Raw genomic sequence first — 54,714 nt, forward strand, 5'->3', positions numbered from 1 at the left:
GACCGGGACCCCGGCCTCGCGCAGCTGGCGGCGCAGCCCGGCGACCTGGCCCGTGGAGCGCACGACGACGACCATCTGCGACCACGGCGTGCCGTGGTGCAGGTGCTCCTCGCGCAGCCGCCGGGCGGTGCGGGCGAGCGCCTCGGGCACGCCGGGACCGAGGGCCTCGGCGAGGGCGGGCAGCACCTGGTGGCGGACGGCGGAGCGGCGCAGCGGGCCGCCGTCCGCGCGGCGCCACGGACCGTCGGGCGCGTTCGTCGGGTCCTCGGCCCAGCGCAGCCCGAGGGCCGTGCACACGGCCTCGGTGTCGCGGCGCCGCAGCCCAAGGAGGGGGCGGCGCCACAGCCCGGCGGCGGGCGCCATCCCGGCCAGGGAGCGCCCCCCGGAGCCACGGCCCAGGCCGAGGAGGACCGTCTCGGCCTGGTCGTCCAGGGTGTGGCCGAGCAGGACGGCGGCCGCCCCGGTCTCCGTCGCGGCCTCCTCGAGGGCGGTGTAGCGGGCCGTGCGGGCGGCGGCCTCCGGGCCACCGGACCCGCCGACGTCGACGCCGCGCACCTGGGCCGGGTCCAGCCCGAGCTCCCGGCACGCGGCCGCGGCTTCGCGGGCCACGCCGTCGCTGCCGGCGCGCAGCCGGTGGTCGACGACGACCGCCCCGGCCCGCAGCCCCGCCCGCGGGGCGACGAAGGCGGTCGCCGCGGCCAGGGCGAGGGAGTCGGCACCGCCCGAGCAGGCGACGAGCACGAGGGAGCCCGCGGGCAGGTCCGCGAGCGCCGCCCGGACGGCGGTGCGGGCGGCGGCCACCGCCGGGGCGGGACCGGCCACGGCTCAGCCGTGGACCCGGCGCACCCAGGCGGTCGGGTCGGCGATCTCGGCGGGGGTCGGCAGGTTCTCCGCGGCGGCCCACACGGCGTTGAGACCGTTGTGGCCCACCCGGTGCACGACCCCGCGGACGAAGTCGGCGCCGTTGCGGTACTGGGCGATCTTCGCGTCCATCCCCATGAGCCGGCGCGTGATGACGTCCAGGGTCCCGGTGCCCTCGCGGCGGCGGTCGAACTGGGTGCGGATGCGGGCCACGGAGGGCAGCACGCGGGGCCCGACGGCGTCCATGACGACGTCGGCGTGCCCCTCGAGCAGCGACATGACGGCGACGACCTCCGCGAGACGCTCGCGCTCCTCCTCGGTGAGCACGGCGTCGACGAGCGGTCCGGCGAGGGCCTGCGCCGTCGGCGTCTCCCCGCGCGGCGTGGTGACGGCCTCGACGACGGCGCGCACGGTCCGTGCCAGGCGCTGGCCGCCGCCCTCGGGGGAGGCGATGGAGGAGACGGTCGCGGTCATCCGCTCGGCGAGGTGGCCGGCGAGCCAGGGCGCGGCAGAGAACTGGACTGCGTGGGTCTGCTCGTGGAGGCAGACCCAGCGGCGGAAGTCGAGGGCGTCGAGGTCGAGCTCGCGCTCGACGTGGAGGATGTTCGGCGCGACGAGGAGGAGGTAGCCCGGCTCCCCGCGGCCGTCGGCGCTGGTGAAGGGGTCGAACTGGCCGAGCACCTTCGTCGACAGGTAGGAGAGCATGACGCCGAGCTCCTCACCGCCGAGCCGGGCGGCGCCGGGCAGCGTGGTGGGCGGGAGCAGGTCGCCCACGAGGTGGCGGAACATCCCGATGTTCGCCTCCGCCCAGCGCGCGCGGTCCACGACGTACACGGGGCGGCGCGCGGCCTGCGCGGCCGCGTCCTCCAGGCCGGTGATGTCGGCGACGTGGCCCGGCGCCTCCCTCGCGGAGGTGTGGAGCACGGTGACGAGGCCGCGGGCCTCGGCGCGCCCGGCGCGGGGCCCGGGGCGGGACAGCACGGCGGCACGGTGGCGGGCCGCCCGCCAGTCGATGGGAGAGCTCATGCGGTCACGCTATCCCGCGCGCCCCGCCCCGGCGCAGCACGCCCGGCCGCTCCGGGCTAGCCGCACTCGCACGTGGTGACCTCGGCGGCCCACTCGTCGACGGCGGCGCGGGCCGGGCCGACCCCGCCGAGCTCGAGCTCGTCGGCGACGACGGCGAAGACGAGCAGCCGGCCGTCGACGTCCTGGACGAGACCGGTGAGGCTGACGGCCGTGGTGAGCGTGCCCGTCTTGGCGCGCAGCACACCGGCGGCCGGGCCCATCGGCCGTGAGCTCAGCGTGCCCTCGAGGCCGGCGGCGGGCAGACCGGTGACCGCGCCGTGGAGCTCCGGGCGCTCCATCGCGGTGGTGACGACGTCCGCGAGCACCTTCGCCGGGACCTGGTTCTCCACGAGGAGGCCGGAGGTGTCGGCGAGGGTGACGCCGTCGGTGTCGATCCCGAGCCCGGCGAGCCGGGCGAGGACGGCACTCGTGGCCCCGGCGAAGGTGGCCTCCTCGCCGTCGGCGACGGCGACGAGCCGGGAGAGCACCTCGGCGACGGAGTTCTCCGACACCGCCAGGGTGTGGGCGACGACGTCGCGCAGCGGCGCCGACTCGACGGCGCCCAGCTCCTGCCCGCCGGCGGGGGCGACGGCGCGGCTGACCTCCCCGCGGACCTCGACCCCCTCGGCGCGCAGCGCGTCCGCGAAGGCGGCGCCCGCCGCGAGCGCCGGGTCCTCCTGGTAGCCGCCGTCCGGCGCGACGCCCGCGCGCACGGCGAGCGGCTGGATGGGCATGACGAAGTCGAGGTCGATGCCGCCCCACCCCGGCGCGTAGAGGGGACCGGTGAACAGCGAGTCGTCCACGGCCACGCGGACCTCCTCCCCGCGAGCGTCCCGGCCACCTGGGCGGCGAGGTCGCGCAGCGAGGCACGGCCCACGACGTCACGGGGTTCGCCTCGCCGTCGGTGAGCAGGACGTCCCCGCCCCCGACGAGCACGACCTGCCCGCCCTCCCCGGCCACCGCCGTCGTGCGCAGGACGTGGCCGGGCCCGAGCGCGTCGAGGGCCGCGACGGCGCCGAGGAGCTTGAGGGAGGAGGCGGGAGTACGCGGCCGGGCACCGCCGACGTCGACGAGCACCTCCCCCGTCAGCGCGTCCTCGACGACGACGCCGACGTCCCCGCCCGTGCGCTCGTCCGCGGCGAGCGCCTCGCTGAGCGCGGTGAGCCGCTGTGCGGAGGGCACCGGCGCGTCCGGGTCGAGGGCCGTGAGGAGCGGCTCGGCCTGCTCGGCGCCGGGCTCCGGGAACGGTGCGGGGTCCGGAACCGGGGGCTGCGTGGTGAGGACCCCGGGGACGAGGTCGGCGGCGTCGGCGGCGCCGTAGCCGCCCGCAAGGAGGAGGAGCAGGGCGGTGACGGTGGCCGTCACCCGCCGCTTGCTGCTCGACGCCACGCCGGCTGCCACCCTTCCTGCGCCACGTCGTGGCCGCGATCTGCGAACTGTAGGTCAGACTAGTGCCCGGTAACGACATGAGCGCACCCCCGGCTCCCGCACCCCAGCGAGGCACCGGCGCCCAGGAGAAGAGGTCAGGCAGTGGAGTTCGACGTCACGATCGAGATCCCCAAGGGGAACCGCAACAAGTACGAGGTGGATCACGAGACCGGACGGATCCGCCTGGACCGGATGCTCTTCACCTCCACCCGCTACCCCGACGACTACGGCTTCATCGAGATGACCCTCGGCGAGGACGGCGACCCGCTCGACGCGCTCGTCCTCCTCGAGGAGCCCACCTTCCCCGGCTGCCTCATCCGCTGCCGCGCGCTGGGAATGTTCCGCATGCGCGACGAGGCCGGCGGCGACGACAAGGTGCTGTGCGTGCCCACCGGTGACCAGCGCGCGTCGTGGCGCACGGACATCGAGGACGTCAGCGAGTTCCACCGCCTGGAGATCCAGCACTTCTTCGAGGTCTACAAGGACCTCGAGCCCGGCAAGTCCGTCGAGGGCGCGCACTGGGTGGGCCGGGAGGAGGCGGAGGAGGAGATCCGCCGCTCCTTCCAGCGCGCCAAGGACGCCGGCTACTACGAGCACGCCGACCCGCACGGGCCGGGTCAGGCCGAGTAGCTCAGACCCGCCCGCCGTAGGGCAGGACGTTGGGCCAGTACATCGGGACGAGCTCGACGGTCTTGCCCGGCGACGGCGCGTGCAGGCGCATCCCACCACCGGCGTAGATCGCCACGTGGTAGATCCCAGAGGCCGCGCCGTTGTTCGAGTAGAAGATGAGGTCGCCGGCCTGGAGCTGGTCGACCGGCACGCGCGTGGTGGCGGCGTACTGCGCCTTCGTCGTGCGCGGCAGCGAGATCCCGGCGCGGGCGAAGGCCGTCTGGGTGAGGCCCGAGCAGTCGTAGCCGTTGGGTCCGGCCGCGCCCCACACGTAGGGCTTGCCCAGCTGCGTGCGGGCCCAGTCCAGCGCGGCCCGCGCACCGCTCGACGACGACGGCGGCGGCTGGGGTGCCGGCTCCGGCTCGGTTCCGGCTTGGCCGGCGCGGGGTGGTCGGCTGCGGGCGGGGCGCGTGGGCTCGGGCGCGGGCCGCGTGGCTCGGGCCGGGACGGCTCGGGGCCGGTCGCGCGGGCTCGGGCGCCGGGCGCGACGGCTCGCCGTCGGGCCGTGACGGTGCGGGGGCCGGCTGGGCCGGGGCCGTGGGCCGGTCGTTGGCGCGGGAGGCGGCCTCCTGCTCGCGGGCGGCCTCGAGGGCCGCGGCGCGGGCCACCTCGGCCTCGCGGCGGCGGCGCTCCTCGTCCTGGGCGTCCTGACGCTCACGCTCGAGCTCAGCCGTCGTGCCCCGCTGCGAGGCGAGCTGGGCGATGAGCCCCTCGCGGCGGTCGGCGGACAGCGCGAGCTGGGTCTCTGCCCCGCTCGCGGCGTCGCGGGCCTCCTCGGCGGCGGCGGCGAGCGCCGTCGTCGCGTCCTCCTGTGCCGCGGCGGCCTCGTCGGCCCGGCGCTGGAAGGTGGCGGCCACGAGCTCGGTCGCCTCGAAGCGCTGGAGCGCCTCGTCGGCTCGGGTGCCCATGCGCTCGGTGGTGGTCGCGCGCTGCATGGCGTTCTCGAAGCTGTCGGCCGACAGGAGCGGCTCGATGGGCCCGAGGGCGCCGGGGCCGGAGCGGTACGCGGACATCGCGATGCGGCCGATCTCGGCGCGCTGCTCCTCGACCTCGGCCTGCGCGGTCGCGGCGGCCTCGCGGGCCTCGTCGGCGCGGGCGGTGGCCTCGTCCAGGGCCTCCTGGGCGCCGAGGTACTCCTCGTTGGCCTGCTGGGCGCGGACGGTCGCGTCCTCGAGCCGGGTGGCGAGGCTGGCGAGCTCGACCTCGAGGTCGGCGATGCTCGAGGCGGTGCGCCCCTCCGCCTCACGGGCGGCGGCGATCTCCTCCTCGCTCGGCGGTTCGGCCGTGGCCGAGCTGACGAGCATGCCGCTGGTGAGGGCGAGCACGGCGACGGACACCGCTGCCTGCCGCCGACGGTCGAACCAGCCCACAGTGCCTCCTCTGCCGCCCGCTGGGCGGCCCTCACTCAGCGCCGGGACGGCGCCGACGAACACGCTAGCGCCTGGAACCCCATAAGGGAACACCAGTCACAACAGTCCCACGAGTCACACCCCTGTCATTCCGCCCCTAGGTCCCCCTCGCCGAGCGCTGACTTGTTACTCGCCCCTCACGCCCCCTCTCGTCGAGCGCTGACTTGTTACTGGCGCGCGCTCCGCCGCCCCCACCCTCGCGAGCGCTGAGTTGTTACTGCACGCGCTCCGCCGCCGCCCTCTCTGCCCCTCCGCCCGCGGCGACAGATCGTTCTTCACCCCGTAACAACTCAGCGCTCAGCGTGGGTGGGGGCCGGGGCGGGGACCGGAGGGACCGGGCGCGCGGCGTCCAGGGGTGTCCACGTCGTGGACAGCCTGGCTGTGGCGGGTCCGCTGCGCGAGACGCCCCTTCTCAGCCGCTCGCTGCGTTCCTAGGCTCCCGAACATGAGCCGACGAATGTGCACGTGACGCTGCGCACCGTTGCCATGCCCGCCGACCTCGGCGCCAGGCCCCCGTGCGCCACCGCCCCCTCCGCGGGAACGGCGTGACGGCAGGGAGCCGGCTCGCCCCCGCTCCCCACACCCTGGAGAACTGACATGACCGAGTCCACCTGGTCCTTCGAGACCAAGCAGATCCACGCGGGCCAGCAGGCCGACCCCGCCACCGGCGCGCGCGCCCTGCCCATCTACCAGACGACCTCCTTCGTCTTCGACAGCGCCGAGCAGGCCGCCAACCGCTTCGCGCTCGCCGAGCTCGGGCCGATCTACACGCGCATCACCAACCCGACGCAGGAGGCGGTGGAGAACCGCATCAACGCGCTCGAGGGCGGCGTGGGAGCGCTGCTCGTCGCCTCCGGCCAGGCCGCGGAGACCTTCGCGATCCTCAACATCGCCGAGGCCGGTGACCACGTCGTCGCCAGCCCCAGCCTCTACGGCGGCACCTACAACCTCCTGCGCCACACGCTGCCCAAGTACGGGATCACGACGACGTTCGTCACCGACCCCGACGACCCCCAGGCGTGGCGCGACGCCGTGCAGCCCAACACCAAGCTCTTCTTCGCCGAGACGATCCCCAACCCCAAGCAGGACGTCCTCGACATCGAGACGGTCGCCGGGATCGCCCACGAGAACGGCGTCCCGCTCGTCGTCGACAACACCGTCGCCACCCCCTACCTCATCCGCCCGCTCGAGCACGGCGCGGACGTCGTCGTCCACTCGGCCACGAAGTACCTCGGCGGCCACGGCAACTCCATCGCCGGCGCGATCGTCGACGGCGGCCGCTTCGACTGGTCCGCGGACCCCCAGAAGTTCCCCGGCTTCAACACCCCCGACCCGAGCTACAACGGCCTCGTCTTCAAGGACCTCGGCGCCCCCGCCTTCATCCTCAAGGCGCGGGTCCAGCTGCTGCGCGACATCGGCGCCGCCGTCTCGCCCTTCAACGCCTTCCTCATCGCCCAGGGCATCGAGACGCTGTCGCTGCGCATGGAGCGCCACGTCGCCAACGCCCAGCGCGTCGCCGAGTTCCTCGAGCAGGAGGACCAGGTGACGAAGGTCGGCTACGCGGGCCTGCCCTCCTCCCCCTGGTACGAGCGCGCCCGCCACTACGCCCCCAAGGGCGCCGGCGCCGTCATCACCTTCGAGCTGGCCGGCGGCTACGAGGCGGGCATCGCCTTCGTCGACGCCCTCGAGCTGCACTCCAACGTCGCCAACATCGGTGACGTCCGCTCCCTCGTCATCCACCCGGCGTCCACCACCCACTCCCAGCTGGACGAGGCGGCCCTCACCGCCGCCGGCGTGAGCCCGGGCCTCGTGCGCCTCGCCGTCGGGCTCGAGCACATCGACGACATCCTCGCCGACCTGCAGACCGGGCTGCGCGCCGCCGCCGCGGTCTCCCAGGCAACCGCGGCGGTCGGGGGCGAGTAGGACCGTGTCCTCCGAGGAGCGCCGCCCGCACGCGGTGAGTGGTCAGGCCGCCGCTCACCGCGGGCGGGCGCGCCTCGACCCCGAGGCGGTCCCGGCCACCGGGGCCTGGCGCCCCGAGCACGGCGCCGGGCAGCGGCGCTTCGCCGACATCGGCGCCCTGCACCTCGAGGCGGGCGGCCGCCTCCCCGCGGTGACGCTGGCCTACGAGACGTGGGGCGAGCTCAACGCGGCCGGCGACAACGCCGTGCTCATCTGCCACGCGCTGACCGGGGACGCGCACGTCACCGGTCCGGCAGGTCCCGGCCACCCCAGCCCCGGCTGGTGGTCGGCGGTCGTGGGACCGGGGTTGGCGATCGACACCGACCGCTGGTTCGTCGTCGCCGTCAACGTCCTGGGCGGCTGCCAGGGCTCCACCGGGCCGTCCTCCCCCGCGCCGGACGGCAGCCCGTGGGGCAGCCGCTTCCCCAGCGTCACCGTCCGCGACCAGGTGGCCGCGGAGATCGAGCTGAGCGACCGCCTCGGCATCGGGCAGTGGGCCCACGTCGTCGGCGCCTCCATGGGCGGTCACCGGGTGCTCGAGTGGGCGATCACCGCCCCCTCCCGGGTCCGTTCGGCCGCCGTCATCGCCTCCGGCGCGCAGACGACGGCGGACCAGATCGCGTGGGCGCACGCCCAGATCGCCGCCATCGAGCTGGACGCGAACTTCCGCGGCGGCGACTACTACGACGCCCCGCCCGGGCACGGCCCGCACGCCGGTCTCGCGCTGGCCCGCCGCATCGCCCACACGACCTACCGCAGCGCCGAGGAGCTCGAGGCCCGCTTCGGGCGCCTGCCCCAGCACGCGGAGGAGCCGCTGCTCGGGGGCCGCTTCGCCGTGCAGTCCTACCTCGACCACCACGGGACGAAGCTCGCCCAGCGCTTCGACGCCAACAGCTACCTCGCCCTCACCCGCTCGATGGTCACCCACGACGTCGGCCGCGACCGCGGCGGGGTCGCGGCGGCACTGGCCGAGGTGACGGCGGACGTGCTCGTCATCGCCGTTGAGTCCGACCGCCTGTTCCTCCCGCACGAGTCCGAGCGGATCGCCGCCGGCGTACCCGGCTCCGGGCCGGTCCGCTACCTGCGCTCCCCCTACGGGCACGACGGCTTCCTCATCGAGCACGACCAGGTCACCCGGCACCTCGGCGGCTTCCTCAAGCAGGTCGCCCGCTCCTGACGCGTGCACACGGCGCCCGTCCGGGCGACCATGGGCGGGTGCCGAGCATCCCCTTCCTGCGTCCGACCCCCGACGTCGAGGACGCCCCCGCGGAGGAGGGCGTCTACGACCCCGACGCCGCGCTCGCCGACCTGCCCGTCGCGCCGGTCGGCATCTGGGGCCCCGACGTCCTCGGTGACGGCTTCACTGCCCGCACCGTGGAGCTGCTGCCCGACGAGGACGGCCCCGTGGTCGCCACCGTCGTGCGCTACCGGCCCGAGGACGACCCGGAGGGGCCGCCACCCACCCCGCCGCGCTTCGTCATGCTCCACCTGCACGGGTGGAACGACTACTTCCACCAGCGCGAGCTCGCCCGCCGGTGCGCCGCCGACGGCGCCGCCTTCTACGCCCTCGACCTGCGCCGGTACGGGCGCAGCCTGCGCCCCGGCCAGCTGCGCGGCTACGTCCAGTCGCTGTCGACCTACGACGAGGAGATCCACGCGGCGCGTGACCTCATCCGTGCCGACCACCCCGAGCTGGGTGACGTCGTCCTCATGGGCCACTCGACCGGCGGCCTCACCGCCGCGCTGTGGGCCCACCGCCACCCCGGCGCGCTGCGCGCGCTCGTCCTCAACGCCCCGTGGCTGGAGCTCCAGGGCTCGTGGATCCTGCGCACGCTCGGCCAGCCCGTCATCGAGACCCTCGCCCGCTACCAGCCCACGGCCGCCCTCCCCCTCAAGGACCTCGGCTTCTACAGCCGCGTCCTCGCCGGGCGCGCGGGGGACGCGCAGGGTGACGACACCCTGCCCGAGCTGCGCCCCGAGGAGCTCACCGACCCGGCCCATACCGGCTGGCCGATCGAGCCGGCCTGGCGCACGAGTCCCAGCGCCCCGATCCGCCCCGGCTGGCTGGCCGCCGTCCTCGCCGGCCACTCCCAGGTGGCCGCGGGCCTCGACATCAACTGCCCGGTCCTCGTGCTCGTCTCGGACAAGTCGCTCTTCGGGCCGAGGTGGACCGAGCAGATGCGCGCGGCGGACACGGTCATCGACGCCGAGCTCACCGCCCGCCGCTCTCTCGCCCTGGGACCGCTCGTCACGGTCGCGCGGGTCCGCGACGCCGTCCACGACGTCCTGCTCTCCCCCGCGGCCGTCCGCGAGGGGGCCTACCGGGAGCTCACTCGCTGGCTGCGCGCCTACGCCGCCGCCTGAGACCGGGCTCCGCCGCCCGGCGGCGCTCGCGCTCGCGGACGGCGTGCAGCTCCTCGCGCGCCTCGTGCAGGCTCGGGCCCTCCGCACCGAAGCGCCACACCTCCCAGGCCTCGGCGGCGACCGGCTCGCCGACGACGGCGGAGGCCGCGGCCTCGGGCGCCGCGAAGGAGCGGCCCGCGACGACGATCCACCCGTCGGGCCGGAGCGTCGCCTCGCCGCGGTGGCCGTTGCGGGCCCACACCAGGGCGGCGGGCTCCCCGAGCATCGCCCCGATGCCGAGGAGGTCCTCGTCCGGTGTGGCCGGCTCGTGGCCGTCGGGCGCGGGCTGCGGTGCCGCGTGCGCCGGTGCTGCGTCGTCGGCTCTCGCGGGTGCCGCGTCCCGGGGTGCCGCGTGAGCGGCAGGCGCGTCCGCGAACGGCGCCTCCTCGGACGCCGCGGCGGCACGCCGCCTGCGGGCGCGCCGCCCGACGGCGGGTGCCGGCTCGGGCTCCGTCTCCTCGGCGGCGGGCGGTCCGGGCAGCGCCGGGGACGCGGCCTCGAGGGCGGCGACCGTGCGGCCGGGCAGCAACCAGGGCAGCGGGGCGACGGGGACGCTCACCTCGGTGACGTCGAGGAAGAGCCGCCCGCTGGACATCTGCCGGACGGCGAGCTCGTGGACGACGACCCCGGCGCCGGCGAGCGCGTCGAGGGCCCGCCGGGCGTCGTCGTCGATCTGCGCGGCGACGACGTGCACCCGGGCCGTGACGACCGTCCCGACCGGCTGCGACTCACGGAAGGCGTTCCAGTCCCGGCGGTAGGCCCCGACCCCGGAGGGGTAGCTGCGCGCGACGTCGATCCAGCCGCGCTCCGCCGAGTGCCCGGCCCGTCCGAGGGCGGCGACGAGGGCGTGGGCGTCGAGCCGCTCGAGCACCTCGACGCTGACGACGTGGCCGGCGGGGTCCATCGCGGTGAGGCGCGGGGCGCCGTCGTCGTCCCGCCAGGTGACGGGGAAGACGGGCAGCCGGAGCATCTCCAGCACCTGCGCCCGGACGGCGTCGAGCACGGCAGGCTCGACGGGGTCGGTGACGGCGTGGCCGATCTGTGCCGGGATCAGCTGGCCGGCCTCGAACTCGAACAGCGGCATACTCGACCTGAACTCTCGCACCGTGGGGACCGGTGTCATCTTCTCATGCCACCCCCGCCTCCCGAGGGGCCGCAGGCCCCGCCGAAAGTACGGTTCTCAGCGCCTCTCCCCGGCGAGGAGCTGGGCGAGGTGGATGCCCTGGCGGCCGGCGAGCTGGGCCGCCTGGGTCCGGCAGGAGTAGCCGTCGGCGAGGTAGACCGACTCGGCGCCGGCCTCCCGCAACGCGGGCAGCAGGGCGTTCTCGGCGACCTGGACCGAGACGTCGTAGTGGCCCTTCTCCATGCCGAAGTTCCCGGCGAGCCCGCAGCAGCCGGCGAGCCGGGTGACCTGGGCACCGGCCTTGGCGAGGATCGCGGCGTCGGCCTCCCAGCCCATGACGGAGTGGTGGTGGCAGTGCGGCTGGGCGACGACCTCGAGGCCCTCGAGGGACGGCGGCTGCCAGTCCTCGCCCGGACCGAGCGGCGCCGGGGCGGTGAGGAGCTCGGCCAGGGTGTGGGTGCCCTCGGCGATCATCCGCGCGCGGGGGTCCTCCGGGAAGAGGTCGAGGAGGTCGTCACGGAGCACACCGGTGCAGGACGGCTCCACGCCCACGATCGGCACGCCGTTCGCGGCGAAGGGCGCGAGCACCGACATCGTGTGCTCGAGCTGACGGCGGGCACCGTCGAGCTGGCCGGTGGAGATCCAGGTGAGCCCGCAGCAGGCCTGCTCGTCGGGCACGACGACCTCGTACCCGGCGTCGCGCAGCACCCGGACCATCGCCCGGGCCCCGGCGCCGTCGAGCGTCTCGGAGAAGGAGTCCGCCCACAGCAGCACCCGCCGCGAGCCGCCCGTCTCCGCCGCAGGGGCGGCGGGGGTGACGTCGGCGGCGGGGTTCGTCCGGGCCCACCGCGAGAAGCGCTCCGTCGCGAAGGTGACCATCTCGCGCCGCGGGTCCATGCCGCCCGCCCGCATGACGAGCTTCGCCACGGGCCGCACGCCGAGGACGGCGTTGACGAGCCGCGCGACGGCGGGCACCTTGGTGACGAGGCCGGCCCACCGCGGCAGCCAGCCGAGGGCGTAGTGGTTGACCGGCCGCAGGCGGCGCCGGTAGCTGCGGTGGAGCACCTCGGACTTGTAGCGAGCCATGTCGACGCCGGCGGGGCAGTCGCTCGAGCAGGCCTTGCAGGACAGGCACAGGTCGAGGGACTCGTGGAGGGCGGGGCTGCGGACGTCGGCCACGAGGGTGCCGTTGGCCAGCTCCTGGAGCATGCGGGCCCGGCCCCGGGTGACGTCCTTCTCCTCCTTCGTCGCGCGGAAGGACGGGCACATGAAGCCGCCGGACGCGGAGGTGTCCGCGCGGCACTTGCCCACGCCGGTGCAGCGGTGGGCGGCGCGGGTCAGGTCCCCGCCGTCCTCGTGGAAGGTGAAGCCGCCGGCCACGGGCAGCAGCGGCCGGGCGTGCGGGCGGCGCAGGTCCGCGTCGAGCGGGCGGGGGCGCACGAGCACGCCGGGGTTGAGCTGCTCGGCGGGGTCGAAGAGCGTCTTGACCTGCCCGAAGAGGTCGATCGTCCCGGGGCTGTACATGAGCGGCAGGAGCTCGCTGCGGGCGCGCCCGTCCCCGTGCTCGCCGGACAGCGAGCCGCCGTAGGAGGTGACGAGCTCGGCGGAGGCGACGAGGAAGTCGCGGGACGGCTTGATGCCCTCGGGTGTCTCGAGCGGGAGGTCGATGCGCACGTGCATGCAGCCGTCACCGAAGTGGCCGTAGAGCAGGCCGTCGACGCCGTGGTCGGCCATGAGCGCCTCGAAGTCGCGCAGGTAGGCGCCGAGCTTCTCCGGCGGGACGGCGGCGTCCTCCCAGCCGGGCCACCCCTGCGCGCCGGACGGCGTGCGACCGCCCAGCCCCGCGCCGTCGGCCCGGATGCGCCACAGCGCGTCGGCCTGCGGTCCGGCCGGCACGACGGCGACGGCGTCGGTCCCGGCGTCCGCGGCGAGGCGGCGGGCCCGGTCCAGGGCGTCGGCGTCGTCGGCCCCGCCGACCTCGACGAGGAGCCAGCCGGCACCGCGCGGCAGCTCCGGGACGGCCTGCGGCCCGTGGTGGCGGCGCACGATGTCGACGAGCCGCGCGTCGATGCCCTCGACGGCGAGCGGGCCGTGCGCGAGCAGCGCGGGCACGGCGTCCGCGGCGGAGGCCATGTCGGGGTAGCCGAGCGCGACGAGCACCGGCGCGCTCGGCACCGGGACGAGGTCGACGGTCGCGCCGAGGACGGTGACGAGCGTGCCCTCGGTGCCGACGAGCATCTTGGCGAGGTCCGCGCCGTTCTCCGGCAGGAGGTGCTCGAGGCTGTAGCCGGACACCTGCCGCTTGAAGCGGCCCAGCTCGGTGCGGATGGCGGCGAGGTTCGCACGCACGAGCCCGTCCAGCCCCGGGACGGCGTCGAGGCTGCCACGCCCGGCGGTGAACGCCCGGCCGGTGCCGTCGACGACGTCGAGGCTCGAGACGTTGTCCGCCGTGCGGCCGTAGGCGACGGCATGAGGGCCGCACGCGTTGTTGCCGATCATCCCGCCGAAGGTGGCACGGTTCTGTGTCGAGGGGTCGGGCCCGAAGCGCAGCCCGTGCGGCTTGGCGGCGCGCTGGAGGTCGGACATGACGACGCCCGGCTCGACCCGCGCGGTCCGGGCCTCGGGGTCGAGCTCGAGGATGCGGTTGACGTGACGGGAGAAGTCGATGACGACGCCCGGGCCGATGGAGTTCCCGGCGATCGACGTCCCGCCGCCACGCGTGGTGACGGGCGCGCCGAGCCGCCGCGCGGTGTCGAGGGCGGCGCGCGCGTCGTCGACGTCGCGGGGGATGACGACGACGTCGGGCACCACCCGGTAGTTCGAGGCGTCCGTGGAGTACAGGCCGCGGTGGAGGGTGTCGTCGTGGACGTCGCCGTCGACGGCCCGGCGCAGGGAGGCGACGAGGTCGGTGCGCTGGTCGGTCACGAGGTCGGTCACCCTCCGATCCTGCCACCTGCCGCGCCCGGCGCGGGCCCACGTCCGCCCGCGCGGGGTCGCCTCAGTCCCCCAGGTGCCGCTCCTCGGGCCCGCTGTAGGCGGACAGGGGCCGGATGAGGGCGTTGTCGGCGGCCTGCTCCATGACGTGCGCGGTCCAGCCCGTCACCCGTGCCGCGACGAACAGCGGCGTGAACGTCGCCGTGTCGAAGCCCATGAGGTGGTAGGCGGGCCCGGACGGGTAGTCGAGGTTGGGCCGGATGCCGGTGCGGGCGGCCACCGCCTTCTCCAGCGCGTCGTAGAGCGCGAGCATCTCGTGGTGACCGGTGAGCTCGACGAGCCGGTCCAGCGCCGCCTTCATCGTCGGGACCCGGGAGTCGCCGCGCTTGTACACGCGGTGCCCGAAGCCCATGATCTTGCGCTTCTCCGCGAGCGCCCGGTCCACCCACTCCTCCGCGCGGCCCGCCTCGCCGACCTCCTCGAGGACCGCCATGACGGCCTCGTTGGCGCCCCCGTGCAGCGGCCCCTTGAGCGCGCCGATGGCCCCGACGACGGCGGAGTACAGGTCCGAGCCGGTGGAGGTGATGACGCGGGCGGTGAAGGTCGAGGCGTTGAAGGAGTGCTCGGCGTAGAGGATGAGGGAGATCCGGAAGGCGTCGACGACGACGGGGTCGGGGACCTCCCCGAAGGTCATGTGGAGGAAGTTCTCGATGAAGCCGAGGTCCTCGCGCGGCTCGACGAGCTCCTCCCCGCGTCGCCGGCGCTGGTCGTAGGCGATGACGGCGGGGATCTGGCTGAGCAGCGCCACCGCCTTGCCGGCGTCCGCCCGCCGGTCACCGGCGCGCCGGTCGTTCGCCCCGAGGGCGCTGACCGCGGTGCGCAGGACGTCCATCGGGTGCGCCGTCGTCGGGACGAGGTCGACGGCGGCCCGCACCCGGTCCGACAGCGCCCGCTGCGCGCGCCCCTCCCCCTCGAAGGCGACCCGCTCCAGCGGCGTCGGCAGCTCCCCGTGCCACAGGAGGTAGGCCACCTCCTCGAAGGTGCAGCGCTCGGCGAGCTCGGGCACCGGGTAGCCGCGGTAGAGCAGCGAGCTGGTCTCCGGGTCGACCTTCGAGATGGCCGTGGTGTCGGCGACGACGCCCACCAGGCCCTTGCGAATGTCCTCGCTCATGGCTCGCTCCTTCGCGGTTCAGAGACGGAAGTTGAAGACGTCGGCGTCGAAGTGGGCGTAGGAGGAGTAGTCGAGCAGCTCGTAGAGCCGGGCGCGGGTCTGCATGGCGCCGACCTCCACGCGCAGCGAGCCCTCCCGGCGCAGGGTGTCCAGCCCGCGCTCGGCGGCGCCCATGGCGAGGCGCAGCAGGGAGACGGGGTAGATGACCATGCGCACCCCGGCCGCGGCGAGCTGGGTGGTGGTGAAGAGCTCGGACTTGCCGAACTCGGTCATGTTGGCCAGGACGGGGACGCCGACGGCGGAGGCGACGGCTTCGAACTCCTTGAGGCCGGTCATCGCCTCGGGGAAGACGGCGTCCGCCCCGGCGTCGACGAGCGCGCGGGCGCGGTCGACGGCGGCGTCCAGCCCGTCGACGGCGCGGACGTCGGTGCGCGCGACGACGAGCAGGCCGGGGTCGCGGCGGGCGTCGACGGCGGCGCGGATGCGGCGCAGCGCCGTCCCCTCGTCGACCACCTGCTTGCCGTCGAGGTGCCCGCAGCGCTTGGGGTTAACCTGGTCCTCGATGTGCAGACCCGCCACCCCGGCGTCCTCGAGCACCTGGACCGTGCGGGCGACGTTCATCGGCTCCCCGAACCCGGTGTCGGCGTCGACGAGGGCGGGCAGCTCGGTGACGCGCGCGATCTGGCCGCTGCGCGCGGCCACCTCGCTCAGCGTGGTGAGCCCGATGTCCGGCAGGCCGAGGTCCGCGGAGATCACCGCGCCCGAGACGTAGACGCCGTCGAAGCCCCGCTCCTCGATGAGCCGGGCGGACAGCGGGTTGAACGCCCCGGGCAGCTGGAGGAGGTCCTCCCCCGCGAGGCGCCGCCGCAGGGCGGCGCGCTTCTCGTGGGCCGGGGTGGTCGCGTGGAGCATCAGAAGATCCCCTCGGGTGCGGTGACGGACGCGAGCAGCGCGGGCGGGGCGGTGACGGTGAGCCCGCCGAGCTCCTCGGCGGTGAGCGCGGGCAGCCGCTGCGCGACGTCGAGCAAGCGCTCGATCTCGCCGGGCTCGAGCACCCCCTCGGCCAGGGTGCGGAACTTCGCGACGTACTGCGCGCGGCCGAAGGGACGCGCACCGAGCGGGTGGGCGTCGGCGACGGCGATCTCCTCGACCACGCGCGTGCCGTCGGCGAGGCGGACCTCGACGCGTCCGCCGAAGGCCTTCTCCGCCGGGTCGGGCGAGTGGTAGCGGCGGGTCCACTCGGGGTCCTCGGCCGTCGTCACCTTGCGCCACAGCTCGACCGTGTCCGGCCGGGCGGCGCGCTCGGGGCGGTAGGACTCGACGTGGTGCCACGTCCCGTCCTGGAGGGCGACGGCGAAGATGTACGGGATCGAGTGGTCGAGGGTCTCGCGGGACGCCGCCGGGTCGTACTTCTGGGGGTCGTTCGCGCCGGAGCCGATGACGTGGTGGGTGTGGTGGGAGGTGTGGATGACGACCGCCTCGACGTTCGCCGGGTCGCGCAGCTCGGGCCGCTCCCGGTGGAGCCGGCGGGCGAGGTCGATGAGCGCCTGGGACTGGTACTCCGCGGAGTGCTCCTTGGTGTAGGTGTCGAGGATCGCCCGCTTCGGCGCCCCGGGGGCCGGCAGGGGCACCGCGTAGTGGGCGTCGGGGCCGTCGAGCAGCCAGGCGATGACGCCATCCTCCCCCTCGTAGACGGGGGTGGGCGAGGTCTGGCCGCGCATCGCGCGGTCGACCGCCTCGACCGCGACCTTGCCGGCGAAGGCGGGCGCGTAGGCCTTCCACGTCGAGATCTCGCCCTTGCGGGACTGGCGCGTCGCCGTCGTCGTGTGCAGCGCCTGCCCGACGGCATGGAAGATCGTCTCGGCGTCGAGGCCGAGGAGCGTGCCCAGCCCGGCCGCGGCGGACGGCCCGAGGTGGGCCACGTGGTCGATCTTGTGCCGGTGCAGGCTGATCGCGCGGACGAGGTCGACCTGGACCTCGTAGGCGGTGGCCAGGCCGCGGACGACGTCGGCCCCGGTGAGCCCGCGCCGGGCCGCCGTGTGCTGCGCGACCGCGAGGAGCGGCGGGATGTTGTCGGCGGGGTGGGAGTAGTCGGCCGCGAGGAAGGTGTCGTGGTAGTCGAGCTCGCGGACCGCCACCCCGTTGGCCCACGCCGCCCACTCGGGGCTCACCCGCTCCTCGGCGGGACAGCCGACGACCGTGGCGCCGGGCCGGTACGGGTGGGCGAGCGCCTGCGCGCGGGCGGCGACGGCGGGAGCCCGGGTGAGCGACGCCGTCGCGACCGCGGCGTTGTCGATGACCCGGTTGACGATCATCTCCGCGACGTCGTCGGGGACGGGGACCGGGTCGGTGGCGAGCTCGGCGATCTTCCACGCGAGCTGCTCCTCGCGCGCGAGGTCCGCGGCGCTCGGGTGGACGCGGACGTCGTGGGTGACGAGCTCGGGCATGGCCCTACTCTCCTCCGTCCGGCTGCCCCGCGTCACGGGTTACGGCCACCGGGCCGCTCGGTGTGGCCGTCACAGCCAGCGCGGCACGGCGGGCAGCTCACCCGTCGAGGACTCGAGTCCGCCGCCGCCCCGCCCGGTGAGCCACTGGGCGAGGTCGGCCGCGCTCCCGGAGACGGTGGGGCCGGACGACCCGACCGTCGTCGCCCGGTCGCGGTCGGTCGGGTGGAGCACGAGGTCGACCGCCTCGCCCTGCGCCCGCCAGCCCTCGAGCACGTCGGCGGTGAGCCTGTCGACGACGGCGGGCGGGAAGCCGCGGTAGGAGCCGCCGGCGGCGAGGTCGACGCCGTGGATCCACACCTCCCGGGCGCGCATCCACACGGTCTCCCGGGCACGCAGGCGCCGCCCGTGCCGGGTGCGGACCTCGGCCTCCCACGCCTCGGCCGGCAGGTCGCGCCAGTCGCCGTCCAGCGCGTCGCGGCTCTCGGTCCACAGCTGACGCAGCTCGCCGAGCGGCAGCGCGGCACCGCGTGCGATCTCCGCGTCGCGGGCCTCCTCCGACGCGTACATCGGCGTCTCCTCCCCGGTCCGCGCCCAGTGGCACAGCCGGCGCAGCGCCGCCGCGTTGGACACGACGTGGGCGGCGACCGCCCCGCGGGTCCAGCCGGGGAGCAGGCTGTCCCCGGCGACGTCCTCCTCGGCGAGCTCCGCGAGCCGCCGGGCGAAGTAGTCCGAGCCGCTACGGACCCACTCGTGGTCCGCCTCGAGGAGACCGTCGGCGGTCATCGGCGTCCTCCCCCGGTGCCTCGGTCCGGTGTGCTCAGCACGAGTCGCATGTCGACCATCCCCTCTCACGTCGTCGTCTCTCGCGTCGTCCGGGCTAGGCCGTCGCGTCCTGCGCCGCCATGACCGCCGCCCGCCCCGCCTCGAGCCGGGCGACCGGCACCCGGTAGGGCGAGCAGGAGACGTAGTCGAGGCCGGCCTCGTGGAAGAAGTGGATGGACTCGGGGTCCCCGCCGTGCTCGCCGCACACCCCGATGTGCATGTGCGGCTTGGTCGCCCGCCCGCCCGCGACGCCCGCACGGACGAGCGGCCCCACGCCCTCGCCGTCGATCGTCTCGAAGGGGGAGATGCGCAGCACGCCGTTGGCGAGGTAGCGGGAGAAGAACGCCGCCTCGACGTCGTCGCGGGAGAAGCCCCACGTCGTCTGGGTGAGGTCGTTGGTGCCGAAGGAGAAGAAGTCGGCCTGCTCGGCGATGCGGTGGGCCGTGAGCGCCGCGCGCGGGAGCTCGATCATGCAGCCGATGGGCAGGTCGAGGAGCATGTCCGCGGCCTGCCCCTCCTCCGCGAGGACCCGCTCGGCCTCCTGGCGCACGAGCTGCAGCTCCCGCACCGAGCCGACGAGCGGGACCATGATCTCCGGGCGCGGGTCGGCCCCCTCCCCGCGCAACCGTGCCGTGGCCTGGGCGATCGCGCGGACCTGGAGGGCGAAGAGACCCGGCACGACGAGGCCCAGGCGCACCCCGCGCAGCCCGAGCATCGGGTTGGACTCGTGCATGCGGCGCACGGCCGTGAGGAGGCGCTCGCGGCGCTCGTCCACCTGCCCGCGCTCGGCCGCGAGCGCCACCTCGACGGAGAGCTCGGTGAGGTCGGGGAGGAACTCGTGGAGCGGCGGGTCGATGAGCCGGATGGTCGTCGGCAGGCCGTCCATCGCGCGGAGGATCTCGACGAAGTCCTCGCGCTGCGGCTCGAGCAGGGCGGCGAGCGCCTCCTCCCGCTCGGCGTCGTCGGCGGCGAGGATCAGCCGTTCCACCAGCTCGCGCCGCTCGCCGAGGAACATGTGCTCGGTGCGGCACAGCCCGATGCCTTCCGCGCCGCGCTCGCGGGCGTTGCGGGCGTCCTCGGCGGTGTCGGCGTTGGCGCGCACCCGCAGGGTTCGGGCGCCGTCGGCGTGGGTGAGGACGCGGTCGACCGCCTCGACGAGCTCACGGGTCTCGTCGTCCGGAGCGGCCGCCCGCCCGGCGTCCAGGCCGTCGGCGATGTAGGTCATCACGGGTGAGTCGACGACGGGCACCTCGCCGAGGAAGACCTGGCCGGAGGTGCCGTCGATGGCGATGGTGTCCCCCGCCTGGAGCGTGCGCCCGTTCACGCGCAGCTCCCGGCGGGCGGCGTCGACGTCGAGCTCGTCGGCACCGACGACGGCGCAGGTACCCATCCCCCGCGCGACGACGGCCGCGTGGGAGGTCTTGCCGCCGCGGGCGGTGAGGATCCCGGCGGCGACCATCATGCCCTGGAGGTCGTCGGGGTTGGTCTCCCGCCGCACGAGGATGACGGGTGCCCCGGCCTCGCTGCGCTCCACGGCCTGGGCGTTGTCGAAGACGATCTCCCCCACCGCGGCGCCAGGGGAGGCGGCCATCCCGGTGGTGAGGAGCTCGGTGTCCGCCTCGGTGTCGAACTGCGGGAAGAGCAGCTTGCCGAGCTGGGCGCCGGTGACCCGCGAGATGGCCTCGTCCATCGTGATGAGGTCCTCGTCCACGAGCTGGGTGGCCACGCGGAACGCCGCCGCGGCGGTGCGCTTGCCCACGCGGGTCTGCAGCAGCCACAGCCTGCCGTCCTCGATGGTGAACTCGATGTCGCACAGGTCGCGGTAGTGGGTCTCCAGGCGACGCATCGCCTGGCGCAGCTCGGCGTAGGAGGTGGGGTCGAGGGCCTCGAGCTCGGCGAGGGGGACGGTGTTGCGGATGCCCGCGACGACGTCCTCTCCCTGCGCGTTGGTCAGGTAGTCGCCGTAGACGCCGGAGTGGCCGGTCGAGGGGTCACGGGTGAAGCACACGCCGGTGCCCGAGGTGGGCCCGAGGTTGCCGAAGACCATGGCCTGGACGTTGACCGCCGTGCCGAGGTCGTTGGGGATGCCTTCCTGGCGGCGGTAGAGGACGGCGCGGTCGGTGTTCCACGACCGCAGCACCGCCTCGACGGCCATGTCGAGCTGCTGGCGCGGGTGCTGTGGGAAGTCGGCCCCGGACTGCTCGCGGACGATGTCCTTGTACGTCGCCACGAGCCCGCGCAGGTCCTCCGCGGCGAGCTCGGTGTCGTCCCGGACTCCGCGCTCGGCCTTGAGGGCGTCCAGCGCGCCGGAGAAGAGCTCGCCGTCGATGTCGAGGACCGTCTTGCCGAACATCTGCAGCAGCCGGCGGTAGGAGTCCCACGCGAAGCGCTCGTCACCGGTGACGGCGGTGAGGCCCTGCACCGAGGCGTCGTTGAGGCCGACGTTGAGGACGGTCTCCATCATCCCGGGCATGGAGAACTTCGCGCCGGAGCGCACCGAGACGAGGAGCGGCTCGTGGAAGTCGCCGAGGCTGCGCCCGAGGGTGTCCTCGATCTGGCGCAGCGCAAGGGTCACCTCCACGCGCAGGTCCGGCGGGACGTGGCCATCGCGCATGTAGGCGCGGCAGGCCTCGGTGGTGATGGTGAAGCCCGGCGGCACCGGCAGGCCGAGCCTGCTCATCTCGGCGAGGTTGGCCCCCTTGCCGCCGAGCAGGTCCTTCTGGTCCATGCCGCCTTCGCTGAAGCGGTACACGTACTTGGGCATCGTCGCCTCCGGTCGTCCCCGCGGTTCCCCGTACCGCGGACGTGTTCCCACTCTAGCGAGGCGCACCCACATCCACCGAGGGTTCCCCGCATGCGACCGCGCGACGTGGCTGCGACGCTGGGGCATGGCCGACATCCAGGTGAACGACGTCCCCGCCCGGCACCGGTACGAGGCGACGGCCGGTGGGGACCTCCTCGGGGTCGCCGTCTACGAGCGGGACGCCGAGGTCCTCGTCCTCACGCACACGGTCGTCGAGCCGCCCGCCGAGGGGCAGGGCGTCGGCTCCGCGCTGGCGAGCGCGGCCCTCGAGGCCGCCCGCGCCGAGGGGCTGAGGGTCGTGCCGGAGTGCTCCTTCATGGCCGGGTGGATCGACGAGCACCCGGAGTACGCCGACCTCGTCGACGAGCGCACCGACTGACCGGCACGCCCCGGCCGGCCCTCCAACCGGCCGGGACGACGCCTCTCGTGGCGTCCTAGAACGCCAGCTCGTGGTCGGCCACGGCCAGGACCCGCCAGGTCCGTCCTTCGGCGTCGCCCAGGTCGTAGGCCGGCAGCAGCAGGCTGCTGCCCTCGTCCGTCCAGTGCTCGACCAGGCTCGGCTCCGCCGTCGTGACGGTGACCTGGGTGACCGCCCAGGGGACGGGCGCCCCCGCCGCCGGCGGCGGGGCGGGCGGGTCGTCCCAGCTGCGTCCCTCGGGCTCCTCGACGGGCATGATCGCGACGTCCTCCGACCACACCGGGCTGGCCCCGAAGCGGGGGTCGGCGAGCCGCTCGACCGCCTCCGCCGGGCTGACGACGTCGTACTCGCCGAGCTCGACGACGGGGGCGAGCGGGCCGGAGAAGGACAGGACCTCACCGTCGACGACGTCGGCGTACCAGCTGTGGCCGGTGCGCAGCCCGTCGACGACCTGGTGGGCGACGACGCTCGTCGCCGGTTGCCCCTGCCAGGCGTCCTGCTCGGCGTACTCCGCCGCCTCGGGGTCGAGCCCGAGCGCGGCGAGCGTCTCGTACGCGGCACCGGCCGCCCCGTCGGGCGCGGTCCCCTCCGGCGCGACGGCGCTCGGCTCCCCGCCGGCAGGCGCATCATCCGCGGGGAGCGGCTCGACGACGGACGGCTCGACGACGGACGTCCCGACGTCCCCGTCCCCGCTCGAGGCGACGTCCCCACCCTCGGCGGCGCCGTCGTCCATCGGCTCGGCGGGTGCGACGTCCTCGAGGCCCTCATAGAGGGCGGGGTCGCTGAAGTAGACCGTGACCGCGGCGTCCGGGCCGATGTTGAGAGTCGGGCCGCTGCCGTCGACCGGGCCGACGTTCCACCCGCCCTCCAGCCGCGGTTCGCCCTGGACGCCGAACACCTCGGCCACGCGGGTGACGGTCTCCTCGGAGAAGGCGGCGGGACCGTCGAAGGCCCATGCCGTCGCGGTACCTCCCGCGGTGCTCAGCCCGTCGGCGGTGAACGTCGTGCGCTCCCCGCCGTAGCCGTCGGCGAGGGTCATGTCGGCGGACGGCGCGCCGGAGGAGGACATGCTCTCCGGCGCGTCTGCCGCGGCGCTCCGCTCGGCCGGCGCCACCGCCGCCACATCGGACACCGGGTCGTCCGTCGCCCGGCCGATCCCGAAGCCGGCTCCCCCGCCGACGACGAGCGCACCGGCAGCGACGGCGGCCACCGCCGCCCACCGCGGGCCCCGGCGGGCGCGCCGCGCCGCGAGCTCGTCCGCGCGGCGCTCGTCGGTGAGCGCGGCCAGCCGCTCGCCGTCCGGCTCGGCGCCGGCAGCGGGGTCGGCGCCGCGTACCCGGGCGACTGCCTCGTCCTCGTCCATGGTGACCTCCGGTTGTGGGGCTCGGTGCTCCTACCCCACCTGTGTGGCGAGCCCCCCGGTTCTTGCGTCGCTGGCGGTGGCAGGCTGGTCCCCATGCCGACGACCCTGCACTCCTCCGCCCTCGCCCTGCTCGAGCCGTGGCGGGCGCCCACACAGCGACAGGAGCAGCTGCGCGAGCGCTACGTCGCCCACCTGCGGGCCGAGCCGCTCGGCGTGCTGCGCGAGTGCTACCCCGACCACCTGACGGCGAGCACCGTCGTCGTCTCCGCCGACCGCCGCAGCGTGCTGCTCACCCTGCACCGCAAGGCGCAGCGGTGGTTCCAGCTCGGCGGCCACGTCGAGCCGGGCGACCCGACGCTCGCCGCCGCCGCGCTGCGAGAGGCCCGCGAGGAGTCCGGCATCGACGACCTCGTCCTCGACCCCGTCCCGGTCCAGCTCAGCGCCCACCCCGTCCCGTTTTGCGACCCGCGGGGCGGGGCCACCCACCTCGACGTCCGCTTCGTCGCCACGGCGCCCGCAGGTGCCGCGCACGCCGTGTCCGCCGAGTCCCTCGACGTCGCGTGGTGGCCGGTAGGCGAGCTGCCCGACCCGCAGCCGGACATGGTCGAGCTCGTCGCCCTCGCGCTGGCCCGCCTGGCCTGAGCGGGCGGGGCCGTCAGTCGGGCCAGGCCGCGGCCAGGCGCGCCCGGGCCCGGGACAGCGCGGCGTCGGCGCCGCCGCGGGAGATGCCCAGCACCTGCGCGAGCTCGTTGCCGCCCAGCCCCTCCCAGGCGTGGAGGACGAGGATCTGCCGGTCCCGCTCGCTCAGCGCGCCCAGCGCGACGCGGACGTCGTCGTCGGCGACGGCCGCCAGCGCGGGGTCGCCGTCGTCGTCGCGCGAGTCGGGGAGCGCGTCCACGGGGACGGGGAGGAGCTTGCGGCGGTGGTTGGCGAGGACGAAGCCGGCCGTGCGGTAGAGCCAGGGCAGCGCGGCGTCCGCGGGGACGTCGTCGCGGCGTCGCCAGGCGGTGGCGAGGACGTCGGCGGTGAGGTCCTCGGCGTCCGCGGCCGGCGCGCGCCGCCGGAGGTAGCGGTACACGGCGGTCGCGTGGTCACGGTAGAGCTCCTCGAACCACGCGTCGTCGCGCACAGCGCCCCTCTCGTCAGATGCCACCACCCTGCCTGTGTCCCCCGCGACCCCGATCTTGCACGGGCGCAGGGTGGACAGACGAACGCCCCGCGGGACGTGAGTCCCGCGGGGCGTCAGGAGCCGGTCTACTTGAAGGCGTCCTTGACGTTCTCGGCGGCCTGCTTGAGGCTGCCCTTGGTCTGGTCCTTGTGGCCCTCGGCCTGGAGGTCCCTGTTGTCGGTCGCGTCGCCGACAGCCTCCTTGATCTTGCCCGAGGTCTTCTCAGTCGAGTTCGCGATCTTGTCGTCTGCTCCCATGGGGCAACTCCTTCCGTCGCGGAGACCGGTCGTGGCCTCTCTGCCACTCACCCTAGGTGTGGCCCGCGGAGGTCGCACGGGGAGGGCGGGGCGCGGGCGACGGCGGCCCCGGACGCACCACAGCCCGCCACCGTCGAACGGTGGCGGGCTGTAGCGGGGTGCGCAACCAGTGACGGTGCGCGGTCACCTCAGATCAGAGGGGGCGGACATTCTCCGCCTGGGGGCCCTTGGGGCCCTGAGTGGTGTCGAACTCGACCTTCTGGTCCTCGTCGAGCGAACGGTAGCCGCTCGAGGCGATGGCCGAGTAGTGGACGAAGACATCCGCACCCCCGCCGTCGGGAGCAATGAAGCCGAACCCCTTCTCGCCGTTGAACCACTTCACGGTGCCAGTAGCCATGCAAACTCCTCGATAAAAAAGCCCCGGACCGATGCCGGAGCAGTTCCCACTGTAGCGGGCCTGGGCCGATTCGGCGAGGGGTATCGCGAACCGATCTGCCGAGGCGCTTCTCACCGGGACGCACGAAGGCCCGGCAACCCGCAGGTTGCCGGGCCTCGTGGCGCCGTTCGTCAGGCTCCGGGCTGCAGCTGTCCGCCGCCGCCCGCGCCGCCACCCTGGGGGGCGGTGGGCATCTGGCGCTGCTCGACGGTCGTCGTGCCGCCGACGCCGACGGGCTCGGGCGTGGCGATCTCGCCCTCGTCCAGGCCGCGGAAGAGGAACTCCCCGAGCAGGCCCTCGCCGGCGGCGTCGACCTCGATGGTCTGGCCGGCGTGGATCTGGCCGTACAGGATCTTCTCGGACAGGACGTCCTCGATCTCGCGCTGGATCGCGCGGCGCAGCGGCCGGGCACCGAGGACGGGGTCGTAGCCCCGCTCGGCGAGCAGCAGCTTGGCCGCGTCGGTCAGCCGGATCGCCATGCCCTGGTTGCGCATGCGCTCGTCGAGCTGGGCGATCATGAGGTCGACGATCTGGACGATCTGGTCCTGGGTGAGCTGCGGGAAGACGATGGTGTCGTCCACGCGGTTGAGGAACTCGGGCCGGAAGTGCTGCTTGAGCTCCTCGTTGACCTTCGTCTTCATCCGCTCGTAGTCGTTGGACAGCTCGCCGCTCGCCTGGAACCCGGTCTGCACGCCCTTGGCGATGTCCCTGGTCCCGAGGTTCGTCGTCATGATGATGATGGTGTTCTTGAAGTTCACCACCCGGCCCTGGGCGTCGGTGAGGCGACCGTCCTCGAGGATCTGCAGGAGCGAGTTGAAGATGTCCGCGTGGGCCTTCTCCACCTCGTCGAACAGGACGACGGAGAACGGACGGCGGCGCACCTTCTCGGTGAGCTGGCCACCCTCCTCGTAACCCACGTAGCCGGGGGGCGAGCCGAAGAGCCGCGAGACGGTGTGCTTCTCGGAGAACTCGCTCATGTCGAGCTGGATGAGGGCGTCCTCGTCGCCGAAGAGGAACTCCGCGAGGGCCTTGGCCAGCTCGGTCTTCCCGACGCCGGTGGGGCCGGCGAAGATGAAGGAGCCACCGGGGCGCTTGGGGTCCTTAAGCCCGGCGCGGGTACGCCGGATCGCCTGGGACAGCGCGGTGATCGCGGCCTCCTGGCCGATGATCCGCTTGTGAAGCTCGTCCTCCATGTGGAGGAGCTTGGAGGACTCGGCCTCGGTGAGCTTGAAGACCGGGATGCCGGTCGACATCGCTAGCACCTCGGCGATGAGGTCCTCGTCCACCTCGGCGACCGTGTCGAGATCGCCGGACTTCCAGGCCTTCTCACGGTCGACGCGGCGCGCGGAGAGCTGCTTCTCGTCGTCGCGCAGCGAGGCGGCCTTCTCGAAGTCCTGGTCGTCGATCGCCGACTCCTTCTCGCGGCGGACCTCGGAGATCTGCTCGTCGAGCTCGCGGAGCTCCGGCGGGGCGGTCATCCGGCGGATGCGCAGTCGCGCGCCCGCCTCGTCGATGAGGTCGATCGCCTTGTCCGGGAGGAAACGGTCGGACACGTACCGGTCGGCCAGCGTCGCGGCGGCGATGAGCGCCTCGTCGTTGATCGAGACGCGGTGGTGCGCCTCGTACCGGTCGCGCAGGCCCTTGAGGATCTCGATGGTGTGTGCCACGGAGGGCTCGTCCACGAGGATCGGCTGGAAGCGGCGCTCGAGGGCGGCGTCCTTCTCGATGTGCTTGCGGTACTCGTCCAGCGTCGTGGCGCCGATCGTCTGGAGCTCACCGCGGGCGAGCATCGGCTTGAGGATGCTCGCGGCGTCGATCGCGCCCTCGGCGGCGCCCGCACCGACGAGGGTGTGGATCTCGTCGATGAACAGGACGATGTCACCGCGGGTGCGGATCTCCTTGAGGACCTTCTTCAGGCGCTCCTCGAAGTCACCGCGGTAGCGGGAGCCGGCGACGAGCGAGCCGAGGTCGAGGGTGTAGAGCTGCTTGTCGCGCAGCGTCTCGGGCACGTCGCCGCGCACGATCGCCTGGGCCAGGCCCTCGACGACGGCGGTCTTGCCGACGCCGGGCTCACCGATGAGGACGGGGTTGTTCTTCGTGCGGCGCGAGAGCACCTGCATGACGCGCTCGATGGGCTGCTCGCGGCCGATGACCGGGTCGAGCTTGCCCTCGCGGGCGGCCTGGGTGAGGTTGCGGCCGAACTGGTCGAGGACGGCGGAGCCGGAGGGCTGGCCCTCGGCGGGGCCGCCGGCCGCGACGGCCTCCTTGCCCTGGTAGCCGGACAGCAGCTGGATGACCTGCTGGCGCACGCGGTTGAGGTCGGCGCCGAGCTTGTTGAGCACCTGCGCCGCCACGCCCTCGCCCTCGCGGATGAGGCCGAGGAGGATGTGCTCGGTGCCGATGTAGTTGTGGCCCAGCTGGAGCGCCTCGCGCAGCGAGAGCTCGAGGACCTTCTTCGCGCGCGGCGTGAAGGGGATGTGACCACCGGGGGCCTGCTGGCCCTCACCGATGATCTCGGTGACCTGCTGCCGCACGCCCTCGAGGGAGATGTCGAGCGACTCCAGCGCCTTGGCGGCGACACCCTCGCCCTCGTGGATGAGGCCGAGCAGGATGTGCTCGGTCCCGATGTAGTTGTGGTTGAGCATCCGTGCCTCTTCCTGGGCAAGGACGATCACCCGACGGGCTCGGTCGGTAAATCTCTCGAACATCAGGGCTCCTTCGAGGCGGCGTGGCCGGGTGATCCCAGCCGGGCAGCGTTCATCGATGCTAACGGCGGGCCTCGCGCGAACCTGCCCGTGTTCGCCAGGGGCGTGACTCCATCGTCCTCCTCCACAGACACCCGCGCCCGCGGGCCCCGCTACGGCACCATGGCTCCCATGCGTATCGAGGCCGTACAGGGCGACATCACCACCCAGGACGTCGACGCCGTCGTCAACGCCGCCAACTCCTCGCTCATGGGCGGGGGTGGGGTCGACGGCGCGATCCACCGCGCGGCCGGGCCGCGGCTGCTCGAGGAGTGCATGGAGCTGCGGCGCGCCGAGCTGCCCGACGGCCTGCCGGTGGGCCAGGCGGTCCCGACCGCCGGCTACGACCTGCCCGTCCCGTGGGTCATCCACACCGTGGGGCCCAACCGGCACCGCGGGGAGACCGACCCTGCCCTGCTCGCGTCCTGCTTCACCAGCGCCCTCGACGTCGCCGACGCCGTCGGCGCCCGGAGGGTGGCCTTCCCCGCCGTGAGCACGGGCGTCTACGGCTGGGACGCCGCGGAGGTCGCACGCGTGGCGGTCGACGCCGTCCGCGGCTGGTCCGGTGACGTGGAGCTCGTGCGGTTCGTGCTCCTCGGCGACGACGTGCTGGCCGCGTTCACCGCGGCGCTCGAGCACCCCTGACGGCGCAGCCCTAGACGCGCCGACAGCCGGATTCCTCCGTAGGAATCCGGCTGTCGGCGCGTCAGGCGCGGGGGTCAGACGTCGAGGACGATGGTGACGGGGCCGTCGTTGACGAGGGAGACGCGCATGTCGGCACCGAATCGGCCGGTCTCCACATCGACCCCCCGCTCCCGCAGGGCGGCGACGACGGCGTCGACCACCGGCTCGGCGACGTCCGCCGGGGCGGCAGCGTTCCACGAGGGGCGCCGGCCCTTGCGGACGTCGGCGTGCAGGGTGAACTGGGAGATGACGAGGACGGGCGCGCCGTCGTCGAGGACGGAGCGCTCCTCGCGCAGGATCCGCAGCTCGGCGATCTTGCGGGCGGTGCGCTCGACCTGGTCGGGGCCGTCGTCGTGGGTGACGCCGACGAGCGCGACGAGCCCCGGCCCGGTGAAGCCGCCGACCTGCTCGCCGTCGACGTGGACCGACGCGCCGTCGACCCGCTGGAGGACCGTCCTCACCAGCCGCCACCGCCGCGGCGGCCGCGGCCGTAACCGCTGACGGCGGGCTTGACGTCGGTGAGGTAGATGGCCGCCGGGATGACGAGGATGATCGACAGGAAGCTGCCCGACAGCGGCCCGAAGGGCGGCAGGGCGACGAAGCCGAGCGCGACGTTGACGACGAGCACGATGAGCCAGAAGTTCTTCGTCCGCTTGCCGGCGTAGCTGAAGGCCCGGGCCGGCTGGCGCAGGCAGTGCAGCAGCGCCCACACCTCGACGGCGAAGGCCGCGAGCGCGAGGGCGAGGAACAGGAAGAACTGCATGCTGCCGATGATTCCCACCGCGTGAGTCTACGAGACTCAGCCCCGCACGCAGCCCTACCGGGCGAGGAGGTGGCTGGCCTCCGCGGCGCTGAGGCCGGAGGCCTGGAGCAGGTCGCTGGTGAGCGAGCGCATGAGGATGACGAGGGTCTGCAGGTGCCAGCCCGGGTCCTCGACGTCCTCGGGGTCGAGCTCACCGGTGACGAGGGTGAGCACCTGGGCGGCGTCCGCCGTGCTCGCGCCGCTGCCGAGGGCGTCACCCAGGCGGGAGGCGCCGACGGCGAGCCCCTCGAAGGCCTCGCTCACGCGCTCGTCCCGGGCGCCCTGCTCGACGGCGGTGAGGCCGCGGCGCGCGATGACGCGGGCGTTGCGCATGGCACGGTCGGCGAGGGTGCTGGCGCGCTCGAGGCGGGTGAGCTCGGGCAGGTAGCGGCGTGCCGCCGGGGAGATCCGCGCCGACTGCAGGGCGTTGCGCACGACCGAGGCCCAGTCGTCCAGGGTGCCCTGGGTGGTGCGCCCCAGCGCCAGGGCGTCGCGCATCCGTTCGGGGTCCCCGTCCCGCAGCCCCTTGCCGAGGGTGCTGAGCATCTGCGAGAGGTCGGCGAGGCTCGCGGCCGCGAGCTGCCGCGCCCGGCGGCGGGCGTCCTGCGGGGTGAGGATCGCGACGAGCAGGGCGAAGGAGCCACCGACGAGCGCGTCGGTCCACCGGCCGGTCGGGCCGTCGATGGCGGCGACAGGCAGCGCGACGATGACGATCCCCTGGACACCGGCCTGGATCGTGAGCATCGGGCCCCGGTCGACGAACCGGGCGAACAGCGCGCCGAGGGTGATGACGAGCATGATCTGGAGCACGCCCGTGTTGAAGACGTAGGCCACCAGCTCCCCGAGCGCGACGCCCAGCGCCACCCCCAGGGCGAGCTCGGCGACCTTGCGCACCTCGCGGTCCGCGCTGAACCCCAGGCACACCCAGGTGGCGACGGGCGCGAAGAAGGGCTGGGCGTGCCCGAGGCCGTAGTACGCCACCGCCCACGAGAGCCCGGAGGCGACCGCGGCGACGACCACGGGGAAGGCCGCGGCCCGCACCCGGCGCCGCCCGCCCCGCAGCCGCTGCCGGACGAGGACGAGCAGGCGGCGCAGGTCGAGGCGGTCCTCGCGTCCACCGGCGTCGGTCATGGTGTCAGGCGCGCGGCCGCCGGCGCAGCTCCTGGCCCGGACGCTCGCTCGGGCGCCCGACAGCCTCGCCGCTCACCGGGACGATGACCTCCTGGGCGGCGGCGATGCCGTCGACGACGAGCTCGGCGTCGGCCGGCAGGGAGCGCTTGACGAGGGCGAGGGCGACGGGCCCGAGCTCGGCGTGCCGCACGACGCTCGTCATGACGCCGACGTCCTTGTCCCCGTGCATCACCCGGGCGCCGGGCTCCGGCGTCAGGTGCTCGGAGCCGTCGAGGTGGAGCATGACGAGGCGGCGCGGGGGCCGGCCGAGGTTGAAGACGCGTGCGACGGTCTCCTGGCCGCGGTAGCACCCCTTGTCGAGGTGGACGCCGGTGCGCAGCCAGTCCAGCTCGTGCGGGATGGCGCGCTCGTCGACCTCGCGGCCGAGCCGCGGCCGCCAGGCCTCCACGCGCAGCGCCTCCCAGGCCCACGTGCCGGCCAGGCGCAGGCCGGACGCCTCGACGACGTCGGCCAGGCGGGCGCGGTCGACGAGCCCGAGGGAGCGGCGCAGGTGCCGGCCCGGGTGCTCGTCGTCGGCCGGCCCGTAGCTCGTCCCGCCGGGCGCCGTCGTGGGCCACGGGTCGTGCCAGGCGAGCACGTGCCCCGGCGCCGCCGCCACGGCCTGCCACCCGTCGCCGCAGGTGCCGACGACGGCGGTGTGCTCGGTGACGTCGGTGACCTCCACGCGCAGCACGAAGCGCATCCGCTCGAGGAACGCGACGAGGGGCGCCACGTGGTCACCCTCGGTGACGAGCCAGGCGCGCTCGCCGTCGTCGGCCACGGCGGCGGCGTGCTCGATGCGGCCGTTGGGGTCGAGGAGGAGGAGCTCACCGGACTGCCCGGGGGCGAGGTGGAGGAGGAGCTGGGTGCTCAGCGTGTTGAGCCAGCTGAGGCGGTCGGGGCCGGAGACGGTGACGACACCGAGCTGGGAGAGGTCGACGACGCCCAGCCCGCGCTCGAGGGCGCGCTGCTCCTGGGCGGGCTGGCCGTAGTGGAGCGCGACGCCGGCGTCCGGGCCGCCGCCGGCGACGGCACCGGGCCGCGAGAGCAGGGGGCTGGTCATGACTGCTCCTGCCTGCTGAGCCGCCCGGAGGCGTAGGACTGCAGCTCGTGCCCGAAGGCGGCGAGCTCCTCGACCCACAGCAGGTCGCCCTGGACCAGCCCGTACATGCGGCTGCTCGCGCTGACGTCCTGGGCGCTGGCCGTGCGGACGACGGCGTCGCTGACGATGTCGATGCGCGCCGGGCGCACGCTGCCGATGTAGACGACGACGTGCCCGGTGGGCTGCGCGACGAGCACCTCGATGTCGGTGCTGCGCTGGCCCGAGGGCTTCTCGCCGTCGGCCGGCTCCTCCGGCGCGGCCGGGGTGGCGCGCCAGTAGGCGGTCTCGGTGGCCCACACCTCGGCCTTGGCGAGCAGCTCGGCCCCGACGGCACCGGGCATCTCCTGGGAGACGGACGAGGAGTGCTCCGCGTCCACCGCCCACAGCGTGCTCGTGCAGCGCAGGTAGGGACCGCCGTCGTGGTCGAAGGTCATCTCGTGGACGAGGGGCTGCTCAGGGACTCCCGGGTAGGCCATGACGCCGTAGCCGCGCCAGGATCCGACGAGCCAGGCGAGCGGGTAGACCTCCGGGGCCAGGCCCTCGGGAAGGGTGAAGGTGGCCATGCCCCGATGCTACGCGGTCGGCGGCGTGCGGCCCGTCCGCGTCCTCAGGCGAGCAGCACGCTGCCGAGCATGAAGGTCGGCGCGCCGGCGAGCATCGGCGGGAGGGCGGCGGCCGCGAGCGCCGGCAGCGGACGGCTCGAGGCGGGGAAGCGGCCCAGGACGAGGTGGACGGCGGAGGTGAGCACCCCGGCGACGAGGCCGGTCACCCCGCCCACGAGCGGGCCGACGTCGGGCAGCAGCACACCGGCGAGGAGGCCGGCACCGCCGGCGACGACGGTGGCGAGCCCCGGGACCAGCCGGCCACGCAGCGGCACGGCGGTGCAGGCCGCGCCCGCGGCGAGCGCTGCCGCGGCGGTGACGACGACGGCGGCGGCCGGGCGGGTGTCCCCGAGTGCCGGCCACATCGCGGCGGAGCCGGCGACGACGCAGCCGGTCGCCGTGCCGGCGACGGACTCCACGAGGCGCGGCCGGCCGTCCCGCCGCAGCATCTCCTGGACGAAGCTGCCCGCGACCGCGAGCCCGAGCACGACGGCCACGCCGTCGACCGAGCCGGTGACCGCGACGACGGCGAGCGCCGCCAGGCCGGTGGCGGCGATGACGACGCCCGGTCCGGTCGTCACCGGCAGGCCGGCGAGCCGGGGCCAGCCGCCGGCCACGAGAAGGGTGGCGAGGGCGACGACGACGAGGAGCGGCCAGTGCCACATCGCGCTGAGCGCGAGCACGGCGGCGAGGGCCGCGGTGACGACCCCGCGGGTCGAGCTGCCCATCACGACTCGCACCCGGCGACGGCGGGGTGCGGCGGAGGAACAGGGTGGTCGGGCACCCCCCGAGTCTGGCAGATCGAACGGTGACGTCGGCGGCCCCCCGCTTCCCACTAGTGTGTCCCCGACCAGGAAGAGGTGCGATGGCCACTCTTGTCGTCCTGACACGTGAGCCGATGGGCGCAGCCGCCGTGCTGCCCTCGCTCACCCTGCTCGACCACCGGGTCGCGACCGTGCCCCTGTCCGCGGACTCGCTCGTCGACCCGGCGGACGCGGACATCCTCGTCGTCGACGGCCGTCAGGAGCTCGCGGCGGCCCGGTCGGTGTGCCAGCTCGCGCGCAGCACCGGGCTGCAGCTGCCCCTGCTGCTCGTCCTCACCGAGGGTGGGCTCACCGCCGTCACCCCGGCGTGGGGGTGCAGCGACATCGTGCTCGCCACGGCCGGGCCTGCCGAGCTGGAGGCACGCCTGCGGCTCCTCGGCAGCCAGGTGGCGGCGGCGGAGCCGACGGGCGACGTCCTGGAGGCGGGCGAGCTCGTCATCGACACGGCGGCCTACTCGGCGCGGGTGCGGGGGCAGGCGCTCAACCTCACCTACAAGGAGTTCGAGCTGCTGCGGCACCTGGCCCAGCACCCGGGCCGCGTCTTCACCCGTGCGCAGCTCCTCGACGAGGTGTGGGGCTACGACTACTACGGCGGCACCCGCACGGTCGACGTCCACGTCCGGCGCCTGCGCGCCAAGCTCGGCGCGGAGCACGACCAGCTCATCGGGACGGTCCGCAACGTCGGCTACCGATTCGTCGTGCGCCCGACCGTCGACTGACAGGACGCGCCGGGCCTGCTGTCCTACGATGGACACAGACGTCGGGTCGCGAATGCCCCGGGCTCCAACACAAGCCGCCACGAGCGGCCTTCGCGCCGACTGGCGCTTCGCGGCCCGGCGTCGCCCTCTCCCCCGGGCGCCGTCTGCCGGGCGCGTCGTCGGGCCGTGCCGAGGTTTCGCTAAGGTGTCCCCGGACTTGCGGCCGTCCCCCACCCTGGCCGCGTCCCGCTCACCGATCACGCTTGTCTGCCCGGAGGTAGAACATCATGTCCTTGCGCCGTCCCGTCCTTGCCGTTGCCGCCGCCCTTGCGCTGGCGGGTGCGGCCGGGTGCACGGCCGACTCCGTGCTCGCGCTCGAGGTGGGCGACTGCGTCAACCAGAGCGACCTCCAGGGCGAGGAGATCGAGACCGTCAAGGCCGTCGAGTGCACGGAGGAGCACGACGCCGAGATCTTCGCAGAGCACGTCTTCTCCGGCGACGACTACCCCGGCGTCGACGCCGTGCAGGCCGAGTCCCAGGAGACCTGCCTCAAGGAGTTCGAGCCGTTCATCGGCCTGCCCTACGAGGAGTCCGCGCTGCCCTTCACCATGCTCTACCCCTCCGAGCAGAGCTGGGACGAGGCCGACGACCGCACCACGCTGTGCATCGTCGTCTCCGACGAGCCGCTGACCGAGTCCCTCAAGGGCTCCAAGATCTGACCTGCTGCGACGCACGACGCCCCCGGGAGCCTGAGGCTCCCGGGGGCGTCGTCATCGGTACGGGTCAGCCGAAGCGGCCGGAGATGTAGTCCTCGGTGGCCTTGTTCCGCGGCGCGGCGAACATCTGCTCGGTCGCGTCCATCTCGATGAGGCGGCCGGGCTTGCCGGTGCCGGCGATGTTGAAGAAGCCGGTCGTGTCCGAGACCCGGGCCGCCTGCTGCATGTTGTGGGTGACGATGACGATCGTGTACTCCGACTTCAGCTCGGAGATGAGGTCCTCGATCGCGAGCGTGGAGATCGGGTCGAGCGCCGAGCAGGGCTCGTCCATGAGGAGCACCTGCGGCTGCACCGCGATGGCGCGGGCGATGCACAGCCGCTGCTGCTGACCGCCGGAGATCGAGGACCCCGGCCGGTCGAGGCGGTCCTTGACCTCCTCCCACAGGTTGGCGCCGCGCAGCGCGCGCTCCACCAGTGCCTCCTGGTCGCCCTTGCTCATCCGCTTGTTGTTGAGCTTGACGCCCGCGAGGACGTTGTCCGCGATGGACATCGTCGGGAAGGGGTTGGGCCGCTGGAAGACCATGCCCACCTGGCGGCGGACCTCGACCGGGTCGACGTCGTCACCGTAGAGGTCCTGGCCGTCCATGAGCGCCTGCCCCTCGACGCGGGCACCGGGGATGACCTCGTGCATACGGTTGAGGGTGCGCAGGAAGGTCGACTTGCCACAGCCCGAAGGGCCGATGAGCGCGGTCACGGCGCGGGGCTCGATGACCATGTTGACGTCCTGGACGGCGAGGAAGTCCCCGTAGAAGACGTTGAGGTCCTTGACGTCGATGCGCTTAGACATGCGGGGTCCTTGAGGGTCGTGCGGGCAGGAGGGTCTGGTGCGGGTCACGCATCAGCGGGCTCCCTTGGGCGAGAAGTACCTGCTCACCAGGCGCGCGGCGAGGTTGAGCAGCATGACGATGAGGATGAGGGTGAGCGCACCGGCCCAGGCACGGTACTCACTCGCCCCGCCCTGCGCGTACTGGCGGAACACGTACACGGGCAGGGTGGCGATGCGCCCGTCGAAGGCGTCGTAGTTGACAGCGTTGGTGATGCCGACGGTGATGAGCAGCGGGGCGGTCTCGCCGATGACTCGCGCGATGGAGATCATGACGCCGGTCGTGATGCCGGCGATCGCGGTGCGCAGGACGACCTTGACGATCGTCAGCCACTTCGGCACGCCGAGGGCGTAGGCCGCCTCCCGCAGCTCGTTGGGCACGAGGCGCAGCATCTCCTCCACCGAGCGCACGACGACGGGCGTCATGAGGACGGCGAGGGCGATGCCACCGATGAGCGCTGACTTGTACGCCGGGCCGAACAGCACGAGGAACACCGTGAAGGCGAACAGGCCCGCGACGATCGAGGGGATGCCGGTCATGACGTCGACGAGAATCGTGATGGCCCGCTTGAGGCGGCCGCCGCCGTACTCGACGAGGTAGATCGCGGTGAAGATGCCCAGCGGGATCGAGATGACCGCGGCGATACCGGTGACGTAGAGGGTGCCGATGATCGCGTGGTAGGCGCCGCCCTCGGTCATCTGCCCGAAGACCCCGACCATGTCCGTCGTGAGGAAGTCCCAGCTGAAGGCGCGGACGCCGCCGTTCACCACGGTCCAGACGAGGGACACGAGCGGGATCATCGCGAGAAGGAAGGCGAGGGTGACGAGCGTCGTCGCGAGACGGTCCTTGGCCCACCGCGGGCCCTCGACCTGCCAGGACACGGCGACGACGGCGATGACGTGGATGATCGCGCCGAGAAAGGCGACCCCGGCGACCGTCGGGGTCCCGCCGATCCCGAGGATCGCGGCGGCGACGGCGAGGGAGACGGCGAGAACGGCCCACGGCACCCACGCGGGCAGCCGGCGGGTCTGGTGCAGGGCGACGGGCGTCGTCGTCATCAGTTGGCTCCCGAGAACTCGGCGCGGCGCGCGATGACCCACCGCGCGAGGAGGTTCACGCCGAAGGTGAGGACGAAGAGGATGAGGCCGGTGGCGATGAGGACGTCGACGCCGGTCCCGGAGGCCTCGGGGAACTGGCTGGCGATGTTCGCCGCGATCGACTGGTGCTGGCCGGGCTGCAGCAGGTTGACGTTGATGAGGAAGCCGGGCGACAGCACCATGAGCACCGCCATCGTCTCCCCCAGCGCGCGGCCCATGCCGAGCATGGCCGCGGAGATGATGCCCGAGCGCCCGAAGGGCAGCACGGCCTGCCGGACCATCTCCCAGCGGGTGGCCCCCAGGGCGAGGGAGGCCTCCTCGTGCAGCCGCGGGGTCTGGAGGAACACCTCGCGGATCGTCGCGGTGATGATCGGCAGGACCATGACGGCGAGGACGAGCCCGGCGGTGAGGATGTTGCGGGCGGGTGCCTGGTAGTCGGCGAAGAGCGGGATCCAGCCCAGGTGCTCCGACAGCCACGCGAAGAGCGGGTCGATGACCGGCTGGAGCCACTGGATGCCCCACAGGCCGAAGATGACCGAGGGGATCGCGGCGAGCAGGTCGACGAGGTAGCCCAGCCCCTGCGCGAGGCGGCGGGGGGCGTAGTGGGAGATGAACAGCGCGATCCCCACGCTCAGCGGGACCGCGACGAGCAGGGCGATGACCGAGGAGAGGACCGTGCCGAACAGGAGCGGTGCGACGTACTCCCACAGGTTGCGTCCCTGCATGAAGCCGACCTCGGCGAGCTCGTCGCGGGAGGCGACGAGGGCCGGCCAGGCGCGCACGAAGAGGAAGATCGCGACGGCGGCGAGGATGACGAGAATCACCAGGCCGGCGCCCGTGGAGATGCCGGCGAAGAGCCGGTTGCCCAGCTTGCCGGGCGGGGTCTGGGGCGGTGCGGCGGTTGCCACGTGTCCTCCGAGAATCGGACGGCGTGCGGACGTGCGTCGGGCGGGCCGGCGTCAGTGCACCGGCCCGCCCGTCAGGTTAGCCGGTCAGCCGGCAACCGTGATCTGCTCGAGGGCGGCGGTGACCCGCTCGCGCAGGTCCTCGGAGATCGGCGCGGAGCCGGCGACGTCGGGCTGGGCGGCCCGGTCCTGGCCCTCGGGGCTGGCGACGTACTCGAAGTAGGCCTTGACGTTGGCGGCGTCCGCCTCGTTCTCGTAGGTCGAGCAGGCGATCGAGTAGGACACGAGGACGATCGGGTAGGTGCCCGACTCGGTCGTGTCGCGGGCCAGGTCGATCGTCAGGCGCAGGTCGGTCGCGCCCTCGGCCGCCGGGGAGGCGTCGATGACGGCGGCCGCGGCCTCCGGGGAGAAGGGCACGTACTCGTCGCCCACACCCACCGCGACGGTGCCGAGGTCCTCGGCGCGCGAGGCGTCGGCGTAGCCGATGGCGCCCTCGGCGGCCTGGACGGTGTCGATCATGCCGGAGGTCTGGGCGCCGGACTGGGTGCCGGCGATCGGCCAGGTCTCCACCGGGCCGTGCGTCCACACGTCGGGGGCGACGGCGTCGAGGTACTCGGTGAAGTTCTCCGTGGTGCCGGAGTCGTCGGAGCGGTTGACCGGGATGATGCCGAGGTCGGGCAGCTCGACGTCCGGGTTCGCCGCGACGATGGCCGGGTCGTCCCAGCTGGTGACCTCACCCATGAAGATCCCGGCGATGGTCTCCGGGTCGAGGTTGAGGTGCTCGGCGTCGACGCCGGGGAGGTTGTAGACGATCGCGATGGGGCTGATGTACAGCGGCATCTCGATGACCTCGCCGCCGTAGCAGCGGTCGACGCCCGCGGCGAGCTCCTCCTCGTCCATGGCGGCGTCCGAGCCCGCGAAGAGCACGGTGCCGTTGAGGAACTGCTCACGGCCGGTGCCGGAGCCCGTGGGGTCGTAGGTGACGTTGACGTCGGGGTTCTGGTCCATGAAACCGGCGATCCAGCCCTGGACGGCGGACTCCTGCGAGCTCGCCCCGGAACCGGCGATCGAGCCGGAGAGCTCACCCGCGCCGGCGTCCGTGGAGGAGGAGCCGGGGGTGGAGGCGTCGGAGGTGTCACCGTTACCGCAGGCCGCGAGGGTGAGCGCCACGGCGCTCATGGCGGCGATTCCCGCCAGGCGGCGGCTACCTGCAAGCTTCACGTTCATTCCATCCTGTCAGTCGGAGGGCCCGGGAGACCCGGTGGCCGTCACTGACGGTAGGAAGGGCAGGTGTCCGCCCGGCAGGCGCCGGGTGAACGGCGGGTGAACAGGCGATGTGGATTTCATCACGCCACCCGCTCAGGTCGTCAGGCGGCCCCGCACGATGCTGTCGCCGCTGTGGGCGGGGTCGCCGTCGAAGGGCTCACGGGAGACGTCGACGAGGACGAGCTCGTCGAGGTCCAGCCCCTCGGGCAGGTCGAAGACGCCCTCGTTGCCGGCGAGCAGGCCGACGCTGACGAGCTGCTGGACGTCCTCGTCGAGCAGCCAGACCTCGCGGAAGCCGTCGCTCTCCTCGCCGCTCACCTCGACCCGCAGGAGCAGGCGGCCATCGGCCTCCTCGAGGCGCGCCGACCCGGTCTCCTGCCACCCGGGCAGCGGGTCGAGCTGGGCCTGCGCCACGGGCGCGGGCTCCTCCTCCTGCGTCCCGGGCAGGTTCGTCACGACGAGCGTGCCGGCGATGCCGGCAGCGACACCGGCGGCGAGCCACGCCGCGCGGGCCAGGCGTCCGCGCGGGCGCTCGCGCCGCCCGGCGGGCGGGTGGAGCCGCCCGGTCCACGTCGGGCCGGGGTGGTGGCGGCGGCGGCCGGGGCGGTGGCGGCCGACGGCGGCGCGGGGTCCGCCGTCGTGCTCGCGATCTCCTGCGCGATGCGGTCCCACACGTGCGGGGCGGGGGCGACGAGCGGCTCGGCGGCGCGTCCGGCGGAGACGACGGCGGTGAGCGCGGCGAGCTCCTCGCGGCACTGCTCGCACGTGGCGAGGTGCTCGGCCGTGGCGGCGTCGGGCTCGACCTCGCCGAGCGCGACGAGGGTGAGGGTGTCGTCCTCAACGTGACGCATGGCTTCCCTCCATCCTCGTGCGCAGGCGGCGCAGGCCGCGGTTGATGTGCGACTTCACGGTGCCGAGCGGCAGGTCCATTCTCTCGGCGATCTCGGTGTGCGTGAGCCGCTCGAAGAAGGCGAGCTCGAGCACGTCCTGCTGCGGGGGCCCGAGCTCGACGAGGGCCTGGGCCACGACCACCTGGTCGACGATCTCGTCGGTGCGGTCCGGGCCGGGTGCGTCCTCCGCCTCGGCGAGGTCGGACCGGTCGCGGGCCCGGCGGCGCAGCGCGTCGGCGACGGCGTTGCGGGTGATGCCCGAGAGCCAGGCACCGATCGGGGCCCGCTGCGGGTCGAAGCGGTCGCGGGAGCGCCAGGCGCTGACGAAGACCTGCTGGGTGACGTCCTCGGCGTCGGCGGTGTTCCGCAGGGTGCGGAGAGCGATGCTGTAGACCATCGAGGAGTACTCCTCGTAGACGAGCCGGACGGCGTCGGCGGTGCCGTCGCGGAAGCGCGCGCCCAGCACCTCGGGTTCCGTCATCGCCACCTCAGCCGTACGCGTCCCTGTCAGGGGACCAATGTAGCGGTGACGACCGTGTTGTCGGTGTAGCTCTGGACGTCGTCCTGCCACACGCCGTCGCAGGTGATGAGGACGAGGCGGTGCTCGCCGTCGCGGCGGAAGTGCTCGGACAGGTCGATCGTCGTCTTGGGGATGAGGCGGGCGGACTCGACGGCGTACTCGAGCACCTGCCCGTCCTCGCGGGTGACCTCGATGCGGTCGCCGGGCTCGAGCTCGACGAGGTCCCGCAGCGGGCCGTAGGCGGTGATGAACGAGCCGGAGTGGGCGGCGATGACGGTGGCCCCCTCCTCGGCGCCCGCGGAGGGGCCGAAGCGGTACCAGCCGGCGCGGGCGGCGTCCTCGGGGACCTCCATCTGCCCGTCGGGGGCGACGCCGACGGCGTCGACCGGGAGGTCGGCGTCCAGCGCCGGGACGACCACCCGGACGGGCGGGCTCTGGGTCTGGACCTCGGGAGCCCCGCCGCCGAGCGGACGGGCACGTCCGGGACGGCGGCGGGGCTGGGGGCCGGGGAGCCGGCCGGGGCGCCGGGGGTGGGCGTCCCGGCCGGTGTCCCGCGCCCGGGCCGGTAGGGGCTCCCACCACCGGCCCGGGCTGCTCGGGCTCCCCGCCGTCCACGCCGCACCCGGCGAGGACGAGCAGCAGGTCGCCGCTGCGGCTGCGAGGAGACGGTTCATGTCAGGCCCGGGTCCGGGCGAGACGACGGGCGCCGACGGCGGCGGCGAGGAGCAGCGCGCCCAGGCCCGCGGCGAGCGCGGCAGCGGGCACGGTGGGCTCGTCCACGGGGACGAGGCCGGTGGGCACGCCCTCGGGTGCGGAGTGGAGACCGGTGATCGTCTGGGTGGCGACGTCGAGGGTGTCGTCCTCGAGGCTGCCCCAGGCGTAGACGATGGTGCTGGAGCCCTCCTCGACGGGGACATCGACCGGGCCGATGACCGGCTCGGTGGTGCCAGCGGCCGCGACGGCTGCCGGGACGGTGCCGGCGGGCAGGTCCAGGCTCTCCTCCGCGCCGTTGGCGAGACCGCTGATGACGGCCTCCCCGCCGGCGAGGACGTCGACCTCGGGGGCGGCGGCGGTGTGACGGACCGTGAGGCGGCCCTCACCGGCGGCCGTCTCGGAGATGTCGTTGGTGAAGAAGGAGGCGGTGGGTGCGCCGTCCGCGTCGAGGTGGGCGACGGCGGTGTAGTTGCCCCCGGCCTCGAGCGGCAGGTCGAGCGGCCCGAGCACGGGCTCGCTGTCGTCCTCGGCGTCCGCGGCGGTGATCGCCACGGAGTAGGTGCCGGCGGGCAGCTCGAGCGGGCCGGCGAGGCTGGCGGGCTCGAAGTCGTCCAGGGTGCGCTCCCCGTTGACCCAGACGTCGACAGTGAGGTCCGGGACCCCGTGCAGCACGGACAGCAGCGCGGCGTCGTCGGTGGCGGCCGAGGCCGGAGCGGCGAGAGCGAGCAGGGCGAGGCCGGCGGTGGCGCCGATCCCTGCGCGACGGGTGGTGCTCATGGTGTCCTCCAGTGTCGGTAGTGGTGCTGACACCAGGTATTCGTCACCACCCCCCGATCCGGATGCAGCTGGGTGCGAGGAGTATTTTTTCCTTCGTGCTCCGGCGGACCGGGACGAGCGTGCTAGCCGCGGTCCGCGGCCGTCAGCTCCTCCTTGTACGTCGGCGCGCGGTGCTTCTCGAGCGCGACGACGACGGCCGCCCGGCCGGGGCGGCGCCCGACGTGGACGACGAGGATCTCCGAGGTCTTGAGCCACGGGTCGGACTCCGGGACCTGCTTCATGATCCGGTTGGGCGTGTTCACCGCGATCTGCTCCATGAAGGTCGGCAGCACCGGCCGGTGGGTGCAGATCGCGACGCCCGGAGCGCGCTGCTTGACCTCGGCGTCGAGGAGCTGGCGCGCCCGCTTGGGCCTCTCGCGGTGGGCGTCCTCGGTGATCTCCGGGTGCAGCTCGATCTCGACGCCGATGGCGTCGGCGTAGGGCGTCACGGTGTCGACGCAGCGCCGCCACGGGCTGGAGACGACCCGGTCGACGCCGTAGGCGGACAGCAGCGGGACGAGCCGCTGCGCCTGTGCCTCCCCCACGGCGGTGAGCGGGCGGGTGGACTCCCCGCCCTTCCACACCGTGCGCTTCCGGGCGCGGGCGTGCCGGACGACGATGAGGGCCCACGTGCTCAGCCGCTCGTCCTTCCACTGGTCCAGGAGCATGCCGAGCGGCTCACGGTCGTGGTCGTGGGTGAGGAGCCGGCGCGCCTCCTTGGCCTCGACCCAGCGCACGTCGTCGATCTCGCGGTCGCTCGCCGGGATGGTGATCGGACGGCCCCGGAGCGACGGGTCCCCGGGCGGGGCGGGGCGGGCGGCCCAGTAGTGGACCTCCTTGCGCCGCCCGTCGCTGATCCGGTAGCTCACCTTGGGCAGCGGCTGGCCGAGGACGACGGCGACGCCCGTCTCCTCCGCCGTCTCCCGGACCGCACACGCGGCGAGCGTCTCCCCACTGTCGAGCTTGCCCTTGGGCCAGGACCAGTCGTCGTAGCGCGGCCGGTGGACGAGGAGCACCTCGAGCTTCTTGCGGTCGTTGACGCGCCACACAAGGGTGCCGGCCGCGTACTGGGTGCGCGGAGCGGTCATCTGCTGGCCGCCACCCGCCGCCGGGCGCGGGCGATGAGGAGCTGCTGGAGGTCCTCCAGCGGCGTGCCGTCCTCCGTGAACTGGTGGCGCTCCCAGGTGCCGTCCGGGAGGAGGTGCCACGACGACGTCGTCGGCGCGACGCAGCGGTCGAGGAGATCGGTGAGGAACTCGACCTGCCCCTTGTCGACGATCCGCACGAGCACCTCGACGCGGCGGTCGAGGTTGCGGTGCATGAGGTCGGCGCTGCCGATCCACACGTCGGGCAGCTCCTCGTCCCCGGCGAAGGCGAAGACACGGGCGTGCTCGAGGAAGCGGCCGAGGATCGAGCGGACGCGGATGTTCTCGCTCAGCCCCGGGATCCCGGCGCGCAGCGCGCAGATGCCGCGGACGACGACGTCGACCTGGACCCCCGCCTGGCTCGCCCGGTACAGCGCGTCGATGATGGTCTCGTCGACGATCGAGTTGACCTTGATCTTGATCCACGCCTGGCGGCCCGCGCGGTGCCCGGCGATCTCCCGCTCGATGCGCTCGACGAGCCCGGGCCGCACGGAGCGCGGCGCGACGAGCAGCCGGCGGAAGCGCGAGCGCGGGGCGTAGCCGGAGAGCTGGTTGAACAGGCGGGTGAGGTCCTGCCCGACGTCGGGGTCGCAGGTGAGCAGGCCGAGGTCCTCGTAGCCCCGCGCCGTCTTGGGGTTGTAGTTGCCGGTGCCGATGTGGCAGTAGCGGCGCAGCCCGTCCTTCTCGTTACGCACGACGAGGGAGAGCTTGCAGTGGGTCTTGAGCCCGACGATGCCGTAGACGACGTGGACCCCCGCCTCCTCGAGCTTGCGCGCCCAGGAGATGTTGGCCTGCTCGTCGAAGCGCGCCTTGATCTCGACGATCGCCAGCACCTGCTTGCCGGCCTCGGCGGCGTCGATGAGGGCGTCGACGATCGGGGAGTCGCCGGACGTGCGGTAGAGGGTCTGCTTGATCGCGAGCACCTTGGGGTCCGCCGCCGCCTGCGCGAGGAACTCCTGGACCGACGTCGAGAACGAGTCGTAGGGGTGGTGGAGGAGCACGTCGCGCCGGCGGATCGCCTCGAAGATGTTCGTCGGCTGCGCGCTCTCCACCTCCGCCAGCGCCTGGGCCGTGACGGGCACGAACTTCGGGTACTTCAGCTCGGGCCGGTCGAGCTCGTGGACGACGTCGAGGCCGGTGAGGTCGAGCAGCGACGGCAGCTCGTAGACCTCGTGCTCGACGACGCCGAGCTCGCGGATGAGGAGGTCGCGCACGTGCGCGCTGATGCCCTGGGCCAGCTCGAGGCGCACCGCGGGCCCGAAGCGGCGGCGCATGAGCTCCTTCTCCAGCGCCTGGAGGAGGTTCTCGGCGTCGTCCTCCTCGACCTCGAGGTCCTCGTTGCGGGTGACGCGGAAGGTGTGGTGCTCGACGATCTCCATCCCGGGGAAGAGGTAGTCGAGGTGCTCGCCGATGATCTCCTCGAGCGGGACGAAGGACGTGCGGCCGTCCTCGCGCGACGAGGGGGTCTCCTCCGGGCGGTGGGGGCGGCCCGCGGCGTCGACGGCGATGAAGCGCGGCAGCAGCGGGGGCACCTTGACGCGGGCGAAGTGCTCCTTGCCCGAGCTCGGGTTGCGCACGACGACGGCGAGGTTGAGCGAGAGCCCGGAGATGTAGGGGAAGGGGTGGGCCGGGTCGACGGCGAGCGGGGTGAGGACCGGGAAGATCTGCTTGCGGAAGTACTTGCGCAGGCGCAGCTGCTCGCTCTCGGCGAGATCGCCCCAGTGGAGGATCTCGATGCCCTCGGCCGCGAGCGCCGGCTGGATGTCCTCGGCGAAGGTGCGCGCGTGCTCCTCCATGAGCTCGTGGGCGCGCACGCTGATGGCCTCGAGGACCTGCCGCGGGGAGAGCCCCGAGGCCGCCGTCACGGCGAGGCCGGTGGCGATGCGCCGCTTGAGGCCGGCCACGCGGACCATGAAGAACTCGTCGAGGTTGGAGGCGAAGATCGACAGGAACCACGCGCGCTCGAGGAGCGGCTGGGTGGTGTCCTGGGCCTGCTCCAGCACCCGCTGGTTGAAGGCGAGCCAGCTGAGCTCGCGGTCCGCGAAGCGGCCCTCGGGGAGCCCGACGTCGAGCGGGTCGACCTCACCGCCGTCCTCCCCGGCCTCCTCGCCCGCCTCCTCGACGAGCTCGTCGGCCTGCTCGGCGACCTCCTCGGCGGGCGCGGCGGCGCCGGTCAGCGCGACGGCGTCGACGTCGTCGTGGGCGGCGCCGTCGTGGGCGGCGCCGTTGTCCGTGGCGCCGTCGCCGCCCTCGGGCCGCTCGTCGGCGGGCGCGTCCTCGAGGTGGCTGGGCGTGGTGACCTCAGGCTCTGGCATGGGGCCATGCTGCCACCTCAGCGCGCGTACTGAACGTCGAGCGAGGAGCGGTCGTAGCCGGCACGGCGGTAGGTGCGGATCGCCGCGGTGTTGTCGCCCTCGACGTAGAGCGTGGTGCGGCGGAAGCCGCGCCGGCGCATCTCGGCGAGGGCGAGGGCGGTGAGGTGCCCGCCCAGCCCGCGTCCCTGGGCCTGCGGGGCGACCCCGAGGGCGTAGATCTCCGCGTCGTGCCCCTCGGGCTTGACCCACATCGAGGCGAGCAGCGCGTCCGGCCGCCCGGCCTCGTGGGCGAGCCACAGGAGGGAGGGGTCGAACCACGGCTCGGCCTGCCGCTGGTGGAGGTCGGCGACGGTGAGGCGCCCCTGCTCGGGGTGCTCGGCGAAGGCGTCCGCGTTGAGGGCGACCCACGCCTCCTCGTCCTGCCCGGCGACGAAGGTGCGCACCTCCACCCCGGCGGGTGCCTCAACTGCCGGTGCCTCCGCCCCCGGCTCGAGGTCGCGCGCCATCTGCCACAGCTCACGGGTGACGCGCAGCCCGGCGGCGCGGGCCAGCGCCTGGGCGCCGGGGAGGTCGCCGTGTGCCCACAGCGCGACGGTGGGGACGTCGTCGAGGACGGTGTCGAGCAGCCGCCGTCCCAGGCCGCGACGGCGGTGGGCGGGGTGCACGCACAGCTCGCCGCTGCCCTCGGGGTCGACGACGGCGTGGGCGAGGAGCTCCTCCCCCTCGGCGAGCCAGTGGTGGCGGTAGCCGCCGGCACCGTGGCGCACGGCCAGGACGCTCTGCTCGTTGAAGGGCGCGACGCCGTCGGCGTCCGTCGCGGCGGCGGCGAGGCGCAGGACGGCGTCCGCGGAGGTGAGCCCGGTGCCCATCAGTCCAGGGTCCCCACGCGCCACATCTCCGCGGCGCGCTCGAGCTCCTCGGCCGTGCGCAGCAGCGCGGAGGCGCGGCGGGTGAGACGGGCGGCGAGCTCGTCGTCGTCGACCCAGTCGGCGTCGAGCGCGGAGCCGGTGGCGACGACGCGGATGAAGGCGGCGGCGCGGTCGAGGGCGACGTCGAGGTCGCCCTCGTACACGCCCGCGAGGACGGCGTCGGCGAGCTCGGCGACGTCGCTGGGCCCGGGGGGCTCGACGACGCCGGCGATGACCCCGGCGACCTCGGCGCGGTGCCGGCCGAGGGAGAAGCGGTCGGCGACCCGGGCGGGGTCCGACCGGACCCACTCGCGCATGAGGTACAGGCGCCACAGGGCGCCGGGGAGGGTCGTCGAGGGGCTCTGCGACCAGAGCTCGGCGATGGTGTCCAGGCCCTGGGTGTCGACGAGGGAGACGAGCCGGGAGACGAGCTCGGGGTCCTCCGCACCGGCGCGACCGCGCCCGACGAGGACCGCGGCCGTCGTGTGGGCGGCCTGCGAGCGCAGCGCCGGGTCGACGTCGCCGACGATGCGCTCGGCGGTCTGCGCGTCGAGCATGGCCGGACGGCGGTGCTTGCGCTCCATCAGTCCCCCTCACGGTGGTCCGTCCCGGACGGACCGACCGGAACCTCCCCGATGCTACGAGACACCTCCCCGGTCCGGCACGTGCGCAGCCGCTCTTCCCCGCGCCCGCCGTCCGTGGTGTGCTGGGCCCGCCCACCCCGGAGGAGAGGAAGCACACCATGGACGAGACACCCGCGACCCGGCCGATCGACGCGGCCGGTGACGCCCTGCACGTGCGACGCGTCTTCGGGGAGGCCTACCAGGCGGGCGACACGCTCGTCATCCCGGTCGCCAGGGTCGTCGGCGGCAGCGGCATGGGCTACGGCACCGGCGCGCTCGGCAGCCCCGAGCAGGGCGGGACAGGGGAGGGCTCCGGGGGCGGGGGCGGCTTCGGCGTCCACGCCAAGGCCGTGGGCGTCTACACCGTGCGCGACGGCGTCGTGCGCTGGCAGCCGGCGCTCGACCTCAACCGGGTGATCCTCGGCGGACAGGTGGTCGGCGCGATCGCCGTGCTCGCCCTGGCGCGGGCGCTGCGGGCGCGACGCCGGTAGTCAGTCCAGCCGGCGGGCCCTGGCCCGGGCGGCCGCGGCGTCGAGCTCGTCGGCCGTCGCCGCGAGGGCGTGGGGACGGCGGGTCACCGGGCCGGCGGCGTCGTCGTCGTGCGTGTGCCAGCGCGGGTCGCTCGCGGCGCCGTCGGACAGCACCCGCAGGAAGGCCGCGGCCTGCTCGAGGAGGTCCGCGAGGTCGGTCTCGCTCGTGCCGGCGAAGAGCTGGGCGAGCCGCTCGTCCAGAACGGGCGGCTGAGGGGCGACGACGGCGTCGCGCGGCTCGCCGTCCGGCGTCGTCTCCCCCGGGCCGGTCCGCGCGGTGCCGGCGCGGAAGCGCATGGTGATCGTCTCCGGGTCGCGCTCGAGCCAGGCGCGCAGGAGGTAGAGGCGCCACAGGGCGCCGGGGAGGCTCGCGGCGGGGCTGCGCGACCACAGGCCGGCGATCTCGTCCAGGCCCTCGGCGTCGATGATGGCGCCGACGCGCTCGGCGAGGCGCTCGTCCTCAGCCAGGTGGCTGGGGCCGAAGAGGACCGCGTTGGCCGTGGAGTGGGCGGCCTCGAAGGCCAGGGCGGGGTCGGAGTCGCCCCAGATGAGCTCGGCGTCCTTGTTGTCGAGGATGGCGGGCCGTCTGGGCCGCTCGCGACCGTCCACTGCTCTGGTCAGCTCGCCTTGCGGAGGGCGAAGCCCACGCCCTCAGGGCCGGTCTCCGCGTCGAGCAGGTGCTCGGCGAGGAGCGGGGAGGCAGCCTCCTCGACGAAGACGCGGGCACCGTCCTCCTCGATGATCGCGTCGCCCCGCTCGGGCTGCGGCGACAGGCTCATCTCCACCAGGTCCGCGTCCGGGGCGAGGGAGAGCCGCACCCCGCCGGACTTCGGCAGGCCCGACTGGGAGGTGATGCCCGTGATGGCAGCCTTGGCGTTGTCGGTGAGGCTCAGCATGATTCCCCCTAGGAGGCGGTGACGGGTGCGTGCGGCACCCCTCTACGGTGAGTCCCAGGGCCGCTCCCCGCAACCGGACGCGCCGACCCCGGGCCCCCTCCCCCGTCTGTGCGCCCGCTGGTCCACCATGCTCCCCGTCGACCGGGCGCACGGTGGACCTCCAAGGCGCAGGGTGGCCGGGCGGGCCGCGCGAGGCCGCCGACGCCTGGGCGGCACGGCTGTCCGCGTAGTCTTACCCCTGCCGGTGCGCCGCGGGCGAGCTCGCCCACACGCGTCCCGGGGCCTCTAGCTCAATGGGCAGAGCAGCGGACTTTTAATCCGTAGGTTGTGGGTTCGAGTCCCACGGGGCCCACTGGAGGCACGCCCTCCAATCCTGTTGCATGCTGGGACTGCCCAGCCCGTGGGCCCGCCCACGGCGCACGACGCGCGGACCAGGCGAAGGACATGGAGACGTACGACAGCACGGTCAAGCTCGCTCAGGCCCTCGGCCCGGGCGACGTGCTCGTGGGCGTCGGTCCGGGCGGTGAGCGGCTGTACCGGGTCCATGAGGTGCAGCGCAGGGCGGGGAAGGTCGTCGTCGCCGCCGGCGACCAGTCCGTGACGTTCCACCCGCGCGACGAGGTGCGGGTCGCGCACCCGGACCTGGCAGAGCTCCACGCCACCCGCGACGACGCGGGCGCCGAGTCGCCGACGCGGACGGCGTAGCACCGCCCGTTCGGCTGGCGTCCCCGGCTGTCGCCTCGTACGTTCGTGCGGCACGCCGACGAGACCGCCGGCCACGCACACGAGGAGGGCACGATGGGATTCCTGCGCAAGGCCATACGAGGCGGCATCGCCCTGAAGGCGCTTCAGGTCGTCCAGCGTGAGGCGGCCAAGCCCGAGAACCAGCGCAAGGCCAAGGAGATGTTCGCCAAGGTCCGCGACCGGAAGAAGCCTCCGCAGCGCTGACTCCAGGACGCACAGACGGTCACCACGGACGCACGGGATGTGCGTCGAGGTGACCGTCTGTGCGTACTCGGCGGGAAGAGAGGCGGCGTCAGACGCTGCGGACGCCGGAGGTGGCGCGACGGCCACCGCGGCTGCGGCCCTGGCCGCCGCCGCCCTGCGCCGGGCGCGAGTCGACCGAGGCCTGCCCGGTCGTGGAGGAGTAGACGGAGCGCGACCCGGCCCCGCGGCCGGCGCCGCCGCCGGTCCTGGCGCCGGTCTTGGCGCCACCACGGCTGCCGCCGCGCGGCGCGCTGGAGCCGCCGGACCGTCCGCCGCCCTGGGGCGCGCGGTCGGTGGTAGCGGTCGAGCCGGAGCGGCCACGGCCGCCGCGACGACGGCCACTGCCGCCACCGGCGCCGGCGCGCTGCTGCTGAGGTGCGCTCGGCACGGTCGCCGCGGCCTCGGCCGGGGACACGAGCGGCGCGAGCTCGCCGACGAGCTCGGAGATGACGCGGTCACCGGGGCGCACGCTCACCGGCTTGGCCGAGATCTTGGCCTGGCGGGTCAGGGTGCGCATGTCGCCGGCCTGCTCGGGGAGCATGATCGTCACGACGTCGCCGCCGGAGCCGGCGCGGGCCGTGCGGCCGGAGCGGTGCAGGTAGGCCTTGTGCTCGGCGGGCGGGTCGACGTGGACGACGAGCTCGACGTCGTCGACGTGGATGCCGCGCGCGGCGATGTCGGTGGCCACGAGCACCCGGACGGTGCCGGTGGAGAAGGCCGCGAGGTTGCGCTCACGGGCCGGCTGGGTGAGGTTGCCGTGCAGGTCGACGGCGGGCACGCCGGCCGCCGTCAGCTGCTTGGCCAGGCGCTTGGCCTGGTGCTTGGTGCGCGTGAAGAGCACGCGCTTGCCGGTGCCCGAGGCGAGGGCCTGGACGACGTCCTTCTTGTCGTCGGCGCCGGAGACGGCGAGGACGTGGTGCGTCATCGCGGCGACGGGCGACTCCGCGCTGTCGACGGAGTGGTGCAGCGGGTCGGTGAGGTAGCGCTTGACGAGGACGTCGACGCCGTTGTCCAGCGTCGCGGAGAACAGCATCCGCTGACCGGTGCGCGGCGTGCGGTCCATGATCCGCTTGACGCCGGGCAGGAAGCCGAGGTCGGCCATGTGGTCGGCCTCGTCGAGGATGGTGATCTGCACGTCGTCGAGCGACAGCACGCCCTGGCCGAGGAGGTCCTCGAGGCGGCCGGGGCAGGCGATGACGATGTCGACGCCGGTGCGCAGCGCGTTGACCTGGCGGGTCTGGTTGACGCCACCGAAGATCGTCGTCGTCACCAGGCCGAGCGAGGTCGCGAGGGGCTCGACGACGGCGTTGACCTGGTTGGCGAGCTCACGCGTCGGCACGAGGACCAGGCCGCTGGGGCGCTTGGAGACGCGGCGCCGGCCGGCCAGCCGCGTGACGAGCGGGAGGGCGAAGGCGAGGGTCTTGCCGGAGCCGGTACGCCCGCGGCCGAGGACGTCGCGGCCCTGGAGGGTGTCGGGCAGGGTCGCCGACTGGATGGGGAAGGGAGCCGTGATGCCGGTGTCGGTGAGGTGCTGGACGACGGGCGCGGGCAGGTCAAAGGACGCGAAGGAAGTCAAGGGTGCCTTTCAGGCTTCGAAGATCGGTCGGAGTTCGCCGTAACGGGATCCGCAGCGATGACCGCTGCATCGAACTCGACGACGCCGGGCTCGCGAAGACGCGTTGCCCACCTCGCCAGGATAGCCCTACTCCCGTCCCTGTGCCGGGCAGGGACTGTGACATGGGGCGCGGTAGCGTGCCGGGGTGACCCGTCCCTCCCGCGTCCTTGCCGCTCTCGCGCTCGTCCTGGCGGGCCTCCTGCTCCTCCCCCCGGCCGCGACGGCGGCGAGCGGTGACGTCGTCCGGCAGCTCGACATCGCCATCGGCATCCGCCCCGACGGGACGCTGGAGGTCACCGAGACCTACGACTGGGACTTCGGCACGCGCGAGGGCCTGGGCCTCACCCGCATGCTCGACTCACGCTTCGACTACGCACCCGACCCGGACAAGGTCCGCGTCTACGAGTACGCGGACTTCTCCGCCTCCAGCCCCACGGGCGCGCCGGCCGGGGTGTGGAGCACCGACGAGGGCGCCCGCGTCCGGGTCGACGTCGGCGCCCCCGACGGCTCCGACGACCGCCGCAGCGGCCGGCAGACCTACGTCCTGCGCTACACCGTCGACGGGGCCCTCAACGCGATCCGCGACGACCCCGCCGTCCCCGACCAGGACGAGCTGTACTGGAACGCCACCGGCCACGACTGGGACGTGCCCATCGAGCAGGCGACCGTCACCGTCACCGGCCCGGCCGACGTCGTCGACCACGCGTGCTACGAGGGCAGCCGCGGCTCGACCGCCGCGTGCGCCTCCCTCGACGCCGATGGCGGGCAGGTGCGGGCCACGAGCGGGCACCTGGCCTCGGGCTCCGGCATGACGGTCGTGGCCGCCTTCCCGCCCGGCACCTTCGGGACGATCGACCCGATCCTCGAGAGCGCGCCCGAGCCGCTCCTGTGGGCCGGCGACGGCGCCGCCCCCACCGCCGCCCGCTTCGTGCGGGACAACGTCGCCTGGCTCGCCCCGCTCGCCCTGCTCGGACCGGTGCTGCTCGCGGTGCTGCGCGTGCGGCGCGGCCGGGACCTCCACTTCGCCGACCTGCCGCCCGGGGTGCTGCCCGCGCCGGGCACGACGCCGCGGGTGGAGGTGCTGCGCGACGACCCCGCCGTCGCCGTCCGCTTCACCCCGCCCGACGACCTGCGCCCCGGTGAGGTCGGCGCCCTCGACGAGAAGACGGCGACGACGACGCACGTCTCCGCCACGCTCATCGACCTCGCCGTCCGCGGCTTCCTCCAGATCCACGAGGCGGGTACGGGCTGGCGCGGCAGGCCGAACGACTGGCTGCTCGTCGCCACGCCGGAGGCCGCACGCGGGGACCTGCGCGACTACGAGCGCACGCTCCTGGAGAAGGTCTTCGCGGGCCGCAGCCAGGTGCGGATGTCGCAGCTGCGCAACACCTTCGCCGGCACGCTGCGCACCGCCCGCCGCCAGCTCATGGGCGGGCTGGCCCAGCTCTTCACCGGACGGGTCCGGGCCGGGGCGGGGTCGATCCTCGTCCTCGTGCGGGTCGTCGTCGTCGGGCTCGTGCTCTTCACCTTCGGCGCGGGGATCGCCGGGGCGGCCGTGAGCGGACCGGCGACCATCGTCCTCGTCCTGGCGGCGGGCGGCGTCGTCGCCGCCTTCCTCCTCGCCTGGGGCCTGACCCGCCGCGCGAGGCTGCAGCGCAGCCCGGTCGGCCGGGCCCTGCACGAGCAGTCACGCGGGTTCCGCCTCTACCTCACCACCGCGGAGGGTCACCAGCTGCGCTTCGAGGAGGGCGAGGACATCTTCTCCCGGTACCTGCCCTACGCCATCGTCTACGAGGCGGCCGAGCGCTGGGCCGGTATCTTCGCCCGGCTCGAGGCCCAGGGGCAGCAGGTGGCCCGGCCCACGTGGTACGTCGGGACGCACGGCTTCCAGGCCGGCAGCTTCACCACCCTTGGCAGCGCGCTGTCCTCGTTCTCCTCCACCGCCGGCCGCACCCTGTCCTCGACCCCCGGCTCGTCGGGCGGCTCGGGCTCCGCGGCGGGGGCGGCGGCTTCTCCGGCGGTGGTGGCGGCGGGGCGGGGCGGCGGCCGCTGAGCCCCGGTACGACGACGCCGGCCGGCCCCCGTGGGACCGGCCGGCGTCGATGTCAGGCTCAGCGGCGCTTGGCGCCCTTGTTCGTGATGCCCACGTACACGCTGATGAAGAGGATCGCGGCGACGATCGAGATCGCCCAGCGGATCCAGTCGATGCCGCCGGTGTCGTCCACGCCCAGCGCGCCGGCCACCCAGTAGCCGGCCAGGGCACCCAGCACACCGAGGATGATGGTCCACAGGATGCCGAGGTTCTGGTCGCCCTTCATGAAGAGCCGGGCGAGCGCGCCGATGACGGCTCCGAAGATGATGAGACCAATGATCTCCATGGCAGTCCTTCCTCTCACTGGGCGCCACCATTGGGGTGGCGCCGGGTGTTCGTCCGGAATCGTGGCACGGGCCGGGGAGGCCCGCACTCCGAGAGCTCTCAGGCAGGCTCGACGCCGACGGCGAGTGCCAGGTGGTCCGACACGGGCAGCCGGACCGCGCTCGCCTCGGTCACGGCCCGCAGACCCGGCCCGGCGAGCACGTGGTCGAGCTGGCGCCGGGGCCGGCGCGCGCTGAAGGTGGGCGCCTGCGCGAGCCCGCGCATACCGGTCACCCGGGCAGCGTCGTCGGGGCCCATGTTGAGGTCGCCGAGGAGGAGGTGGGGGCCGGGCAGCGTGCGCAGCGCCCACGCCGACTCCGCCAGCTGGCGGCGGGCGACGGGCGGGGCGACGGACAGGTGGGTGCAGCCCACCGTCACGGGCCCGAAGGGCGCCTGGACGACGGCGGCGAGCAGCACGCGCGGCTGGTCCAGCCGCACCTGGAAGCCCAGGCGGGTGTCGGCGGGCGCGACGCGGACGGGGCCTGGCCGCAGCGGCCGCACGTGCCAGGAGGTCACCGGCCAGCGGCTGAGGAGGGCGACGCCGTAGCCGGAGTCGTCGGGCACGTGGGAGGGCACGGGGCGGCGGCGCAACCCCCGGGTGGAGCCGGCGAACGCCGCGGCGAAGCGGTGCCAGCGGTAGCCGAGGGCCTCGGCGATGACGGCCGTCTCGTCGATGCGCCCGCTGCGCGCCTGGCCCTTGTCGACCTCCTGGAGGGCGAGGACGTCGCCGGGCAGGTCACGGAACGCCGTCGCGAGCCGCTCCGCGGAGCTCGCGTCGCCCACGAGCGGGTGCCCGTGCTGGAGGTTCGACGTCACGACCAGCACGGGCAGCCTCTCAGCGCTCCTCGAAGGTGAGCGCCACGGAGTTCATGCAGTAGCGGTCCCCGGTGGGGGTCTGCGGCGCGTCGGGGAAGACGTGTCCCAGGTGGGAGTCGCAGCGGGCGCAGCGCACCTCGGTGCGGACCATGCCCAGGGTGCGGTCCTCGAGGAGGGTGACCGCGTCGGAGTCCTGCGGGGAGAAGAAGCTCGGCCAGCCGCAGTGGGCGTCGAACTTCGTGGTGGAGCGGAACAGCTCCGCCCCGCAGCCGCGGCAGCTGTAGACGCCCTCGCGGTTCTCGTGGAGGAGCTCGCCGGTGCCCGGCCGCTCCGTGCCTGCCTCGCGCAGGACGTGGTACTCCTTGGGCGAGAGGCGCTCGCGCCACTCGTCCTCGCTCAGGGCGACCTGGGTGAACGCCACGCGCTGGTTCTCGGTGCTCATGTCCCCATCTTGCGCCTCGCTCGGCCGGGAAGTCACGTCGAGGCGTCCGGGTGTGACCCGACGAGCACCTTGCCGAAGACGTGCGTCACGTACGGGTTGCCCCCGTCACGCTCGACCGGCTCGTAGCCGCTGGCCCGGTAGAGCCCGCACGCCTCGACGAGGGACTCGTTGACGCCGAGGAGGACGCGCCGCCCGCCGAGGGAGCGGGCGCGGTTCTCCAGGGAGCCGAGGAGGAACCTGCCCAGCCCGCGGCCGCGGACGTCCGGCTTGAGCCACATCCGCCGGATCTCCACGAGCCCCTGCTCGAGCACGTGCACCGCCCCGAAGCCGATGACCGCGCCGGAGCCGATCTCGCTGACCAGCATGAAGTCCCCGCGCGGCGGGGTGACCTCGGCGGGGTCGGCGGCGTCCGCAAAGGACGGGTCGATGTCGAGGCGGTCGCTGAGCTCGGCGAGGTAGGCGCGCATCGCGTGCGCCGCGGCGTCGCTGCCGGCCTGGCCCTCCAGGACCCGCACCGGTGGCGCCCCCGTGGCGCGGCGTGCGCGGCCTGCCGTTGCCTCCATCGGCACAGTGTGCACCTTCCCCCTGCGCCCTGTCTCGCGCGGTCCTAGGCTCGCGCCATGGAGCAGCAGTCGGCGCACCGGCCCAGGCTGTGCGTCCTCGCGCCCACGCCCCTCCTCATGGTCGAGGTCGAGCCGGGTGAGGACGAGGACTACGAGCACTCCGCCGACCTCCACCTCCACCCCGGCGGCCAGGGCCTGTGGGTGGCGCGGATGGCGATCTCCCTCGGCGCGGAGGTCACCGTGTGCGGGCCGTTCGGCGGCGAGGTGGGCGCCGTGCTCGCCCAC

General features: G+C 74.1%; 56 protein-coding genes, 1 tRNA gene and 1 pseudogene (1 of these 58 only partly in view). 15 read left to right on the forward strand and 43 right to left on the reverse strand.

The features are described 5' to 3' along the window. The 4 genes and pseudogenes from tilS to ACWPXV_RS09790 all read right to left on the reverse strand — a co-directional run. On the reverse strand, positions 1-822 hold an 822-nt coding region (tilS, locus tag ACWPXV_RS09775; RefSeq protein WP_454085058.1), incomplete at its 3' end, for a tRNA lysidine(34) synthetase TilS. A 3-nt stretch (positions 823-825) separates the two neighbouring features. Continuing rightward, on the reverse strand, positions 826-1,887 hold the full coding sequence (locus ACWPXV_RS09780; protein ID WP_454085059.1) for a zinc-dependent metalloprotease: 1,062 nt from the start codon (positions 1,885-1,887) through the stop codon (positions 826-828). Positions 1,888-1,943: 56 nt separating this feature from the next. Further along, on the reverse strand, positions 1,944-2,735 hold the full coding sequence (gene dacB / locus ACWPXV_RS09785; protein ID WP_454085060.1) for a D-alanyl-D-alanine carboxypeptidase/D-alanyl-D-alanine endopeptidase: 792 nt from the start codon (positions 2,733-2,735) through the stop codon (positions 1,944-1,946). Positions 2,736-2,886: 151 nt separating this feature from the next. Continuing rightward, a pseudogene (locus ACWPXV_RS09790) lies at positions 2,887-3,327 on the reverse strand (D-alanyl-D-alanine carboxypeptidase); the annotation flags it as partial. Between the two features lie 129 nt (positions 3,328-3,456). Between ACWPXV_RS09790 and ACWPXV_RS09795 the strand changes: the two are divergent. Beyond that, positions 3,457-3,984, forward strand: coding sequence for an inorganic diphosphatase (locus ACWPXV_RS09795; protein ID WP_251303472.1), 528 nt, complete (start codon positions 3,457-3,459; stop codon positions 3,982-3,984). Between the two features lies 1 nt (position 3,985). Here the strand turns inward: ACWPXV_RS09795 and ACWPXV_RS09800 are convergent, their stop codons facing one another. Next, complete coding sequence (locus ACWPXV_RS09800) at positions 3,986-5,428, reverse strand: C40 family peptidase (RefSeq protein WP_454085188.1); 1,443 nt, start codon at positions 5,426-5,428, stop codon at positions 3,986-3,988. Positions 5,429-6,029: 601 nt separating this feature from the next. Between ACWPXV_RS09800 and ACWPXV_RS09805 the strand changes: the two genes are divergently transcribed. Genes ACWPXV_RS09805 through ACWPXV_RS09815 form a run of 3 tightly spaced genes read left to right on the forward strand, consistent with a single transcriptional unit; the run spans position 6,030 to position 9,758 of the window. Then, entirely contained in the window at positions 6,030-7,355 is a 1,326-nt protein-coding gene (locus ACWPXV_RS09805; RefSeq protein ID WP_454085061.1) for a bifunctional o-acetylhomoserine/o-acetylserine sulfhydrylase, read from the forward strand. Positions 7,356-7,359: 4 nt separating this feature from the next. Then, positions 7,360-8,571, forward strand: a complete 1,212-nt coding sequence (gene metX, locus ACWPXV_RS09810; protein ID WP_454085062.1) for a homoserine O-acetyltransferase MetX — start codon at positions 7,360-7,362, stop codon at positions 8,569-8,571. Between the two features lie 38 nt (positions 8,572-8,609). Continuing rightward, positions 8,610-9,758 (forward strand): alpha/beta hydrolase, encoded by a 1,149-nt coding sequence (locus ACWPXV_RS09815; protein WP_454085063.1) that lies wholly within the window; start codon positions 8,610-8,612, stop codon positions 9,756-9,758. Here the strand turns inward: ACWPXV_RS09815 and ACWPXV_RS09820 are convergent. From ACWPXV_RS09820 to ppdK, 7 genes are all read right to left on the reverse strand, one after another. Further along, positions 9,724-10,881, reverse strand: a complete 1,158-nt coding sequence (locus ACWPXV_RS09820) for a restriction system modified-DNA reader domain-containing protein (RefSeq protein ID WP_454085064.1) — start codon at positions 10,879-10,881, stop codon at positions 9,724-9,726. The two genes, ACWPXV_RS09815 and ACWPXV_RS09820, sit on opposite strands and share 35 nt — an antisense overlap. Before the next feature lie 96 nt (positions 10,882-10,977). Continuing rightward, the gene (locus ACWPXV_RS09825; protein WP_454085065.1) at positions 10,978-13,857 is read right to left on the reverse strand and encodes an FAD-binding and (Fe-S)-binding domain-containing protein; all 2,880 of its coding nucleotides are present in this window, start codon (positions 13,855-13,857) and stop codon (positions 10,978-10,980) included. Positions 13,858-13,918: 61 nt separating this feature from the next. Next, entirely contained in the window at positions 13,919-15,025 is a 1,107-nt protein-coding gene (locus ACWPXV_RS09830; RefSeq protein ID WP_454085066.1) for a bifunctional 2-methylcitrate synthase/citrate synthase, read from the reverse strand. 18 nt (positions 15,026-15,043) lie between these two features. After that, on the reverse strand, positions 15,044-15,937 hold the full coding sequence (gene prpB / locus ACWPXV_RS09835) for a methylisocitrate lyase (RefSeq protein WP_454085067.1): 894 nt from the start codon (positions 15,935-15,937) through the stop codon (positions 15,044-15,046). Then, positions 15,937-17,472 carry an MmgE/PrpD family protein gene (locus tag ACWPXV_RS09840; protein ID WP_454085068.1) on the reverse strand — a complete coding sequence of 512 codons (1,536 nt, stop codon included), beginning with the start codon at positions 17,470-17,472 and terminating at the stop codon, positions 15,937-15,939. Before ACWPXV_RS09840 ends, prpB begins: the two co-directional genes overlap by 1 nt. Before the next feature lie 69 nt (positions 17,473-17,541). After that, a complete protein-coding gene (locus ACWPXV_RS09845) occupies positions 17,542-18,255 on the reverse strand; it encodes a maleylpyruvate isomerase family mycothiol-dependent enzyme (RefSeq protein ID WP_454085069.1) in 714 nt (237 codons plus the stop codon). Between the two features lie 94 nt (positions 18,256-18,349). Beyond that, positions 18,350-21,058, reverse strand: a complete 2,709-nt coding sequence (gene ppdK, locus ACWPXV_RS09850) for a pyruvate, phosphate dikinase (protein WP_454085070.1) — start codon at positions 21,056-21,058, stop codon at positions 18,350-18,352. A 124-nt stretch (positions 21,059-21,182) separates the two neighbouring features. Between ppdK and ACWPXV_RS09855 the strand changes: the two genes are divergently transcribed. Continuing rightward, entirely contained in the window at positions 21,183-21,476 is a 294-nt protein-coding gene (locus tag ACWPXV_RS09855) for a GNAT family N-acetyltransferase (RefSeq protein WP_454085071.1), read from the forward strand. Between the two features lie 55 nt (positions 21,477-21,531). Here ACWPXV_RS09855 and ACWPXV_RS09860 read toward each other — a convergent pair whose 3' ends face one another. After that, positions 21,532-22,878: a hypothetical protein gene (locus tag ACWPXV_RS09860; RefSeq protein ID WP_454085072.1), complete on the reverse strand. Its 1,347-nt coding sequence runs from the start codon at positions 22,876-22,878 to the stop codon at positions 21,532-21,534. A gap of 93 nt (positions 22,879-22,971) precedes the next feature. Between ACWPXV_RS09860 and ACWPXV_RS09865 the strand changes: the two genes are divergently transcribed. Next, positions 22,972-23,520 (forward strand): NUDIX domain-containing protein, encoded by a 549-nt coding sequence (locus ACWPXV_RS09865; RefSeq protein ID WP_454085073.1) that lies wholly within the window; start codon positions 22,972-22,974, stop codon positions 23,518-23,520. Between the two features lie 13 nt (positions 23,521-23,533). Here ACWPXV_RS09865 and ACWPXV_RS09870 read toward each other — a convergent pair whose 3' ends face one another. From ACWPXV_RS09870 to ACWPXV_RS09885, 4 genes are all read right to left on the reverse strand, one after another. Beyond that, a complete protein-coding gene (locus ACWPXV_RS09870) occupies positions 23,534-24,007 on the reverse strand; it encodes an RNA polymerase sigma factor (protein ID WP_454085074.1) in 474 nt (157 codons plus the stop codon). Between the two features lie 125 nt (positions 24,008-24,132). Then, on the reverse strand, positions 24,133-24,303 hold the full coding sequence (locus ACWPXV_RS09875; RefSeq protein ID WP_454085075.1) for a CsbD family protein: 171 nt from the start codon (positions 24,301-24,303) through the stop codon (positions 24,133-24,135). Positions 24,304-24,496: 193 nt separating this feature from the next. Then, positions 24,497-24,700 carry a cold-shock protein gene (locus tag ACWPXV_RS09880; RefSeq protein WP_251303518.1) on the reverse strand — a complete coding sequence of 68 codons (204 nt, stop codon included), beginning with the start codon at positions 24,698-24,700 and terminating at the stop codon, positions 24,497-24,499. Between the two features lie 170 nt (positions 24,701-24,870). Next, complete coding sequence (locus tag ACWPXV_RS09885) at positions 24,871-27,447, reverse strand: ATP-dependent Clp protease ATP-binding subunit (protein WP_454085076.1); 2,577 nt, start codon at positions 27,445-27,447, stop codon at positions 24,871-24,873. A 168-nt stretch (positions 27,448-27,615) separates the two neighbouring features. Between ACWPXV_RS09885 and ACWPXV_RS09890 the strand changes: the two genes are divergently transcribed. Continuing rightward, positions 27,616-28,128, forward strand: a complete 513-nt coding sequence (locus tag ACWPXV_RS09890) for an O-acetyl-ADP-ribose deacetylase (protein WP_454085077.1) — start codon at positions 27,616-27,618, stop codon at positions 28,126-28,128. Positions 28,129-28,202: 74 nt separating this feature from the next. Here the strand turns inward: ACWPXV_RS09890 and dtd are convergent, their stop codons facing one another. The 6 genes from dtd to ACWPXV_RS09920 are packed head-to-tail and all read right to left on the reverse strand — an operon-like array spanning position 28,203 to position 32,571. After that, positions 28,203-28,628: a D-aminoacyl-tRNA deacylase gene (dtd, locus tag ACWPXV_RS09895; RefSeq protein ID WP_454085078.1), complete on the reverse strand. Its 426-nt coding sequence runs from the start codon at positions 28,626-28,628 to the stop codon at positions 28,203-28,205. Then, positions 28,625-28,948 carry a DUF2516 family protein gene (locus tag ACWPXV_RS09900; RefSeq protein WP_454085079.1) on the reverse strand — a complete coding sequence of 108 codons (324 nt, stop codon included), beginning with the start codon at positions 28,946-28,948 and terminating at the stop codon, positions 28,625-28,627. Before ACWPXV_RS09900 ends, dtd begins: the two co-directional genes overlap by 4 nt. 36 nt (positions 28,949-28,984) lie before the next feature. Next, positions 28,985-30,100 carry an FUSC family protein gene (locus tag ACWPXV_RS09905; protein ID WP_454085080.1) on the reverse strand — a complete coding sequence of 372 codons (1,116 nt, stop codon included), beginning with the start codon at positions 30,098-30,100 and terminating at the stop codon, positions 28,985-28,987. Between the two features lie 4 nt (positions 30,101-30,104). Then, positions 30,105-31,202 (reverse strand): CAF17-like 4Fe-4S cluster assembly/insertion protein YgfZ, encoded by a 1,098-nt coding sequence (ygfZ, locus tag ACWPXV_RS09910; RefSeq protein ID WP_454085081.1) that lies wholly within the window; start codon positions 31,200-31,202, stop codon positions 30,105-30,107. Beyond that, entirely contained in the window at positions 31,199-31,804 is a 606-nt protein-coding gene (locus ACWPXV_RS09915; protein WP_454085082.1) for an FABP family protein, read from the reverse strand. The genes ygfZ and ACWPXV_RS09915 overlap by 4 nt, the downstream gene beginning before the upstream one ends. Before the next feature lie 44 nt (positions 31,805-31,848). Next, positions 31,849-32,571, reverse strand: coding sequence for a hypothetical protein (locus tag ACWPXV_RS09920; protein WP_454085083.1), 723 nt, complete (start codon positions 32,569-32,571; stop codon positions 31,849-31,851). 137 nt (positions 32,572-32,708) lie between these two features. Here ACWPXV_RS09920 and ACWPXV_RS09925 point away from each other — a divergent pair, with 137 nt between their 5' ends. Together ACWPXV_RS09925 and ACWPXV_RS09930 are read left to right on the forward strand one after the other, a co-directional pair. After that, the gene (locus tag ACWPXV_RS09925; RefSeq protein ID WP_454085084.1) at positions 32,709-33,386 is read left to right on the forward strand and encodes a winged helix-turn-helix domain-containing protein; all 678 of its coding nucleotides are present in this window, start codon (positions 32,709-32,711) and stop codon (positions 33,384-33,386) included. A gap of 266 nt (positions 33,387-33,652) precedes the next feature. Continuing rightward, positions 33,653-34,084: a septum formation family protein gene (locus tag ACWPXV_RS09930; protein WP_454085085.1), complete on the forward strand. Its 432-nt coding sequence runs from the start codon at positions 33,653-33,655 to the stop codon at positions 34,082-34,084. A gap of 64 nt (positions 34,085-34,148) precedes the next feature. Here ACWPXV_RS09930 and pstB read toward each other — a convergent pair whose 3' ends face one another. The 13 genes from pstB to ACWPXV_RS09995 all read right to left on the reverse strand — a co-directional run bounded on the left by pstB (position 34,149) and on the right by ACWPXV_RS09995 (position 46,125). Next, a complete protein-coding gene (pstB, locus tag ACWPXV_RS09935; RefSeq protein ID WP_454085086.1) occupies positions 34,149-34,928 on the reverse strand; it encodes a phosphate ABC transporter ATP-binding protein PstB in 780 nt (259 codons plus the stop codon). A gap of 51 nt (positions 34,929-34,979) precedes the next feature. Next, a complete protein-coding gene (gene pstA, locus ACWPXV_RS09940; RefSeq protein WP_454085087.1) occupies positions 34,980-36,023 on the reverse strand; it encodes a phosphate ABC transporter permease PstA in 1,044 nt (347 codons plus the stop codon). Then, the gene (pstC, locus tag ACWPXV_RS09945; protein WP_454085088.1) at positions 36,023-36,970 is read right to left on the reverse strand and encodes a phosphate ABC transporter permease subunit PstC; all 948 of its coding nucleotides are present in this window, start codon (positions 36,968-36,970) and stop codon (positions 36,023-36,025) included. The genes pstA and pstC overlap by 1 nt, the downstream gene beginning before the upstream one ends. Before the next feature lie 84 nt (positions 36,971-37,054). Continuing rightward, entirely contained in the window at positions 37,055-38,194 is a 1,140-nt protein-coding gene (pstS, locus tag ACWPXV_RS09950; RefSeq protein WP_454085089.1) for a phosphate ABC transporter substrate-binding protein PstS, read from the reverse strand. Between the two features lie 132 nt (positions 38,195-38,326). Next, positions 38,327-38,689, reverse strand: a complete 363-nt coding sequence (locus tag ACWPXV_RS09955; RefSeq protein ID WP_454085090.1) for an anti-sigma factor domain-containing protein — start codon at positions 38,687-38,689, stop codon at positions 38,327-38,329. Next, complete coding sequence (locus tag ACWPXV_RS09960) at positions 38,686-39,084, reverse strand: hypothetical protein (RefSeq protein ID WP_454085091.1); 399 nt, start codon at positions 39,082-39,084, stop codon at positions 38,686-38,688. Before ACWPXV_RS09960 ends, ACWPXV_RS09955 begins: the two co-directional genes overlap by 4 nt. Then, positions 39,071-39,604, reverse strand: a complete 534-nt coding sequence (locus ACWPXV_RS09965) for an RNA polymerase sigma factor (protein WP_454085092.1) — start codon at positions 39,602-39,604, stop codon at positions 39,071-39,073. Before ACWPXV_RS09965 ends, ACWPXV_RS09960 begins: the two co-directional genes overlap by 14 nt. Before the next feature lie 26 nt (positions 39,605-39,630). Further along, positions 39,631-40,317, reverse strand: a complete 687-nt coding sequence (locus ACWPXV_RS09970) for a class F sortase (RefSeq protein WP_454085093.1) — start codon at positions 40,315-40,317, stop codon at positions 39,631-39,633. Position 40,318: 1 nt separating this feature from the next. Next, positions 40,319-41,134, reverse strand: a complete 816-nt coding sequence (locus ACWPXV_RS09975; RefSeq protein ID WP_454085094.1) for a DUF4397 domain-containing protein — start codon at positions 41,132-41,134, stop codon at positions 40,319-40,321. A 122-nt stretch (positions 41,135-41,256) separates the two neighbouring features. After that, entirely contained in the window at positions 41,257-42,261 is a 1,005-nt protein-coding gene (locus ACWPXV_RS09980) for an NUDIX hydrolase (RefSeq protein ID WP_454085095.1), read from the reverse strand. Further along, positions 42,258-44,633: an RNA degradosome polyphosphate kinase gene (locus ACWPXV_RS09985; protein ID WP_454085096.1), complete on the reverse strand. Its 2,376-nt coding sequence runs from the start codon at positions 44,631-44,633 to the stop codon at positions 42,258-42,260. Before ACWPXV_RS09985 ends, ACWPXV_RS09980 begins: the two co-directional genes overlap by 4 nt. A gap of 17 nt (positions 44,634-44,650) precedes the next feature. Beyond that, entirely contained in the window at positions 44,651-45,502 is an 852-nt protein-coding gene (gene mshD / locus ACWPXV_RS09990) for a mycothiol synthase (protein WP_454085097.1), read from the reverse strand. Beyond that, the gene (locus ACWPXV_RS09995; RefSeq protein ID WP_454085098.1) at positions 45,502-46,125 is read right to left on the reverse strand and encodes a hypothetical protein; all 624 of its coding nucleotides are present in this window, start codon (positions 46,123-46,125) and stop codon (positions 45,502-45,504) included. The genes mshD and ACWPXV_RS09995 overlap by 1 nt, the downstream gene beginning before the upstream one ends. 158 nt (positions 46,126-46,283) lie before the next feature. On the opposite strand from ACWPXV_RS09995, the gene ACWPXV_RS10000 reads away from it, so the two are divergent. Then, positions 46,284-46,655, forward strand: coding sequence for a spore germination protein GerW family protein (locus tag ACWPXV_RS10000; protein ID WP_251303541.1), 372 nt, complete (start codon positions 46,284-46,286; stop codon positions 46,653-46,655). Here ACWPXV_RS10000 and ACWPXV_RS10005 read toward each other — a convergent pair whose 3' ends face one another. Then, positions 46,656-47,303, reverse strand: a complete 648-nt coding sequence (locus ACWPXV_RS10005; protein WP_454085099.1) for a hypothetical protein — start codon at positions 47,301-47,303, stop codon at positions 46,656-46,658. It abuts the gene before it with no gap. 8 nt (positions 47,304-47,311) lie between these two features. Next, positions 47,312-47,590: a hypothetical protein gene (locus ACWPXV_RS10010; RefSeq protein ID WP_454085100.1), complete on the reverse strand. Its 279-nt coding sequence runs from the start codon at positions 47,588-47,590 to the stop codon at positions 47,312-47,314. 279 nt (positions 47,591-47,869) lie between these two features. Here ACWPXV_RS10010 and ACWPXV_RS10015 point away from each other — a divergent pair. The 3 genes from ACWPXV_RS10015 (at position 47,870) to ACWPXV_RS10025 (ending at position 48,538) form a co-directional block, all read left to right on the forward strand. Beyond that, positions 47,870-47,942, forward strand: a tRNA-Lys gene (locus ACWPXV_RS10015). Between the two features lie 92 nt (positions 47,943-48,034). Further along, a complete protein-coding gene (locus ACWPXV_RS10020) occupies positions 48,035-48,295 on the forward strand; it encodes a hypothetical protein (RefSeq protein ID WP_454085101.1) in 261 nt (86 codons plus the stop codon). A 45-nt stretch (positions 48,296-48,340) separates the two neighbouring features. Beyond that, a complete protein-coding gene (locus tag ACWPXV_RS10025) occupies positions 48,341-48,538 on the forward strand; it encodes a hypothetical protein (RefSeq protein WP_454085102.1) in 198 nt (65 codons plus the stop codon). An 88-nt stretch (positions 48,539-48,626) separates the two neighbouring features. Here the strand turns inward: ACWPXV_RS10025 and ACWPXV_RS10030 are convergent, their stop codons facing one another. Next, entirely contained in the window at positions 48,627-50,153 is a 1,527-nt protein-coding gene (locus ACWPXV_RS10030; protein ID WP_454085103.1) for a DEAD/DEAH box helicase, read from the reverse strand. 184 nt (positions 50,154-50,337) lie between these two features. Here ACWPXV_RS10030 and ACWPXV_RS10035 point away from each other — a divergent pair, with 184 nt between their 5' ends. Then, entirely contained in the window at positions 50,338-52,245 is a 1,908-nt protein-coding gene (locus ACWPXV_RS10035; RefSeq protein ID WP_454085104.1) for a DUF2207 domain-containing protein, read from the forward strand. 58 nt (positions 52,246-52,303) lie between these two features. On the opposite strand, the gene ACWPXV_RS10040 is transcribed toward ACWPXV_RS10035, so the two are convergent. From ACWPXV_RS10040 to ACWPXV_RS10055, 4 genes are all read right to left on the reverse strand, one after another. Continuing rightward, positions 52,304-52,570, reverse strand: a complete 267-nt coding sequence (locus ACWPXV_RS10040; protein ID WP_454085105.1) for a GlsB/YeaQ/YmgE family stress response membrane protein — start codon at positions 52,568-52,570, stop codon at positions 52,304-52,306. A 98-nt stretch (positions 52,571-52,668) separates the two neighbouring features. Next, positions 52,669-53,433 (reverse strand): endonuclease/exonuclease/phosphatase family protein, encoded by a 765-nt coding sequence (locus ACWPXV_RS10045; RefSeq protein ID WP_454085106.1) that lies wholly within the window; start codon positions 53,431-53,433, stop codon positions 52,669-52,671. A gap of 10 nt (positions 53,434-53,443) precedes the next feature. Continuing rightward, the gene (gene msrB / locus ACWPXV_RS10050) at positions 53,444-53,866 is read right to left on the reverse strand and encodes a peptide-methionine (R)-S-oxide reductase MsrB (RefSeq protein WP_454085107.1); all 423 of its coding nucleotides are present in this window, start codon (positions 53,864-53,866) and stop codon (positions 53,444-53,446) included. A 32-nt stretch (positions 53,867-53,898) separates the two neighbouring features. Then, a complete protein-coding gene (locus ACWPXV_RS10055; protein ID WP_454085108.1) occupies positions 53,899-54,429 on the reverse strand; it encodes a GNAT family N-acetyltransferase in 531 nt (176 codons plus the stop codon). 57 nt (positions 54,430-54,486) lie between these two features. Here ACWPXV_RS10055 and ACWPXV_RS10060 point away from each other — a divergent pair, with 57 nt between their 5' ends. Continuing rightward, a protein-coding gene (locus ACWPXV_RS10060; RefSeq protein ID WP_454085109.1) for a 1-phosphofructokinase family hexose kinase crosses the window boundary here: on the forward strand, positions 54,487-54,714 show its start. The gene runs 753 nt beyond the window's last position; the window shows 228 of its 981 coding nt (coding positions 1-228); its start codon is at positions 54,487-54,489; its stop codon lies beyond the right edge, outside the window.

This window comes from Georgenia sp. Marseille-Q6866, from assembly GCF_965111665.1.

Coding starts and splice junctions, on each gene's coding strand:
- ACWPXV_RS09860 (WP_454085072.1), bottom strand. CDS start 22,878: ATGGACGAGGACGAGGCAGTCGCCCGGGTACGCGGCGCCGACCCCGCT.
- ACWPXV_RS10020 (WP_454085101.1), top strand. CDS start 48,035: ATGGAGACGTACGACAGCACGGTCAAGCTCGCTCAGGCCCTCGGCCCG.
- ACWPXV_RS09830 (WP_454085066.1), bottom strand. CDS start 15,025: ATGAGCGAGGACATTCGCAAGGGCCTGGTGGGCGTCGTCGCCGACACC.
- msrB (WP_454085107.1), bottom strand. CDS start 53,866: ATGAGCACCGAGAACCAGCGCGTGGCGTTCACCCAGGTCGCCCTGAGC.
- ACWPXV_RS09980 (WP_454085095.1), bottom strand. CDS start 42,261: ATGACCGCTCCGCGCACCCAGTACGCGGCCGGCACCCTTGTGTGGCGC.
- ACWPXV_RS09880 (WP_251303518.1), bottom strand. CDS start 24,700: ATGGCTACTGGCACCGTGAAGTGGTTCAACGGCGAGAAGGGGTTCGGC.
- ACWPXV_RS09970 (WP_454085093.1), bottom strand. CDS start 40,317: ATGAACCGTCTCCTCGCAGCCGCAGCGGCGACCTGCTGCTCGTCCTCG.
- ACWPXV_RS09840 (WP_454085068.1), bottom strand. CDS start 17,472: ATGCCCGAGCTCGTCACCCACGACGTCCGCGTCCACCCGAGCGCCGCG.
- ACWPXV_RS09995 (WP_454085098.1), bottom strand. CDS start 46,125: ATGGAGCGCAAGCACCGCCGTCCGGCCATGCTCGACGCGCAGACCGCC.
- prpB (WP_454085067.1), bottom strand. CDS start 15,937: ATGCTCCACGCGACCACCCCGGCCCACGAGAAGCGCGCCGCCCTGCGG.
- ACWPXV_RS09875 (WP_454085075.1), bottom strand. CDS start 24,303: ATGGGAGCAGACGACAAGATCGCGAACTCGACTGAGAAGACCTCGGGC.
- ppdK (WP_454085070.1), bottom strand. CDS start 21,058: ATGCCCAAGTACGTGTACCGCTTCAGCGAAGGCGGCATGGACCAGAAG.
- ACWPXV_RS09845 (WP_454085069.1), bottom strand. CDS start 18,255: ATGACCGCCGACGGTCTCCTCGAGGCGGACCACGAGTGGGTCCGTAGC.
- ACWPXV_RS09905 (WP_454085080.1), bottom strand. CDS start 30,100: ATGACCGACGCCGGTGGACGCGAGGACCGCCTCGACCTGCGCCGCCTG.
- ACWPXV_RS10055 (WP_454085108.1), bottom strand. CDS start 54,429: ATGGAGGCAACGGCAGGCCGCGCACGCCGCGCCACGGGGGCGCCACCG.
- ACWPXV_RS09925 (WP_454085084.1), top strand. CDS start 32,709: ATGGCCACTCTTGTCGTCCTGACACGTGAGCCGATGGGCGCAGCCGCC.
- ACWPXV_RS09805 (WP_454085061.1), top strand. CDS start 6,030: ATGACCGAGTCCACCTGGTCCTTCGAGACCAAGCAGATCCACGCGGGC.
- ACWPXV_RS09890 (WP_454085077.1), top strand. CDS start 27,616: ATGCGTATCGAGGCCGTACAGGGCGACATCACCACCCAGGACGTCGAC.
- ACWPXV_RS09865 (WP_454085073.1), top strand. CDS start 22,972: ATGCCGACGACCCTGCACTCCTCCGCCCTCGCCCTGCTCGAGCCGTGG.
- ACWPXV_RS10000 (WP_251303541.1), top strand. CDS start 46,284: ATGGACGAGACACCCGCGACCCGGCCGATCGACGCGGCCGGTGACGCC.
- ACWPXV_RS09965 (WP_454085092.1), bottom strand. CDS start 39,604: ATGACGGAACCCGAGGTGCTGGGCGCGCGCTTCCGCGACGGCACCGCC.
- ACWPXV_RS10010 (WP_454085100.1), bottom strand. CDS start 47,590: ATGCTGAGCCTCACCGACAACGCCAAGGCTGCCATCACGGGCATCACC.
- mshD (WP_454085097.1), bottom strand. CDS start 45,502: ATGGGCACCGGGCTCACCTCCGCGGACGCCGTCCTGCGCCTCGCCGCC.
- ACWPXV_RS09960 (WP_454085091.1), bottom strand. CDS start 39,084: ATGCGTCACGTTGAGGACGACACCCTCACCCTCGTCGCGCTCGGCGAG.
- pstS (WP_454085089.1), bottom strand. CDS start 38,194: ATGAACGTGAAGCTTGCAGGTAGCCGCCGCCTGGCGGGAATCGCCGCC.
- ACWPXV_RS09780 (WP_454085059.1), bottom strand. CDS start 1,887: ATGAGCTCTCCCATCGACTGGCGGGCGGCCCGCCACCGTGCCGCCGTG.
- pstA (WP_454085087.1), bottom strand. CDS start 36,023: ATGACGACGACGCCCGTCGCCCTGCACCAGACCCGCCGGCTGCCCGCG.
- ACWPXV_RS09915 (WP_454085082.1), bottom strand. CDS start 31,804: ATGGCCACCTTCACCCTTCCCGAGGGCCTGGCCCCGGAGGTCTACCCG.
- pstB (WP_454085086.1), bottom strand. CDS start 34,928: ATGTCTAAGCGCATCGACGTCAAGGACCTCAACGTCTTCTACGGGGAC.
- ACWPXV_RS09975 (WP_454085094.1), bottom strand. CDS start 41,134: ATGAGCACCACCCGTCGCGCAGGGATCGGCGCCACCGCCGGCCTCGCC.
- ACWPXV_RS09985 (WP_454085096.1), bottom strand. CDS start 44,633: ATGCCAGAGCCTGAGGTCACCACGCCCAGCCACCTCGAGGACGCGCCC.
- ACWPXV_RS09930 (WP_454085085.1), top strand. CDS start 33,653: ATGTCCTTGCGCCGTCCCGTCCTTGCCGTTGCCGCCGCCCTTGCGCTG.
- ACWPXV_RS10040 (WP_454085105.1), bottom strand. CDS start 52,570: ATGGAGATCATTGGTCTCATCATCTTCGGAGCCGTCATCGGCGCGCTC.
- ACWPXV_RS09885 (WP_454085076.1), bottom strand. CDS start 27,447: ATGTTCGAGAGATTTACCGACCGAGCCCGTCGGGTGATCGTCCTTGCC.
- ygfZ (WP_454085081.1), bottom strand. CDS start 31,202: ATGACCAGCCCCCTGCTCTCGCGGCCCGGTGCCGTCGCCGGCGGCGGC.
- ACWPXV_RS09855 (WP_454085071.1), top strand. CDS start 21,183: ATGGCCGACATCCAGGTGAACGACGTCCCCGCCCGGCACCGGTACGAG.
- ACWPXV_RS09820 (WP_454085064.1), bottom strand. CDS start 10,881: ATGCCGCTGTTCGAGTTCGAGGCCGGCCAGCTGATCCCGGCACAGATC.
- ACWPXV_RS09920 (WP_454085083.1), bottom strand. CDS start 32,571: ATGGGCAGCTCGACCCGCGGGGTCGTCACCGCGGCCCTCGCCGCCGTG.